General features: G+C 64.5%; 57 protein-coding genes and 2 tRNA genes (2 of these 59 running past the window's edge). 21 read left to right on the top strand and 38 right to left on the bottom strand.

The window, feature by feature from the left end; all coding sequences use genetic code 11:
- Positions 1-797, bottom strand: partial view of a CoA transferase gene (locus AC1DUN_RS14840; RefSeq protein ID WP_477714609.1) — the 5' portion only. It extends 130 nt beyond the left edge of the window; only the first 797 of its 927 coding nucleotides appear in the window; the start codon lies at positions 795-797; its stop codon lies off the left edge, out of view.
- 164 nt (positions 798-961) lie between these two features.
- On the opposite strand from AC1DUN_RS14840, the gene AC1DUN_RS14835 reads away from it, so the two are divergent.
- From AC1DUN_RS14835 to AC1DUN_RS14820, 4 genes are read left to right on the top strand one after another with little or no spacing between them, the layout of a single operon-like run.
- Positions 962-1531 carry a DUF2975 domain-containing protein gene (locus tag AC1DUN_RS14835; protein ID WP_477714608.1) on the top strand — a complete coding sequence of 190 codons (570 nt, stop codon included), beginning with the start codon at positions 962-964 and terminating at the stop codon, positions 1529-1531.
- 27 nt (positions 1532-1558) lie between these two features.
- Positions 1559-1774 carry a helix-turn-helix domain-containing protein gene (locus AC1DUN_RS14830; RefSeq protein WP_007865201.1) on the top strand — a complete coding sequence of 72 codons (216 nt, stop codon included), beginning with the start codon at positions 1559-1561 and terminating at the stop codon, positions 1772-1774.
- Between the two features lie 21 nt (positions 1775-1795).
- On the top strand, positions 1796-1996 hold the full coding sequence (locus tag AC1DUN_RS14825; RefSeq protein WP_477714607.1) for a hypothetical protein: 201 nt from the start codon (positions 1796-1798) through the stop codon (positions 1994-1996).
- A gap of 49 nt (positions 1997-2045) precedes the next feature.
- Positions 2046-2375: a TfoX/Sxy family protein gene (locus AC1DUN_RS14820; protein WP_477714606.1), complete on the top strand. Its 330-nt coding sequence runs from the start codon at positions 2046-2048 to the stop codon at positions 2373-2375.
- A gap of 26 nt (positions 2376-2401) precedes the next feature.
- Here AC1DUN_RS14820 and pobA read toward each other — a convergent pair whose 3' ends face one another.
- Complete coding sequence (gene pobA, locus AC1DUN_RS14815; RefSeq protein WP_477714605.1) at positions 2402-3571, bottom strand: 4-hydroxybenzoate 3-monooxygenase; 1170 nt, start codon at positions 3569-3571, stop codon at positions 2402-2404.
- Between the two features lie 113 nt (positions 3572-3684).
- On the opposite strand from pobA, the gene AC1DUN_RS14810 reads away from it, so the two are divergent.
- A complete protein-coding gene (locus tag AC1DUN_RS14810; protein WP_477714604.1) occupies positions 3685-4527 on the top strand; it encodes an IclR family transcriptional regulator domain-containing protein in 843 nt (280 codons plus the stop codon).
- Positions 4528-4542: 15 nt separating this feature from the next.
- Here the strand turns inward: AC1DUN_RS14810 and AC1DUN_RS14805 are convergent, their stop codons facing one another.
- The 10 genes from AC1DUN_RS14805 to AC1DUN_RS14760 form a co-directional block, all read right to left on the bottom strand.
- A complete protein-coding gene (locus AC1DUN_RS14805; protein ID WP_477714684.1) occupies positions 4543-5343 on the bottom strand; it encodes a DMT family transporter in 801 nt (266 codons plus the stop codon).
- A gap of 74 nt (positions 5344-5417) precedes the next feature.
- Positions 5418-5546: a hypothetical protein gene (locus AC1DUN_RS14800; RefSeq protein WP_477714603.1), complete on the bottom strand. Its 129-nt coding sequence runs from the start codon at positions 5544-5546 to the stop codon at positions 5418-5420.
- A 19-nt stretch (positions 5547-5565) separates the two neighbouring features.
- Complete coding sequence (locus AC1DUN_RS14795) at positions 5566-6297, bottom strand: ABC transporter ATP-binding protein (protein WP_477714602.1); 732 nt, start codon at positions 6295-6297, stop codon at positions 5566-5568.
- Positions 6298-6399: 102 nt separating this feature from the next.
- Positions 6400-7119, bottom strand: coding sequence for an ABC transporter ATP-binding protein (locus tag AC1DUN_RS14790; RefSeq protein WP_477714601.1), 720 nt, complete (start codon positions 7117-7119; stop codon positions 6400-6402).
- Positions 7120-7222: 103 nt separating this feature from the next.
- Complete coding sequence (locus tag AC1DUN_RS14785) at positions 7223-8245, bottom strand: branched-chain amino acid ABC transporter permease (RefSeq protein ID WP_477714600.1); 1023 nt, start codon at positions 8243-8245, stop codon at positions 7223-7225.
- A complete protein-coding gene (locus tag AC1DUN_RS14780) occupies positions 8242-9105 on the bottom strand; it encodes a branched-chain amino acid ABC transporter permease (protein ID WP_477714599.1) in 864 nt (287 codons plus the stop codon). Before AC1DUN_RS14780 ends, AC1DUN_RS14785 begins: the two co-directional genes overlap by 4 nt.
- 9 nt (positions 9106-9114) lie before the next feature.
- Positions 9115-9744 (bottom strand): LysE family translocator, encoded by a 630-nt coding sequence (locus AC1DUN_RS14775; protein ID WP_477714598.1) that lies wholly within the window; start codon positions 9742-9744, stop codon positions 9115-9117.
- A 190-nt stretch (positions 9745-9934) separates the two neighbouring features.
- Complete coding sequence (locus AC1DUN_RS14770) at positions 9935-11122, bottom strand: ABC transporter substrate-binding protein (protein ID WP_477714597.1); 1188 nt, start codon at positions 11120-11122, stop codon at positions 9935-9937.
- 197 nt (positions 11123-11319) lie between these two features.
- The gene (locus AC1DUN_RS14765; protein WP_477714596.1) at positions 11320-12897 is read right to left on the bottom strand and encodes a benzoate-CoA ligase family protein; all 1578 of its coding nucleotides are present in this window, start codon (positions 12895-12897) and stop codon (positions 11320-11322) included.
- A gap of 77 nt (positions 12898-12974) precedes the next feature.
- Entirely contained in the window at positions 12975-13466 is a 492-nt protein-coding gene (locus AC1DUN_RS14760) for a flavodoxin domain-containing protein (protein WP_477714595.1), read from the bottom strand.
- 143 nt (positions 13467-13609) lie between these two features.
- Between AC1DUN_RS14760 and AC1DUN_RS14755 the strand changes: the two genes are divergently transcribed.
- The 3 genes from AC1DUN_RS14755 to boxB are packed head-to-tail and all read left to right on the top strand — an operon-like array spanning position 13610 to position 17663.
- On the top strand, positions 13610-14497 hold the full coding sequence (locus AC1DUN_RS14755) for a helix-turn-helix transcriptional regulator (protein ID WP_477714594.1): 888 nt from the start codon (positions 13610-13612) through the stop codon (positions 14495-14497).
- A gap of 40 nt (positions 14498-14537) precedes the next feature.
- Positions 14538-16229: a 2,3-epoxybenzoyl-CoA dihydrolase gene (gene boxC, locus AC1DUN_RS14750; protein ID WP_477714683.1), complete on the top strand. Its 1692-nt coding sequence runs from the start codon at positions 14538-14540 to the stop codon at positions 16227-16229.
- A 9-nt stretch (positions 16230-16238) separates the two neighbouring features.
- Positions 16239-17663, top strand: a complete 1425-nt coding sequence (boxB, locus tag AC1DUN_RS14745; RefSeq protein WP_477714593.1) for a benzoyl-CoA 2,3-epoxidase subunit BoxB — start codon at positions 16239-16241, stop codon at positions 17661-17663.
- Between the two features lie 19 nt (positions 17664-17682).
- Here the strand turns inward: boxB and AC1DUN_RS14740 are convergent, their stop codons facing one another.
- From AC1DUN_RS14740 to AC1DUN_RS14720, 5 genes are all read right to left on the bottom strand, one after another.
- Positions 17683-18162 carry a DUF4188 domain-containing protein gene (locus tag AC1DUN_RS14740; protein ID WP_477714592.1) on the bottom strand — a complete coding sequence of 160 codons (480 nt, stop codon included), beginning with the start codon at positions 18160-18162 and terminating at the stop codon, positions 17683-17685.
- A 46-nt stretch (positions 18163-18208) separates the two neighbouring features.
- Complete coding sequence (locus tag AC1DUN_RS14735; RefSeq protein ID WP_477714591.1) at positions 18209-18595, bottom strand: DUF488 domain-containing protein; 387 nt, start codon at positions 18593-18595, stop codon at positions 18209-18211.
- Between the two features lie 49 nt (positions 18596-18644).
- Positions 18645-19655, bottom strand: coding sequence for a tetratricopeptide repeat protein (locus AC1DUN_RS14730; RefSeq protein ID WP_477714590.1), 1011 nt, complete (start codon positions 19653-19655; stop codon positions 18645-18647).
- 103 nt (positions 19656-19758) lie between these two features.
- Positions 19759-21219 carry a TRAP transporter large permease subunit gene (locus AC1DUN_RS14725; protein WP_477714589.1) on the bottom strand — a complete coding sequence of 487 codons (1461 nt, stop codon included), beginning with the start codon at positions 21217-21219 and terminating at the stop codon, positions 19759-19761.
- A complete protein-coding gene (locus tag AC1DUN_RS14720; RefSeq protein ID WP_477714588.1) occupies positions 21216-21719 on the bottom strand; it encodes a C4-dicarboxylate ABC transporter substrate-binding protein in 504 nt (167 codons plus the stop codon). Before AC1DUN_RS14720 ends, AC1DUN_RS14725 begins: the two co-directional genes overlap by 4 nt.
- 155 nt (positions 21720-21874) lie before the next feature.
- On the opposite strand from AC1DUN_RS14720, the gene AC1DUN_RS14715 reads away from it, so the two are divergent.
- Positions 21875-21951: transfer RNA gene (locus AC1DUN_RS14715), tRNA-Pro, on the top strand.
- Positions 21952-22046: 95 nt separating this feature from the next.
- On the opposite strand, the gene AC1DUN_RS14710 is transcribed toward AC1DUN_RS14715, so the two are convergent.
- From AC1DUN_RS14710 to AC1DUN_RS14700, 3 genes are all read right to left on the bottom strand, one after another.
- On the bottom strand, positions 22047-22487 hold the full coding sequence (locus AC1DUN_RS14710; RefSeq protein WP_477714587.1) for a response regulator: 441 nt from the start codon (positions 22485-22487) through the stop codon (positions 22047-22049).
- Between the two features lie 134 nt (positions 22488-22621).
- Positions 22622-22698: transfer RNA gene (locus tag AC1DUN_RS14705), tRNA-Arg, on the bottom strand.
- A 109-nt stretch (positions 22699-22807) separates the two neighbouring features.
- Complete coding sequence (locus AC1DUN_RS14700) at positions 22808-23512, bottom strand: glutathione binding-like protein (RefSeq protein WP_477714586.1); 705 nt, start codon at positions 23510-23512, stop codon at positions 22808-22810.
- Between the two features lie 56 nt (positions 23513-23568).
- Between AC1DUN_RS14700 and AC1DUN_RS14695 the strand changes: the two genes are divergently transcribed.
- Positions 23569-24255 carry a hypothetical protein gene (locus tag AC1DUN_RS14695; RefSeq protein WP_477714585.1) on the top strand — a complete coding sequence of 229 codons (687 nt, stop codon included), beginning with the start codon at positions 23569-23571 and terminating at the stop codon, positions 24253-24255.
- Between the two features lie 12 nt (positions 24256-24267).
- Here the strand turns inward: AC1DUN_RS14695 and AC1DUN_RS14690 are convergent, their stop codons facing one another.
- From AC1DUN_RS14690 to AC1DUN_RS14670, 5 genes are all read right to left on the bottom strand, one after another.
- Positions 24268-25527, bottom strand: a complete 1260-nt coding sequence (locus tag AC1DUN_RS14690; protein WP_477714584.1) for an acyl-CoA dehydrogenase family protein — start codon at positions 25525-25527, stop codon at positions 24268-24270.
- 60 nt (positions 25528-25587) lie between these two features.
- The gene (locus tag AC1DUN_RS14685) at positions 25588-26685 is read right to left on the bottom strand and encodes a phosphotransferase (protein ID WP_477714583.1); all 1098 of its coding nucleotides are present in this window, start codon (positions 26683-26685) and stop codon (positions 25588-25590) included.
- A 19-nt stretch (positions 26686-26704) separates the two neighbouring features.
- Positions 26705-27430 carry a Crp/Fnr family transcriptional regulator gene (locus AC1DUN_RS14680; protein ID WP_007872449.1) on the bottom strand — a complete coding sequence of 242 codons (726 nt, stop codon included), beginning with the start codon at positions 27428-27430 and terminating at the stop codon, positions 26705-26707.
- Between the two features lie 150 nt (positions 27431-27580).
- Positions 27581-28360, bottom strand: coding sequence for an oxepin-CoA hydrolase, alternative type (locus tag AC1DUN_RS14675; RefSeq protein WP_477714582.1), 780 nt, complete (start codon positions 28358-28360; stop codon positions 27581-27583).
- Positions 28361-28537: 177 nt separating this feature from the next.
- Positions 28538-30058, bottom strand: a complete 1521-nt coding sequence (locus AC1DUN_RS14670) for a 3-hydroxyacyl-CoA dehydrogenase (RefSeq protein WP_477714581.1) — start codon at positions 30056-30058, stop codon at positions 28538-28540.
- Positions 30059-30115: 57 nt separating this feature from the next.
- Between AC1DUN_RS14670 and AC1DUN_RS14665 the strand changes: the two genes are divergently transcribed.
- Positions 30116-32173 (top strand): hypothetical protein, encoded by a 2058-nt coding sequence (locus AC1DUN_RS14665; RefSeq protein WP_477714580.1) that lies wholly within the window; start codon positions 30116-30118, stop codon positions 32171-32173.
- A gap of 31 nt (positions 32174-32204) precedes the next feature.
- Here AC1DUN_RS14665 and AC1DUN_RS14660 read toward each other — a convergent pair whose 3' ends face one another.
- The 3 genes from AC1DUN_RS14660 to lexA all read right to left on the bottom strand — a co-directional run bounded on the left by AC1DUN_RS14660 (position 32205) and on the right by lexA (position 34580).
- The gene (locus AC1DUN_RS14660) at positions 32205-33212 is read right to left on the bottom strand and encodes a D-2-hydroxyacid dehydrogenase family protein (RefSeq protein ID WP_477714579.1); all 1008 of its coding nucleotides are present in this window, start codon (positions 33210-33212) and stop codon (positions 32205-32207) included.
- 167 nt (positions 33213-33379) lie between these two features.
- Entirely contained in the window at positions 33380-33742 is a 363-nt protein-coding gene (locus AC1DUN_RS14655) for a hypothetical protein (RefSeq protein ID WP_477714578.1), read from the bottom strand.
- A 133-nt stretch (positions 33743-33875) separates the two neighbouring features.
- Positions 33876-34580: a transcriptional repressor LexA gene (gene lexA, locus AC1DUN_RS14650; RefSeq protein ID WP_007872461.1), complete on the bottom strand. Its 705-nt coding sequence runs from the start codon at positions 34578-34580 to the stop codon at positions 33876-33878.
- A 130-nt stretch (positions 34581-34710) separates the two neighbouring features.
- On the opposite strand from lexA, the gene AC1DUN_RS14645 reads away from it, so the two are divergent.
- Positions 34711-35655: an asparaginase gene (locus AC1DUN_RS14645; protein ID WP_477714577.1), complete on the top strand. Its 945-nt coding sequence runs from the start codon at positions 34711-34713 to the stop codon at positions 35653-35655.
- Between the two features lie 74 nt (positions 35656-35729).
- On the top strand, positions 35730-37406 hold the full coding sequence (locus tag AC1DUN_RS14640) for a M14 family zinc carboxypeptidase (protein WP_477714576.1): 1677 nt from the start codon (positions 35730-35732) through the stop codon (positions 37404-37406).
- Between the two features lie 55 nt (positions 37407-37461).
- On the opposite strand, the gene adk is transcribed toward AC1DUN_RS14640, so the two are convergent.
- The 6 genes from adk to AC1DUN_RS14610 all read right to left on the bottom strand — a co-directional run bounded on the left by adk (position 37462) and on the right by AC1DUN_RS14610 (position 41368).
- Positions 37462-38118 (bottom strand): adenylate kinase, encoded by a 657-nt coding sequence (adk, locus tag AC1DUN_RS14635; RefSeq protein ID WP_413330465.1) that lies wholly within the window; start codon positions 38116-38118, stop codon positions 37462-37464.
- 191 nt (positions 38119-38309) lie between these two features.
- On the bottom strand, positions 38310-39068 hold the full coding sequence (gene kdsB / locus AC1DUN_RS14630) for a 3-deoxy-manno-octulosonate cytidylyltransferase (RefSeq protein WP_477714575.1): 759 nt from the start codon (positions 39066-39068) through the stop codon (positions 38310-38312).
- A complete protein-coding gene (locus AC1DUN_RS14625; protein WP_007872480.1) occupies positions 39065-39247 on the bottom strand; it encodes a Trm112 family protein in 183 nt (60 codons plus the stop codon). Before AC1DUN_RS14625 ends, kdsB begins: the two co-directional genes overlap by 4 nt.
- Positions 39228-40220, bottom strand: coding sequence for a tetraacyldisaccharide 4'-kinase (lpxK, locus tag AC1DUN_RS14620; RefSeq protein WP_477714682.1), 993 nt, complete (start codon positions 40218-40220; stop codon positions 39228-39230). Before lpxK ends, AC1DUN_RS14625 begins: the two co-directional genes overlap by 20 nt.
- A gap of 87 nt (positions 40221-40307) precedes the next feature.
- Positions 40308-40736, bottom strand: a complete 429-nt coding sequence (locus tag AC1DUN_RS14615; protein WP_477714574.1) for an ExbD/TolR family protein — start codon at positions 40734-40736, stop codon at positions 40308-40310.
- Entirely contained in the window at positions 40733-41368 is a 636-nt protein-coding gene (locus tag AC1DUN_RS14610) for a MotA/TolQ/ExbB proton channel family protein (RefSeq protein ID WP_477714573.1), read from the bottom strand. The genes AC1DUN_RS14615 and AC1DUN_RS14610 overlap by 4 nt, the downstream gene beginning before the upstream one ends.
- Before the next feature lie 344 nt (positions 41369-41712).
- Here AC1DUN_RS14610 and xseA point away from each other — a divergent pair, with 344 nt between their 5' ends.
- Both xseA and AC1DUN_RS14600 read left to right on the top strand, forming a co-directional pair.
- Positions 41713-43032, top strand: a complete 1320-nt coding sequence (gene xseA, locus AC1DUN_RS14605; RefSeq protein ID WP_477714572.1) for an exodeoxyribonuclease VII large subunit — start codon at positions 41713-41715, stop codon at positions 43030-43032.
- An 81-nt stretch (positions 43033-43113) separates the two neighbouring features.
- Positions 43114-43695 (top strand): Fe-Mn family superoxide dismutase, encoded by a 582-nt coding sequence (locus AC1DUN_RS14600; protein ID WP_007872493.1) that lies wholly within the window; start codon positions 43114-43116, stop codon positions 43693-43695.
- A gap of 78 nt (positions 43696-43773) precedes the next feature.
- Here AC1DUN_RS14600 and AC1DUN_RS14595 read toward each other — a convergent pair whose 3' ends face one another.
- Both AC1DUN_RS14595 and AC1DUN_RS14590 read right to left on the bottom strand, forming a co-directional pair.
- Entirely contained in the window at positions 43774-44268 is a 495-nt protein-coding gene (locus tag AC1DUN_RS14595; RefSeq protein WP_477714571.1) for a DUF192 domain-containing protein, read from the bottom strand.
- Positions 44269-44363: 95 nt separating this feature from the next.
- Positions 44364-44699, bottom strand: coding sequence for a cell envelope biogenesis protein TolA (locus AC1DUN_RS14590; protein WP_477714570.1), 336 nt, complete (start codon positions 44697-44699; stop codon positions 44364-44366).
- Positions 44700-44904: 205 nt separating this feature from the next.
- Here AC1DUN_RS14590 and icd point away from each other — a divergent pair, with 205 nt between their 5' ends.
- The 5 genes from icd to sbcB all read left to right on the top strand — a co-directional run bounded on the left by icd (position 44905) and on the right by sbcB (position 52157).
- The gene (icd, locus tag AC1DUN_RS14585) at positions 44905-46158 is read left to right on the top strand and encodes an NADP-dependent isocitrate dehydrogenase (protein ID WP_413330455.1); all 1254 of its coding nucleotides are present in this window, start codon (positions 44905-44907) and stop codon (positions 46156-46158) included.
- 160 nt (positions 46159-46318) lie between these two features.
- Complete coding sequence (clpS, locus tag AC1DUN_RS14580) at positions 46319-46696, top strand: ATP-dependent Clp protease adapter ClpS (protein ID WP_477714569.1); 378 nt, start codon at positions 46319-46321, stop codon at positions 46694-46696.
- Between the two features lie 69 nt (positions 46697-46765).
- Positions 46766-49102, top strand: a complete 2337-nt coding sequence (gene clpA, locus AC1DUN_RS14575; protein ID WP_007872500.1) for an ATP-dependent Clp protease ATP-binding subunit ClpA — start codon at positions 46766-46768, stop codon at positions 49100-49102.
- A gap of 108 nt (positions 49103-49210) precedes the next feature.
- Positions 49211-50668 (top strand): cardiolipin synthase, encoded by a 1458-nt coding sequence (gene cls, locus AC1DUN_RS14570; protein WP_477714568.1) that lies wholly within the window; start codon positions 49211-49213, stop codon positions 50666-50668.
- Between the two features lie 19 nt (positions 50669-50687).
- Positions 50688-52157, top strand: coding sequence for an exodeoxyribonuclease I (gene sbcB, locus AC1DUN_RS14565; RefSeq protein WP_477714567.1), 1470 nt, complete (start codon positions 50688-50690; stop codon positions 52155-52157).
- A gap of 9 nt (positions 52158-52166) precedes the next feature.
- Here sbcB and AC1DUN_RS14560 read toward each other — a convergent pair whose 3' ends face one another.
- The gene (locus tag AC1DUN_RS14560; RefSeq protein ID WP_477714566.1) at positions 52167-53270 is read right to left on the bottom strand and encodes a saccharopine dehydrogenase family protein; all 1104 of its coding nucleotides are present in this window, start codon (positions 53268-53270) and stop codon (positions 52167-52169) included.
- 154 nt (positions 53271-53424) lie between these two features.
- Here AC1DUN_RS14560 and AC1DUN_RS14555 point away from each other — a divergent pair, with 154 nt between their 5' ends.
- Positions 53425-53856: an Lrp/AsnC family transcriptional regulator gene (locus tag AC1DUN_RS14555; RefSeq protein ID WP_477664842.1), complete on the top strand. Its 432-nt coding sequence runs from the start codon at positions 53425-53427 to the stop codon at positions 53854-53856.
- A gap of 35 nt (positions 53857-53891) precedes the next feature.
- Here the strand turns inward: AC1DUN_RS14555 and AC1DUN_RS14550 are convergent, their stop codons facing one another.
- Positions 53892-54063 carry the 3' end of an alpha/beta fold hydrolase gene (locus AC1DUN_RS14550; protein ID WP_477714565.1) on the bottom strand. 650 nt of this gene lie beyond the right edge of the window, so only the last 172 of its 822 coding nucleotides appear in the window; the start codon falls outside the window, past its right edge — the gene reads right to left on this strand; the stop codon is at positions 53892-53894.

The raw sequence follows: 54063 nt of genomic DNA, 5'->3' as shown, positions 1-54063 counted from the left end.
GAGGCCTGCACGCCCGCGGCGGTGCACAGGCTGGCCGCGAAATGCGGCTCCAGCGCCGCGAGCGCCACGCGGCCGTCCTTGCAGGCATAGAGGCGGTAGCCCGCATGGCCGCCGCCCACGGCCGCGCCGGGCTGCGTGAGGCCCCAGCTGCGCGGCAGGGCCAGGTAGCCGGCGGCGGCGGAGAGGGCGACCTCGAGGTAAGCGCCCTTGCCCTTGGTGCGCTGGTGCAACACGGCCTGCAGCACGGCTTCACTGGCCATCAGCGAGCCGCCCATGTCGGCGTACAGCGTGGCGGGCAGGTCCAGGCCGGTGATCAAATCGTTTTCGGCCAGGTAGGTGAGGTCGTGGCCGGGCTCTTCGGCGCGCTCGCCAGCGCTGCCGACGATGGCGACCTGGCTCAGCTGCGGGTGCTGCTTGTGCAAGGCCTTCCAGCCCAGGCCCAGCTTGGCCAGCGCCGAGGGCCTGAAGGAGGTGAGCAGCACATCGGTTTTTGCGAGTTCGCGGTGCAGCAAGGCCTGGCCGCGCTCGGTTTTGAGGTCGGCCGTGGCGGTGTGCACGCCGGCGTGCAGCGCGGCATAGGCGGCCGGGTTGTAGAGCTTCATCGGGTCGCCCGAGGGCGGGGGCGGCTCCAGCTTGGCGCAGCGCGCGCCCATCTGCCTGCAGCGCATCAGCGCCGCCGGGCCGGGCAGGTTGAGCGCCAGGCTCAGCACGCGCACGCCTTTGAGCGGCTGTAGCGGGACAGGCGAGGAAGGCGGGGAGGGGGTTTTGCGGGCGGCGGGCGGTTTGGAGCTGGGCATGGTGTGGGGGCAATTTACCCCAAAGCCTTGCGGCCGGTGACCCGGGTTGTCGCCTAAGTGTTGAAATGAGTCTAAATTATTTCTGTTTTAAAGATATTAATTATTGTTTTACAGAAATTATTCTGCGACACTGAGGCCCTCTTCACAAGACAAGAGGTGCTCCCTTGAAACACACAGCAACTCCTTTGGCCCCTTCCGGGCCTGATGTGCAGGGCATCAGCAGCGTGCTGGCCTGGGCTTGTGCCTTGCTCGCGGTGGCATTGCCGCTGGCGGTGGCCTACCACCTGCTCAGCACGCCGGTGGAAAGCCTGCTGATGCGCGCGGGCCTGCCGCTGCAGGCCGCGCAGGCCGCGGCCATGGATGTCACCCTGGGGCAAAAATGCCTGGCCGTGCTGCTGGGCGTGCTGCCGGTGTGCTGCGCCTCTTATGGCCTGGTGTGCGCCATGCGCTGCTTCTCGGGTTTTTCGCAGGCGGAATATTTCAGCCTGCGCACCGTCAAATACCTGCGCGGTTTTGCCGCCGGCATTTTTGCGTCGGTGGTCACCGGTGTACTGTCGTCCACGCTTGTCACCCTGGTGCTGACCTCGGCGGTGCCGGCCGGCCCGCGTGCGCTGTCGCTGAGCCTGGGCAGCAACGAGTTGCTGACCCTGCTGTTCGCCGGCATGGTGTGGCAGATCGCCGCCGTGATGGCCAGGGCGGTGGCGTTGGCTGAAGAGAACGCGCAGTTCGTTTAACTCTTCTTCGTTTTTCTTCTTCCGCGCGTGCCCATCGTCGTCAAACTCGATGTGATGCTGTCCGAGCGCAAAGCCAAGTCCAAGGACCTGGCCGCCTACGTCGGCATCACCGAAGCCAACCTGTCCCTGCTCAAACAGGGCAAGGTCAAGGGTGTGCGTTTTGACACGCTGATGCGCATTTGCGAGTTTCTCGATTGCCAACCGGGAGACCTGCTGGTTTCCCGGCCGGACGATGCCGCTTGATTTGCTTGTTCAGGAACATCCATGAAACGCCTTGCCATCGCCGCGGCCCTGGCCGCTTTGCTCAGTGCCTGCGCCGATATCAATTGGGAGCAGACCGCGAAGGAGTCCCTCAAGTCCGCTTGCCGGGGCGCGAGCAACTGCAGCATTCCCTGCGACCGCAACAACCCAGCCACCTTCAACGACCCGCAGTGCATCGCGGGCGGCAGGCGTTCGTCGCCATAATGGCCGTCATGAAATCCAGGCAAAAACCCTTCGCAGCGGAGCGGACCGCATGAGCGCCAGCGCCGACTTCGTCAGCCATGTGCGCGAACTGCTGGCGCCGTTGGGAGACATCCGCGATGGAAAGTTTTTTGGCGGCCACGCGATGAAGCATGGTGGAAAGCAGTTCGCCATGGTCATGGGCAACACCCTGTACTTCCGGGTGGATGACAGTTCGAGGCCGGCGTATGAGAAGAAGGGCTCCAAGCCCTTTAGCTACTCCACCAAAAACGGTGTGGTGCAGGTGCGCAAGTACTACGCCGCGCCCGCCGAGCTGCTCGATGACCCGGCGCAGTTGCTGGCATGGGCCCGGCAGGCGATCAGCGCGGCGCGTGCGGCCTGACAAAGTCCACGCCGGGCTGGCTGAACTTAAAGCGGCAGCCCCACGTAGTTCTCTGCCAGCGAGGTGGCGGCCGCCGGCGAATGGATCAGGTAGTCGAGCTCGGCCTCCTGCAGCTTGTGGCCGAACTCGCCGCCGTCGGGGAACTGGTGCATCAGCGAGGTGAACCACCAGGAAAAGCGCACGGCCTTCCAGACGCGATGCAAGCAAGTTTCTGAATAGTTGTTGATACCCGCTTCGTCGCCGGCATAAAAATCGGCGAATGCGCGGGCCAGGTAGCGCACGTCGCTGGCCGCCAGGTTCAGGCCCTTAGCGCCCGTGGGCGGCACGATGTGGGCCGCGTCGCCGGCCAGGAAAAGCCGGCCGAAGCGCATGGGCTCGGCCACAAAGCTGCGCAGCGGCGCGATGCTTTTTTCAATCGAGGGGCCGGTCACCAGGCTTTCGGCGAGTTCGGGCGCCAGGCGGCGGCGCAGCTCGTCCCAGAAGGCGTCGTCGCTCCAGCGCTCGGCCTTGTCGTCCAGGGCGCACTGCACGTAGTAGCGGCTGCGCGTGTGGCTGCGCATGCTGCACAGCGCGAAGCCGCGCGCGTGGTTGCTGTAGACCAGCTCCTCGGCCACGGGCGGGGTCTCCGACAGCACGCCCAGCCAGCCGAAGGGGTAGACGCGTTCGAAGGTCTTGAGTGCACTGGCCGGCACGCTGGCGCGGCTCACGCCGTGAAAGCCGTCGCAGCCTGCGATGAAGTCGCATTCGACCTCGTGTGCCACACCGTGCTGCACATAACGCACCTTGGGCCGCGTCCCGTCGAAGTCATGCAGGCTGACGTTTTCGGCCTCGTAGGCGGTGGCCAGGCCGGCGGCGGCGCGGGCATTCATGAGGTCGCGCGTCACCTCGGTCTGGCCGTAGACCATGACACTTTTGCCGCCCGTGAGCTTTTGCAGGTCTATGCGGTGGTGCGAGCCGCCAAAGCTCAGCGAGATGCCGCCATGCACCAGGCCCTCGGCATGCATGCGGCTGCCCACGCCGGCTTCGTCCAGCAGGTCGGTCGTGCCTTGTTCGAGCACGCCCGCGCGTATGCGGCCCAGCACATAGTCCTGGCTGCGCTGCTCGATCACGATGGCGCTGATGCCGGCTTTATAAAGCAGTTGGCCGAGCAAATGCCCGGCGGGGCCACCGCCCACGATGGCTACCTGTACACGCATGTCCTGTCTCCGATGAATCCGTCAGCCTTGAGGGTAGGCCGGCGCGTGCGGAACCGCCAGCGGCGCAAAACGCCTTTGCACGATGTGCGGCCTGTTTGTGCGATGATCGCGCAATGGTCACTTCCCGAGCCGCTGCAAAACCCGGCGCTTTTCCGATCGCCAAGCCCGACCTGATCGAGGGCATGGCCAAAGGCATGGCCGTGCTCGAGAGCTTCGACACCCAGCGCCAGCGCCTCAATGCCACGCTGGCGGCCGAGCGCGCCGGCATCACGCGCGCCGCGGCGCGCCGCCACCTGCTCACGCTCACGCACCTGGGCTACCTGGAAACCGATGGAAGCTACTTCTGGCTGGCCCCCAAGGTGCTGCGCTTTTCGGGCAGCTACCTTGCGACGGCGCGCCTGCCGCGCGCCATCCAGCCCACGCTGAACCGGCTGGCCGCGCAGGCCCAGGAGTCGTTTTCGGTCGCGGTGCTGGACGGTGACGAGATCGTCATCATCGGGCGCAGCGGTTTTGAATGGAAAGCCTCCGGTGACCCCAAGGCGGCGCCGGCGCGGGTGCTGGCCTACGGCCTGCACCTGGGCGCGCGCCTGCCCGCGCATGCCACGTCCACCGGCCGGGTCCTGCTGGCCGCCAAATCCAAAAGCGAGTTCAGCGCCTGGCTCAAGGCAAAAACCGAGCACGGCAGCCTGGCGCGGCTGACCTTGCACACGACCACAGACCCGCGCAAGCTCAAGGCCCTGGTCGAGCAGGTGCGGCTGGACGACTACTGCCTGGCCAGCGAGGAGCATGAGCTGGGCGTGCACGCGCTGGCCGTGCCGCTGCGCGACATGCAGGGACGCACCGTGGCCGCGCTCAATGTGGTGTCCTCGCCGCAACGTCTGCGGCCTGAGGTGATGCGGCGCGAACTGCTGCCCTTGCTGCTGGATGCGGCGAGGGAATTGCGCTTGCTGCTTTAGATCGTCAACAGGTTCTTAGCTTTTTGGCCGCGAAGGGCGCGCGGCCAACGCAACGCCGCCCAGAATGGCCGCGCAGCAGGCCGCGAGCGCCCAGCCCAGCGGCTCTCCAAGAAAGACGACGCCGCCCAGCGCGGTGATGGCCGGCACTGAAAGTTGTACCGAGGCCGCCGTAGTGGCGGGAAGCCGCTTCACCGCCGCATACCAGATGATGTAGCCCATACCGGAGGTGATCGCACCAGAGGTCACCGCATACGCCGCCCCGCGCATGTCCCAGATCAGTTGCGGGAACATCAACCCGGCTAACAACAGTGCCAGTGGTGTGGCGCGCAGGAAGTTTCCCGCGGTGGCCCGCGTCGCATCACCGGCGCGTTTTCCGCGCAGCGAATACACCGCCCATGCAATGCCTGCCAGCAGCATCAGCAAGGCCGATAGCAAGCTTGGTGCGGCGGCGCCGGGCAGCAACAGCGCGATAAGGCCCGCCACGGCAATTGCCAGGCCAACGCTTTGCCTGGCGCCCAGCCGTTCGCCGCGCGCCAGCCCGGTGCCCAGCATCGTGAGTTGCACCGAGCCGAACAGCAGCAGCGCGCCCGTGGCTGCCGGCAGGCTGACGTAGGCCAGAGAAAATGCGGCAGCGTACACGAACAGCGCACCGGCCGATGGCCAGTTGCCGGTCGCCGTAACGCCGCGCCACGAAATGAAAAGCCAGAGTACCAGCGCACCCGAGGCGATGCGAAGCGCCGTAAAGCTGGCCGCGTCGATCGGCGTGCTGCGCAGTGCAAGGCGGCACAGGAGTGAGTTGCCCGCAAAGGCGAGCATGGCCAGCACGGTGAGGCCCAGCGCTGAGGTGGTCGGTGATACCTTCATGCCGCGCTCCCTGACGAACTGTAGGTTCAGGCCGGCGCCGCGTTGCGCTCGCGCAGCTGTGCCTTGAGCTTGCCGACTTTGCCGACCAGCAGCGGCCACCGGGGCCAGATGGAAGAGCGCCTGGGAATTCGGTTGTTGGCCAAAGTTTCAGTCATACCGTAGATGACTTCCGATTCATACGCCCAGGTATTGCGCCAGCAGCTCAGGCTTGGCATGCAGCTCGGCCGAGCTACCCTCAAACACGACCTGGCCCTTGACCAGGATCACGTTGCGGTCGGTGATCTGGGTGACGTGCTTCCAGTTCTTGTCGACGATCACGCTGCTGATGCCGGTCTCGCGGATCAGGCCGCAGATGCGCCAGATGTCGCGCGCGATCAGCGGCGCCAGGCCTTCGGTGGCTTCGTCCAGGATCAGCACGTCCGGGTTGGTCATAAGCGCACGGCCTATGGTCAGCATCTGCTGCTCGCCGCCCGAGAGCTGCTGGCCGCCATGGCCCAGGCGTTCCTTCAGGCGCGGAAAGGTCTCGAGCACGCGTTCGTAAGTCCAGTCGCGCTGGCCTTGGGTGCCGGGGCGTGCCGCCATCTTGAGGTTCTCGACCACGCTGAGGTTGCCGAAAATGCCGCGGCCCTCGGGCACATAGGCGATGCCCAGGCGGGCGATTTCATAGGGCGGGGCGCCCGTCATGGGCCGGCCGTTGATCGCGACCGTGCCTGAGCGCGGCTTGACCAGGCCCATGATGCTTTTGAGCAAGGTGCTCTTGCCCATGCCGTTGCGGCCCATGAGGCCAATCGTCTCGCCGCGCGCGACGTGGAAGTCAATGCCGCGCAGCACATGGCTGGCGCCGTAGTAGGTGTTGATGTCCTGGGCGCCGATCAGGATGTCTATCTGTTTTTCAACCATGCTCATAAATTCTCCAGGCGAGGCCGCAGCGCCGGGCCGCCCCAAGCAAGGCCAGCCCCCTCGGGGGGCAGCGCACTACACGAAGTGAGAAGCGTGAGGGCCATATTCTCAGTGTTCCTCGCCAAGGTAGGCCGCCTGCACGCCGGCATCGGCGCGGATTTGCGCCGGTGTGCCGCTGGCGATCACCTGGCCGTTGACCATCACGGTGAGCTTGTCGGCCAGGGTGAAGACCGCGTCCATGTCGTGCTCGACCAGCAGGATGCCGTGGTTTTTCTTGATGGCCAGCAGCAGGGCGACCATGCGTTCGGCCTCGGCCACGCCCATGCCGGCCAGCGGTTCGTCCAGCAACAGCACCTGCGGCTCTGTGGCCAGGGTCATGGCGATCTCAAGCTGGCGCTGCTCACCGTGGCTGATGGTGCCGGCGATGCTGTGCTTGCGGTTTTGCAGGCCGGCCAGTTCCAGCGCTTGTTCCGCGCGGGCATTGACCGCCGCGAAGCCGGTGGCGCGCTGCAGCCAGCGCGCGGCATTCGGCGCACGCGACTGCGAGGCCAGCCTGACGTTTTCCCATACGCTGAAGGGCAAAAAGATATTCGTCTTCTGGTAGCTGCGGCCCAGGCCCTTGCCCGAGATTTTTTCGGGCGTCCAGCCGGTCACGTCCTGGCTGCCCAGGGTGACGCTGCCCGAGGTGGGCGGCAGGTCGCCCGAGAGCAGGTTCGTCAAGGTGGACTTGCCCGCGCCGTTGGGGCCTATGACCGCGTGGATGTGGTTGCGCCAGAGGCTGATGGAAACGTCATTGACCGCAGCCAGCCCACCGAAGCGTTTTGTCAAATTCTTTGCAGAGAGTAGGGCCCCCACGCTTTTCACTTCGTGTAATGCGCTGCCCCCCGAGGGGGCGTGCGCGCCTTGGGGCGGCCCGGCGTCGCGCAAGACTTCACTCATGGCCGGCCTCCGCTTTGTTTTTGCGCTGGGTGAATTTTTCGACCAGGCCCAGGATGCCGCGCGGCGCGAAGACCACCAGCAGCACGATGAACAGGCCCATCCAGAGTTGCCAGTGCTTGCCGAGGTTCACGCTTCCGATGGTCGGGAGATCCTTGAACACATGCAGCAGGTATTCAAACGCGAAGGCGCCGACGATGGCACCGGCGAAATTGCCCATGCCGCCCAGGATGACCATCATGATGGCGTGCGCGCTCATGTGAAAACCCATGAGCTCGGGGTTGATGTAGCCGGTCTGCGTGCCCCACAGGTAGCCGGCCAGGCCCGCGAGCGCGCCGGCCAGCGTGAAGGCCGAGAGCTTGTAGCCGAAGGTGCCGAAGCCCATGGCGCGCATGCGGTGCTCGTTGACGCGTATGCCGGCCAGCGTGCGGCCGAAGGGGCTCCAGAGCAGGCGGCGTAAAAAGGCGTACACCAGCAGCATGGCGCCCAGCGTGAAGTAGTAGAGCGTGAGTTTGCTGTCCAGGTCGAAGGGCGTCCAGCCGAAGACGGCCGCGCTGGGCTTGAAGTTGATGTAGAGCCCGTCGGAGCCGCCCAGGGCCTTGTTGTCGAAGAAGAGGTAGAACACCATCTGCGCAAAAGCCATGGTGACCATGATGAAATAGATGCCGTGCGTGCGCACCACAAAAAAGCCGATGATGAGCGCGGCCAGGCCCGAGGCCAGCACGGCCACCGGCAGCGTCCACCACAGGCTCACGGGTGCGCCCGCGGGCGTCAGAAAGGCCAGCGCGTAGCCGGCCAGGCCGAAGTAGGCCGCATGGCCCAGCGACACCAGGCCGCTCACGCCCTGCAGCAAATCAAGGCTCATCGCGAAGATGGCCATGATCATCATGCGCGTGACCATCTGGGTGTAGAAGTCGGTGCCGACAAAAGGGAAGGCGGCCAGCGCGACCAGCCCCAGGCCCAGCGCTACCTGCACGCCGCGTGGCAGGATTTCGAGGTTTGCTTTTGCTGAGCTCATTGTTTAAACAGTCCTTCTGGCTTCCACAAAAGGACAGCAGCCATCAACATATAAACCAGCATGCCCGCCATCGAAGGCAGCAGCACCTTGCCAAAGGTATCGACCAGGCCCACCAGCAACGCGGAAATCAGCGCACCGCGCACCGAGCCTATGCCGCCTATTACCACCACCACAAAGCACATGATGAGCACCTGGGAGCCCATATTGGGATAGACGCTGGCGACCGGCGCGGCGATCATGCCCGCCACCGCGGCCAAACCCACGCCCAGCGCGAAGACCACGGCATGGATTAGCTTGATGTTGATGCCCAGCGATTCGGCCATGTCGCGGTTGAAGGCGCCGGCGCGTATCTTCATGCCCAGCCGGGTCTTGGAGATCATGAAATAAAGGCCCAGGGCCAGCGCGATGCAGACACCCGACATGAACAGCCGGTAGACGGGATAGGAGAGGTTCTCGGTGAGCGGGATCGAGGCGCTCAGCACATCGGGAATCGTGACGCCGTGCACGTCGTCGCCCCAGAGGATGGAGCGCACTTCCTCAAAGATGTAGATCAGGCCGAAAGTCAGCAGCACCTGGTCCAGGTGGTCGCGCTTGTAGAAGTGGCGAAACAGCAGCCATTCCAGCGCCAGGCCGAAGGCGACCGAGAGCACCGCGCCCATCACGATGGCCAGCGTGAGGCTGCCCGTCAGCGTGCTGAGTGACCAGGCCAGGTAGGCGCCCAGCATGTAAAAACTGCCGTGGGCCAGGTTGACCACGCCCATGATGCCGAAGATCAGCGTGAGGCCGGCGGCCAGCATGAACAGCAGCAGGCCGTACTGGACGCTGTTGAGCAGCTGGATAAGGAAGTTGGCTAAATCCATAAATCAGGTTTATGTGTGGCGACGTGTGAACAACAAGAGGCTGCCCATCAGGGTGAAGAGGCCGCCCGACACCCGGTTGAACCAGCGCACGGCACGGCTGGAGCGCAGCAGCGGCGCGATGCGCGAGACGCCCAGCGCGCAGCAAGTCAGCACCGTGAACTCAAAGGCCATAAAGGTCAGCGCCAGGATGGCGAACTGCGGCACAAAGGGCGCGGCCGGGTTCAGGAACTGCGGGAAGAAGGCCGCGAAGAACAGCACGGCCTTGGGGTTGCTGGCGCCGACCAGGAAGCCGCGCAGGAAAAACGAGCGGCGCTGCGAGGGGCTGTTGTCTTTGGCCGTGCCGTCAAACACGGCCGCCTCACTACGGAAGGTCTTGATGCCCAGCCAGATCAGGTAGGCCGCGCCAATGAGCTTGGCTACCGTGAAGGCGGTTTCGGACGCCGCCAGCAGCGCGCCCAGGCCCATGGCCGACAGCAGCATGACGCACAGCACCGCGGCCACGCTTCCGGCCACGGACGTCATGGCTTTGCGCGGGCCATGGTTGAGTGCATTGGTCATGCACATCAGCATGGTCGGGCCGGGCGTGAGGATCAGCAGCGCGACGGCTGCTACGTAGAGGAGGTAGGTGGTGAGCGTCATGGTGGAGAAGATAGCATCGTGGCAAGCCTGTAAGCACGCGCGATACCAGTTTTACCCAAGAATGAGGTGTTACGGCCCACGTGACTTCATACCAGCATGAGCCGCGGGACTGGCTTTGCCAGACCGCAGGCGGGCGGCCCCCTCGGGGGGCAGGGAGCTACACGCAGTGAGCGACCGTGGGGGCCATGTTTTAACCCATCTTGCAGCCGGCGCCGGAGTCTGCGAGCGCCTTGGCGGCAACACCAATCACCTTGTTTTCCTTGTTCTCGACCACGCGCAGGTACATGTCCTGCACCGGGTTGTGCGAGGGGCTCATGGTCCACTTGCCGCGCGGGCTGTCGATGACGGCGCCTTCCAGGGCCTTGTAGAGGGCCGGCTTGGCGCTCAGGTCGCCCTTGACGGCATTGGCGCCCTGGATCAGCAGCAGGCCGGTGTCGTAGCCCTGGACGGCGTAGACGTCGGGCTGCATCTTGAATGTCTTGGCGTAGCTCAGGCGGAACTGGCCGTTGCGCTGGGTCGGCAGCGAGTCGCTGTAGTGCATGGTCGTGATGATGCCGTTGGCCGCGGGGCCGGCGGCGTCGAGCACGCCTTCGGTCAGGAAGCCGGAGCCGTACAGCGGGATTTTTTCCTTCAGGCCCGCGGCGGCGTAGTCCTTGATGAATTTGGCGGCGCCGCCGCCGGCGAAGAAGCAGGCCACGGCATCGGGCTTGAGCGCGGCGATCTCGGTCAGCAAGGCCTGGAACTCAACCTGCGGGAAGGGCAGGCCCAGTTCCTTGACGATGGTGCCGCCCGCGGCGGTGTAGCTTTCCTTGAAGCCTTCAAAAGCCTCGTCGCCGGCCGCGTATTTCCAGGTGATCCAGACGGCCTTCTTGTGGCCGCGGTCCACCATGGCCTTGCCCAGGGCGCGCGTGGGCTGGGAATTGGTGAAGGAGGTGCGGAACACATTGGGCGCGCACAGGCTGCGTGTGGCGGCGTGCACGCCGGCATTGGGGATCAGGCTCAGCACGCCACTGTCGCGCGCGACCTTCTGGATGCCCATCTGCACACCCGAGTGCACCGTGCCGACCAGCACGTCGACCTTGTCGCGCTGCACCAGCTTGTTGGCGTTTTCAATGCCCTTGGAGGGCTCGGACTCGTCGTCCACCTTGAAGTATTCGATCTCGCGGCCGCCCAGCTTGCCGCCTTGTTCGTTGATGGCCATGCGAAAACCGTTTTCAATGGCCACGCCGAGCTGCGCGAAGGTACCGGTATAGGGCAGCATGAAGCCGACACGCACCTTGCCGGACTGCGCGCGCACGATTTCGGGGAGCAAAAGGCCGGTGGAGGCCGCCCCTATCATGGCGGCGCTGCGGGTCAATACAAGTCGGCGTGAAGTCATGGAATAGCTCCTGGTTGAGGCTGAAAACTGTTAGACGAATGGTAAGCGTGCGTTGTGTGGCCGGCCCTAGTGTAAAACCCGAGATTGAGGATTAAATTGTTTACATCTAAAGCAATGACTGTGCCTGATTTGGGCCGGTTTGCACTTTTTTGCGCTGCCCTGTTGCCGCACGCCGGGCTCTTTTTGCGCGCGGCGGCTCAGCGCGGCTGGCGCAGCTTGAAGCGCTGGATCTTGCCGGTGGCCGTCTTGGGCAGTTCGCTGACGAACTCTATCCAGCGCGGGTATTTGTAGGGCGCGAGCTGCTGCTTCACATGGGCCTTGAGCTCGTCCATGGTGGCGCTCTGGCCGGCCTTGAACACCACATAAGCCTTGGGTTTGACGAGCTCGTCGGCATCAGCCACGCCGATGACCGCCACTTCCAGCACGGCGGGGTGCGTCATCAGGCAAGCCTCGACCTCGAAGGGCGAGACATAGATGCCGCCGACCTTGAGCATGTCGTCGCTGCGCCCGCCATAGGTGTAAAAACCGTCGGCGTCGCGGGTGTACTTGTCGCCGCTCTTGGTCCATTCGCCGGCGAAGGTGGCCTTGGTCTTGGCGCGGTTGTTCCAGTACATGATGGCGGCGCTGGGGCCGCTGATCTGCAGCTCGCCGATCTCGCCGTCGGCGCATTCGCGGCCGTCGTCACCCATGATGCGCAGGGCGTAGCCCGGGACCGCCTGGCCGGTGGTGCCGTAGCGCACCTCGCCGGGCCGGTTGGACAAAAAGATGTGCAGCATCTCGGTGGAGCCTATGCCGTCCAGGATTTCGCAGCCGTACTGCGCCGTCCATTTTTTACCGATCTCGGCGGGCAGGGCCTCGCCCGCGCTGGTGCACACGCGCAGGCTTAGTTCGGACTTCGCCGGCTTGGCCGGGTCGGCCAGCAGGGCGGCATACAGTGTGGGCACGCCGTAGAAAATCGTCGGCCGGTATTTTTTGAGCAGGGCAAAAACATCGGCCGGCGCCGGGCGCGCCGGCAGCAGCACAGTGGTGGCGCCCACGCTCATGGGGAAGGTCAGCGCATTGCCCAGGCCGTAGGCAAAAAACAGCTTGGCGGCGGAATACACCACGTCGGACTCGCGTATGCCCAGCACACCGCGGCCGTAGAGCTCGGCCGTCTGGATCAAATGGCTGTGCAGGTGCACCGTGCCCTTGGGGGTGCCGGTGGAGCCGCTGGAATACAGCCAGAAACAGGCGTCGTCGGCGCAGGTGGTGGTGACGGTGGGCGTGGCCGGCGCCGCGCGCAGCAGGCCGGCCAGGCTGGCGTGCGGCGCGCAGTCGTCAACGCCGGCAACGACCACTGTTTTCAGCGTGTCGATTTTTCCGAGCAGCGGCTCGAAGGCCGGCAGCAGGGCGTGCGAGACGATCAGGCCCCGGGCGCGCGAGTCGCGCAGCATGAACTCGAAGTCCTGCGTGGTCAGCAAGGTGTTGGCCGCGATGGGCAGCACGCCCGCGAGTATGCAGCCGAGGAAGGCGACCGGCCACTGCGGCGTGTCCAGCATGGCCAGCAGCACGCGGCTTTCGGGCGCGAAGCCCTGGGCGCGCAGGGCATTGGCGAAACGGTGGGATTGCTCGGCAAGCTCGCCGTAGCTCAGCTGCTCGCCGCTCAGCGCGTCCACAAAAGCCACTTTGCCCGGGCGCGTGGCGTTGCGCGCCAGCAGGTCGTGCGCCGCGTTGTAGTCGCGCGGGATGCTCACCCGGGGCGGGCTTGCCGAATGGTCTGCGCTGCTTGTTTGCATGCTTGTCTCCAGATTGCTGTTATTTTGGTAGCTGCTTGCGCACGCTGATCAAGCGCTACGGGATCTTCTTTTGTATGTCAGGCGGTGGCGGGGCTGGCCCCCAATGTCTGCAGGGCGCCGGTGAGCCACTGGCGGCACCACTCGGTGCCCTCGGTTTCCGGCATGGTGCCGCTGCTTGCGTCATGGCACCAGATCTCGCCTATGCGCTGCGCGCCCAGGTCCTGCAGGCGCTCGTCGAACTTTTTGCCGCCGAAGCAAAAGGTCTGCATATAAGTACGGTCGCCCAGCGCAATCACGCCGTAGCGCACATGGCCGAGGAATTGCGGGTTGCTGCCCAGTGATTCATAGAGGGCGCGCGCATTGTCGGGCACGTCGCCCGAGCCATAGGTGGAGCTGCAGATGAGATAAAGTGCATCTTCGGCCTTGGCCGCATCGAAGACGCTGATGTCAAGCTTGTCCATCAGCTCGACCTCGATTTCGCTGACCAGGTCGGCGCAGTCCATCTGGATCGCTTGCGCCACATAGTCGGCGGTGCTGGTCATGGTGCCTACAAGGATTTTGAGTTTCATCAAGGATCTCCGGATAAAGATGCAATAAACTGCTTGACATCAATTTAACCTGAAGTATACTGCAATTCATTCAAATCGCAACCACCCAAGCCCCTTCCTAGGGTTTTCACAGGTGTTTTTGAGACAGGTGCTTCTTGGAAATCATGTCTGAACAGGAATCGAAAGCCACGCTCAGCGAACTGGGTGCCCGCGTTCGCGCCTGGCGTGCCCGCCGCGGCATGACGCGCAAGCAGCTGGCTTCGGATTCGGGCCTGAGCGAGCGCTTTCTGGCCGACGTGGAAAGCGGCAAGGGCAATGTCTCCATCAATTCGCTCGAAGCGGCGGCCCGCGCGCTCAACATCTCCATTCTGGAGCTACTGCAGGACGCCCCGCGCCCGGCGCTGGCCCGTGTGCAGGGCCTGTTGACGCGGCTCGATGATGCCCAGCTGGACCAGGCCTACAGCCTGCTGGGCGGCACCTTTGGCCTCAGCGATTCGCTGGGCCGCGAACAGCGCGTGGCGCTGATAGGCTTGCGCGGCGCCGGAAAATCCACGCTGGGCAGCCAGCTGGCGGCCGAGCGCGGCGTGCCTTTCATAGAGCTGGACCGCGAAATCGAACGCGAGGCCGGCACCAGCATGAACGAAATCCTGCTGCTGCACGGGCAGGCCGGCTATCGGCGTTATGAGCGGCGCGCACTGTTCCGCATCGCCGAGAACCACCCGGAAGGCGTGGTCATGACCACGGGCGGCAGCATCGTCAGTGAGCGCGAAACCTTCGACCTGCTGCAAAGCCGGTTTTATTGTGTCTGGCTCAAGGCCAGCCCCGAGGAACATATGGCCCGCGTGGTGGCCCAGGGCGACATGCGGCCTTTTGACACGACCCGCGGCGCGACCGACGAGGCGATGGAAGACATACGCCGCATCCTCTCGAGCCGCGAAGCCCTCTATGCCCGCGCCGACGCCGTGGTTGATACCGCCGCGCGCACACTGAAACAAAGCCTCAAAGACCTGGAACGCGCCGTTCCCAAAACACCCGTGCGCGACCAGCAGTAAAGCAGAAACAGACCTAACCGGAGACAAACCCATGAACGCCATGACAGAGCCGCTTTTATTCAAACAGGTCATTGCCGGCCAGGAGCGCGAGCTCGTGAGCTTTTCCACCCACCCGGGCAAATACCAGCATTGGACGCTGAGCGTGGAGGGCGACGTTGCACGCCTGAAGCTCGACATCAATGAAGACGGCGGCATCAAGCCCGGCTACAAGCTCAAGCTCAACAGCTACGACCTGGGCGTGGACATCGAGCTGCACGACGCCATCAACCGCGTGCGCTTCGAGCACCCGGCCGTCAAGGTGCTGGTGTTCGAGTCGGGCAAGGAAAAGATCTGGTGCTCGGGCGCCAATATTTACATGCTGGGCCTCTCGACGCACGGCTGGAAGGTCAACTTCTGCAAGTTCACCAACGAAACCCGCAACGGCCTGGAAGACTCTTCGCGCCATGACGGCTTGAAGGCGGTTGCCGCGGTGACCGGCGCCTGCGCCGGCGGCGGCTACGAGCTGGCCCTGGCCTGCGACCGCATCATCATGGTGGACGACCGCTCCTCCACCGTGAGCCTGCCCGAAGTGCCTTTGCTGGGCGTGCTGCCCGGCACCGGCGGCCTGACCCGCGTGACCGACAAGCGCAAGGTGCGCCGCGACCTGGCCGACATTTTCTGCACGACCTCCGAGGGCGTGCGCGCCGACCGCGCCAAGGACTGGAAGCTGATAGACGCCCATGCCAAGCCGCAGCAGTTCGGAGAGCTGCTGGCCGCTGAAATCCAGGCGCTGCGCGCGCAGTCCACACGGGCCGGCGCCAAGGGCATAGAACTGACGCCGCTCAAGGCCTTGATCGACGACAGCGGCTACCACTACAGCGTGGTCGACGCGCAGGTGGACCGCGAAAAGCGCATCGCCACGCTGACTGTGAAAGCGCCCGCAAGCCCCATTGAATCCACACCTGAAGCGATTGAAGCGGCCGGCGCCAGCTGGTACCCGCTCAAGCTGCAGCGCGAACTTGACGACGCCATCCTGAACCTGCGCACCAATGAACTCGAAGTCGGCACCTGGGTCATCAAGACCACGGGCGATGCCGGCCAGGTCATCCGCATGGATGAAGTGCTGGCCAAACTCAAAGACCACTGGCTGGTGAAAGAAACCACGGGCGCGCTGCGCCGCACGCTGGCCCGGCTGGACGTCACCAGCCGTTCGCTGATCGCGCTGGCCGATGCGGGGTCGTGTTTTGCCGGCACCTTTTATGAGTTGGCCCTGGCCTGCGACCGCATCTACATGCTGGATTTGCCCGACGCACCCGACAGCGCACCGGCGCTGCAACTGAGCCCGGCCAACTTTGGCTGGTTCCCGGCCGTCAACGGCCTGACGCGCTTGCAGACGCGCTTTTGTGAAGATGAGGCCACGATTTCCCAGTTGCAAAAACTCGGCGACAGCCCGCTGCGCGCCGACCAGGCGCTGGCGCTGGGCCTGGTGACCCTGACGCCCGACGACATCGACTGGGAAGACGAGATCCGCATCATGCTGGAAGAGCGTGCTTCGCTCTCGCCCGACGCCATGACCGGCATGGAAGCCTCGCTGCGCTTCCCGGGCAAGGAGACCATGGAGACGCGCGTCTTCGGCCGCCTCTCAGCCTGGCAGAACTGGATCTTCATTCGGCCGAATGCGGTGGGTGAGGACGGCGCTCTAAAACTTTTCGGAACCGGCAAAAAAGCCAAGTTCGACTGGAAACGGATTTAAGGAAACACCATGAGCACCATAGACCTCCAAGCCCTGATCCCCAACAACGTCCACCTGGGCGAAAACCGCCAGCTCCAGCGTGCGCTGGAGCACTGGCAGCCGGCTTTCCTGAACTGGTGGGATGAGATGGGCCCCAGCGACTTCAAGGCCAAGGAAGTTTATTTGCGCACCGCCGTGGGCGTGGACGCTTCGGGCTGGGCCAGCTACGGCTACACGCCTATGCCTGACTACCGCTGGGGCATTTTCCTGGCCGACAAGGAGGAGGGCCGCAAGATCGGCTTTGGCGACCACATGGGCGAGGAGGTCTGGCAGGACGTGCCCGGTGAATACCGCTCCACCTTCCGCCGCCTCATCGTGACCCAGGGCGACACCGAGCCGGCCTCGGTCGAGCAGCAGCGCCTGCTGGGCCATACCGCGCCTTCGCTCTACGACCTGCGCAACCTGTTCCAGGTCAATGTGGAAGAGGGTCGGCACCTCTGGGCCATGGTGTACCTGCTGCATGCGCATTTCGGCCGCGACGGCCGCGAAGAGGCCGAGGAGCTGTTGATGCGCCACAGCGGTGACGCTGACAAGCCGCGCATCCTGGGCACCTTTAACGAGCCCATGGACAACTGGCTGAGCTTTTTCATGTTCACCTACTTCACCGATCGCGACGGCAAGTTCCAGCTCAAGTCATTCGCGGAATCCGCCTTCGACCCGCTGGCCCGCACCACGCGCTTCATGCTGACCGAGGAAGCCCACCACATGTTTGTCGGCGAGACCGGCGTGGGCCGCGTCATCAAGCGCACGCTGGAGGTGATGAAGGAGCTGGACACCGATGACGTGGCCACGCTGCGCAAGGCCGGCGTGATCGACCTGCCCACCATCCAGAAGTTCATGAATTTCTGGTTCACTTCGTCGCTGGACCTGTTCGGCTCGGAAGCCTCGTCGAACGCCGCCAACTACTTCAGCAACGGCATCAAGGGCCGTCCCGACGAAGCCAAGTTCGCCGACCACCTGGAGCTGGAAACCGAGATGAGCATCGTGGTGCCTGACGGGCAGGGCGGCCTCAAGAACGAGACCATCTCGACCCGCAACGGCATGAATGAAATCACGCGCCTTGAATACGTCAAGGATTGCAATGTCGGCGTGACGCGCTGGAACATGGGCATCAAGCGTGCCGGCGTGGACTTTGAGCTGACCTTGCCTTCGACGCGCTTTCGCCGCGAGGTCGGTGCCTGGGCCGGCAATTTCACCGACCCGCAGGGCAAGCCGATCAGCGCCGCCGACTTTGAGGCCGGGAAGGACCAGTGGCTGCCCACGGCGGCCGACACGGCGTTTGTCAAAAGCCTGATGAACCGTGTCACGGAGCCCGGCAAGATGGCCGCGTGGATTGCACCGCCGGATCGCGGCATCAATGCCAACCCGCTGGAGTACGAGTACGTGAAGTTGTGAGCGGCTGGCTCAGGCCGGTTCAGGGTGGAGCTTCATGGGCGCGAAGCCTGCCCGCCGCCGATTGCCTGCCGCCTGCTGCCGCTTGCAGGATGCCGGCTCTTCCGAGCCCGAATGCCGGCATGTTGACGTAGACGTTTTCGTAGCTGCCCGCCGAGGCCGCATAGGTTTCGTGCCAGATGCCCACCGAGCCATCTGTACCCACCGCTTTGTTGAACGCTTGCCAGGCCGGCAGGTGCTGGGCCTGGCGGTCCTTTGCGTAGGCCAGGAGCTGCTCCATCGAGCGCCAGTACTGCACCAGGATGATGGTCCTGGAAAACCACATCTCCGCATGCAGCAAACCCAGTTCAGGCTGTTGGCGCAACTCCTTGATCATGCGCGGCATGGCCCCTGCGACAGGGAGCCACTTGTGCAGCTTCAGCGGCTGGTTGATGCGCATGCCGATGAGGAACACCACAAAGTCGCCTTCGACGGTGGCGGTGAGTCGTTCACGACGGATCATGGTTTCCTTGGTTGAATATCAAAGGCCTCAAAGGCCGTTTTCCCCTTCAGGCAATGCTTGCGCCTCTTTCCTGGAGCAATCCACGCAGCAGCGAGCGGTGGCAGCGCGCCTCGTTCTCGCAATAGCAGCCCATCGAAAAATTCGCCTGGTGTGACAGTGCCGCCAGCAAGTCCAGGTTGCGGCTGGCGTCGGGCTCGTTCATCTCGGCGCGGTATTTTTTACTGAAGGCCGCCCAGTCCTTGTCGGATTCGACCGACTGGCCGAGCTTCATGGTCTCCACGCTCGGGGCGAGGTTGGGGTACCACACGTCATACCAGTTGCCTGAGGCGAACTCGGTTTTGGGCACACCTCTGGGCGGCCGGCGCACGGTGCCTATGCGCAGGCCTTCATCTGAGCTGCGTGGCGAACCGAGCTTCACGATTTTCAGTGTCATGCGATGTAAGACGGATGCGTTGTCAAAAAGCGTTTCATCGTTTTTGGGGTCATCTTCCCGCTGGAAGTTTCGCCAGTGCCTCTACCGCATTGGGGAGTTGCTGGGCTGCCGCTTTTTCAAGCCAATAGCGGGCCAGCTTTAAATCCTGGCGGTAATCCTCATTGCCCACCATATAAGCGTGGCCAAGGGAATACTGGGCTGCGCTAAAGCCAGCTGCAGCTGACGCCTCCAACTCCTTCATCGCCACTGGTCGTTTCAGGTACGAATACTGTACGACACCGTCGCCTTTTGCACGACCCACAAGAGTCAGGATTGCAAGCTCATAACTGGCATAAGCGTTGCCGGCGTTGGACGCCTTTAGAAGCAGCCTGAATCCTTCCATCGAATCTTCTGGCGTACCTATCCCTCGAACTGTGAAGCTACCCAACACGGCAACTGCGCGAACCAGACCTTGCTCTGCCGATTTGGTGAACCATGCAACTGCCTGCGCATCGTCCTTCTGGACGCCAATGCCATTAAGGTATGAATTACCAATCAGGTATTGCGCTACTTTGTCGCCTGCTTGTGCAGCTTTCAAAATTTCCGCCCGTCGCTCAGCCAACCGGGCTTTCTTGGAGAGGTCGGCCCCGGTGAGGATAGAGAGATCGCTGGCCGTCAGACCCCAATCCTGTGGTGTATTGGCTGTTGATGCGGAGGGCGGGGCGGCGGATGCGCTTGAAGCTGCCGGCTTTCCTTCAAGCTGAACCAGCATGGACAAGGCGGTCTTGTAAGAGGGCCCTGTAGTTCCGTATTTATTCAAATACGCTTCCAGAACCTCTTTGGCCTTGTCGGTTTTCCCCTGCCCGGACAGTGCGCTGGCATATGTGACAGCAAAGTCCTCGGGTAATGAAGTCTTCAGTGCTTGCGCCTGGGCCAGCTTGGCGCCCGCATCGTCGTATGCCTTGGCCTCCAATGCCGCTTTGGCGAGAAGGATCAAACGATCGGCTTCAACCTTTGGAGGCAGGGCGAGTGCGGCGTGAGCCCACAGAGAAAACACAACGGATATCAGGAACGATTTCATTAGACTCCCTCGAAAAGTTAATCCCTTTGATTATGGGTGTGTCTAAATGTACAAAGGCCCTTGAGCCCGGTCAACAAGCGCAGAAGGTGCCAAATACCCGGATTCAGGGGGGAGTCGGAGAATCGTCTTTGCCGGCGTTGGACATCTCCCGCATCTGTCGCGCAATGTCCTCATCGGATGGCGGTGCACTGCCGGCGGTTTCGGTCCGGGGGGCGTCCAGCCCGTGCACCAGCCCGGGAAACGCGAACACCGCCGTTGTGAGCGCGACCTGGACCAGCAGCATGGGCCACAGCGCACCCAGCAGGCGCCGGCTTGAAATGGCCGGCAGGCCCGAGCGGGAGCGGGCCATCAGCACCGCATACCCCATGGGCGGAATCAGGAAACTCAGCTGCAGCACCAGGAGCAGCAGCACAGCCGCCTGCTGGGCGTCGCCCAGGCGCGCGATGAGCGCGGGCGCAACGATGGGCACGATGACAAAAATCATCTCGAAGGCATCCAGCACCCAGGCGCACAGGGCCACCAGCAACAGCACCAGCGCCGCCGTCACGCCCGGCGGCAGTGTGGAGCCCAGCAGCAGGCCGTTAAGCCAGCGGTCGGTGCCGAAGATGCGAAACACCAGGCTGAAGGTGGTGGCACCGACCAGCAGCGCGAACAGCGCGCCGCTGAGCTTGAGCGTGTCGGCCAGCACCAGCCGCCAGCCGGAGGCCGGCAGCGAACGGCCCATGAGGGTCGTGGCGACCAGCAGCATCGCGCCGGTGGCCGCCGCCTCCACCGCGTAAAGCTTTCCGGTAAAGACGCCGGCCAGCAGCACAAGGATGGTGCCGCCCGCGGCCAGGGCGATGGCCGTCTGCGACCGGCTGGCGGGGGCTTGCGGCGGTGTTTCCTTGAGCTTGCGTGCCTGGCGCCAGGCCACCAGGGCCCAGAGCGCCAGCACGCACAGGGCGGGCAGCAGCGCGGCATGCATCACGTCCTGGGTGTTGATGATGCGCTGGCCGGCCTGCAGGTAACCGGGCAGCCGGCTGGCTTCCAGGTGCGCCAGCATCATGGCGTCGCCCAGCAGCAGCAACACCAGCGAAGGCGGCACCACCACGCCTATGGTGGCGGCCACGCTGATGATGGAGACGGCCCGGGCGGTGTCCAGGTGCGCCATGCGCGGCGCCACCAGGCGCGAAAGCAGGGCCGAACTGGAGGCGACCGAGCCGTTCATGGGGGCGATGAGGGCGCCCACGCCCAGGGCCGAGAGCGCATGCGCGCCGGCCAGCGGGCGGAACAGCCGTAACAGCGAGGAGAACAGAGCATCGGCCACCGTCAGGCGCTGCAGCAAAATGCCCATAAAGACGTACAGCGGCATGGCCTGCAGCAAATCGTTTTCCAGCAGGCCCAGCGTACGCACCGGCAGGGCCTGCAGGATCTGCAGGTCGAAGGTGCCCGTAGCCAGGCCCATCGCGGCGAACAGGCTGGACACGCCTATCAGCAAGGCCCAGACCGGCAGGCCGGTGGCGAGAATCAGCGTGCCCAGCGCCAGCAGCATCCACACGCCCGCCAGGGGACCGGTGAGGCTCATGGCGAGCCCGGCGCGCGGCCGTGCGGCAGCAGTTCCAGCAGGCCTTCGGCCAGCACCAGCAGAAGCATCAGCGCCATGGCGAGCTTGATCACAAAATAACCCGGCGTGAGCGTTTCGCCAAAGCGCTCCAAAGAAGCCACCGAAGCCGCCACCAGCGGCCAGCCGGCCCAGAGCATGAACAGCGCCCAGGGCGTGACGCAGGCCAGCAATGCCCAGGCATGCCCGCGCGGGCGGGGTGCGCCGCTCGGATGCGGCTGCAGGGAGGCCAGATGGGAATGGCTTCTGGAGGCCGCGGTCACGGCCACCGCCACATACAGCGCGAACAGCACCTGCGCCGCGTCATTGGCCTGGCGCGAGTAGGCTTGCACGAGTTCACGCAGCGGCCATTGGGCCAGCAGCAGCGCCGCCAGCGGCAGCACCAGCAGACCGAACACCGCGGTCATGCGGGTCAGGCCTTTGTCCACCCCGGACACGGCCCTGGCGATGGCCTCCATCCTCATGCGGCTTCAGGCTTGCCGCGGCAAGCCTTTGCGTCGGGCCGGTGCGGACCAGGCTGGGCAGCGCGGCGAAGTTTCATGGTGCGATCCAGTGAATGGAAAAAATGAGGACGGCCGCGGGAAAGTGTAGCGGGTTCGGGCTATAATATTTGACTAGTCGGAGTGTGGCGCAGTCTGGTAGCGCACCTGGTTTGGGACCAGGGGGTCCAAGGTTCGAATCCTTGTACTCCGACCATCATTTCCCCGTAAAAAGCCCACGCCAGTGGGCTTTTTCATGTCCGCCTGGTTCGCCTCAACGGCCCAAGTTCTGGGCCCTGAGGGGTGCCGTCCTCAGGATTTGAGCGGCCCGAAGTTGGACGTGCGCCAATATTCGCGCACCTGTTCCAGCTTTTCCTGGAAATCCCGGAAATGCAGCGGCTTGCGCACATAGCTGTTAAGGCCGCCCTGGATTTCTTTCACGATCGGGGAGTATTTGGGCTCGGAGGTCAAAATGACGACGGGCACAAAGAAGGTGCGGGGGTCGCCGCGCATGCGCTGCATGACTTGCGCGCCGCTGAGCCCGGGCAAATTCAGGTCCAGCATGACCAGCTCGGGCGGCTGGTCGGACGGCCGGCCGCTGTAAGCACCTTCGCAGAAAAGGTAGTCCAGGGCTTCCTTGCCGTCGCGGGCGACGATGACTTCATGGTCGGCGCCGTTTTCCTGCAGCGTCACCAACGTCAACTCGACGTGAGCGGGGTTATCCTCCACCAGCAGCATGGTTGGTCTGGGCATGTTTGCTCGCCTCCTTGGTTTTGACGGCCTTCGGGCTCGCGGCCGTAACCCCGAATATATACCTCCGGCCTTGGCCGGCGGTATCAGCGAAGTTCCCAGGTGCCGGGTGAGGGGCGCGCGGCTGGCGCCATGTCTGGCCTGCCCGGAGGGGATCGAACCCCCGACCCTCAGCTTAGAAGGCTGATGCTCTATCCAACTGAGCTACGGGCAGTCTGTGTGTGCAAGCCGGGGCAAGGCCGCGCAGGGGCGGCCGCCGTTTCCAGCTCGTCGCGAATCATACCTTCAATCGCCGGCCGCCGGCCCGGCCGGCGGGCCCCGATTCAGCGCTTTTCGTACTGGGTTTTGCCGAACAGCACTTCCCGCGCCTTGTCGTCGGTGATGGGCTTGCGCAGCTCGGCCAGCACCTTGACGCCGCGCTGCACGGCGGGGCGTTCGCTGACCAGGTCGAACCATTTTTTGAGGTACGGGTAGTCGGCCCAGTCTATGCCGTGGTTCTCCCAGTTGCGCAGCCAGGGAAAGATGGCGACGTCGGCAATGCTGTATTCGTCGCAGGCGATGAAGGTGTGGGTGGACAGCTGCTTGTCCATCACACCGTAAAGGCGCCTGGTTTCATTGGTATAGCGCTTGATCGCGTAGTCAATTTTTTCGGGCGCATACTGGCGGAAATGGTGGGTCTGGCCGATCATGGGTCCGACACCGCCCATCTGGAACATGAGCCACTGCAGCACCTGGAACTTCAGGCGGTCGGTTTTCGGCAGCAGCTTGCCGGTCTTGGCGGCCAGGTAGAGCAGGATGGCGCCGGATTCGAAGACGGAGATGGGTTTGCCGTCGGGACCGACCGGGTCGACCAGGGCCGGGATCTTGTTGTTCGGGCTGATGGCCAGGAATTCGGGCTTGAACTGGTCGCCGGTGCCGATGTTGACCGGAATGGCTTGCCAGTCGCGGCCCAGGCGCAGGCCGCATTCTTCCAGCATGATGTGGACTTTATGGCCGTTGGGTGTGGGCCATGAGTAAACATTGATCATCGGGGTGTCCTTGACTACTATGATGGTCGCTGCACTTTAAGAGAAAAGCGAAAACCATGTTCGAGCGGCTGAAGAAAGTCTTTGTTGCGGGTAAGGCGGATGCCGGCGATGCGGCCACGTCGGATGAAGCCGTGTCCGAATGGGCCGGGACCCGCGGTTTTTCTTTCACCGGCATGGGGCAGGGCAAGGGTTTTTCGCTCAAGGGCAATGTGGGCGGCAAGCCCTGGAAGATGGAGCGCGGTCGCCCATCGCGCGATTACATCCGCGGCGAAGAACTGCGCGCCCGCGGCGAGATCAAGGTCAATGACGACGTCACCGTCCTGGTCATGAACCGGGTCCTGAAGGACGCGCTGGAAAAAAAGGCCTACCAGGCCTATACCGACACCCTGCAGACCACCGCCGATCCCAGCATGCCGGAAGAGGTGCGCTGGCTGGCCATGTACCCTGAAGTGGGCTGGGAAAGCCTGCCCAAGCCCTTCTGGGAACGCTATGCGGTGATGGCCGACCACCGCTCCAATGCGATGGCCTGGCTGGACCCGCAGCTGGTCGAGTTGATGATGTCCTGGCCTGAGCCGGCACCCGACCCGCAGGTGCCTTTTATCCTGATGGTGCTGCGCGGCAAGGCTTATCTGCGCATGCAGTACACCCCAGCCGATATGCCCACGCTGGAGCATGCGGCCCTGGTTTTCACCACGGCCTGCGAGTCGGCGATCGCCGGCCTCACCAACGACCTTACCTTGTGAGGGGTATCCGCCTCAGCTGCCGCGCGTGATCGGCATTTCGACTTCGCCGGGCATCAAAAGATGCTTGGCCAGTTCCAGCTTGGCCAGCGAGGCGCGGTGCACCTCGTCCGGGCCGTCGGCCAGGCGCAGGGTGCGCTGGCTGGCGTAGGCGTAAGCCAGCGGGAAGTCGTCCGACACGCCGCCGCCGCCGTGGGCCTGTATGGCCCAGTCGATGATCTGGCAGGCCATATTGGGCGCCACCACCTTGATCATCGCGATCTCGGCCTTGGCGACCTTGTTGCCCACGGTGTCCATCATGTAGGCGGCCTTGAGCGTCAGCAGGCGGGCCTGCTCAATCATGCAGCGCGCCTCGGCGATGCGTTCGTGCCAGACGGACTGGCTGGCGATCGGCTTGCCGAAGGCGACGCGGCTGTTCAAGCGCTTGCACATCAGCTCCAGCGCGCGCTCGGCGATGCCTATGCTGCGCATGCAGTGGTGTATGCGCCCGGGGCCGAGGCGGCCCTGGGCGATTTCAAAACCGCGGCCTTCGCCCAGCAGCAGGTTGGCGGCGGGCACGCGCACATTCGTCAGGCGCACCTCCATATGGCCGTGCGGTGCGTCGTCGTAGCCGAAGACCGAGAGCGGGCGGATCACCGTGATGCCGGGCGCGTTGGCCGGCACCAGGATCATCGATTGCTGCTCGTGGCGGCCAGCGTCGGGGTTGGTCTTGCCCATGACGATGTAGACGGCGCAGCGCGGGTCGCCCGCGCCGGAGGACCACCACTTGAGGCCGTTGAGCACATAGTGGTCGCCGTCGCGCTCAATGCGGCACTGGATGTTGGTCGCGTCGGAGGAGGCGACCTCGGGCTCGGTCATCAGGAAAGCCGAGCGGATCTCGCCCTTGAGCAGCGGGTCCAGCCACTGGTCCTTGTTGGCCTCGGAGCCGTAGCGGGCGATGGTTTCCATGTTGCCGGTGTCGGGCGCCGAGCAGTTGAAGACCTCGGCCGCGAAAGGCACGCGGCCCATGATTTCGCACAGCGGCGCGTACTCGAGGTTGGACAAGCCTTCAGGCGCGCGCGGCGAGTGCGGCAAAAACAGGTTCCACAGGCCGGCCGCGCGGGCCTTGGGCTTGAGTTCTTCGACCAGCTTTGTCGGCACCCAGGCATTGCCCTTGGCGCGGTTCTCGGCGATCTCGCGGAAGAAGCGCGCCTCGTTCGGGTAGATGTGCTCGTCCATGAACTTGAGCAGGCGCGCCCGCAGTTCCTGTACCTTGGGGGTGTAGTTGAAGTCCATGAAATCTCCAGAAAGGGGTGTGGGGCGGTGTTGTTGTAAAGGGGAGGGCTGAGGCTGTTGTCAGCCCTGGCTCTTGAGAGCAAAGCCCCAGGCCATCTTGGCCAGCAGCGGCGCGCCGGCGGCCGAACTGACGGCCTGGGCGCTGGAGGCGGTCCCGGTTTCGACCCGCTTGGCGATGCCTTGCAGGATGGCCGCGATGCGAAACAGGTTGTAGGCCATGTAGAAGTTCCAGTCGGCCTTGAGTGCTTCGGGCGTGGCCAGGCCGGTGCGCTCGCAGTAGCGGCGTATGTACTCGGATTCGGTGGGGATGCCCAGGCTTTCGACGTCCAGCCCGCCTATGCCGCGGAAGGCCCCGGGCGGGATGTGCCAGGCCATGCAGTGGTAGCTGAAGTCGGCCAGCGGATGGCCCAGGGTGGACAGCTCCCAGTCGAGCACGGCCAGCACGCGCGGCTCGGTGGCGTGGAACAGCAGGTTGTCGAGCCGGAAGTCGCCGTGCACGATGGACACCAGGCTTTCATCGCGCGCACTGGCCGGGATGTTGGCCGGCAGCCATTGCATCAGGCTGTCCATCTCGGCGATGGGCTGGGTGATGGAGGCTGCGTACTGCTTGCTCCAGCGGCCTATCTGGCGCTCGAAGTAGTTGCCGGGCTTGCCGTAGTCGGCCAGGCCCCGCTCGGCGAACTTCACCTTGTGCAGCGCGGCGACCACACGGTTCATCTCGTCGTAGATCTCGCCGCGCTGGGTTTTGTCCATGCCGGGCAGGGACTGGTCCCAGAGCACACGGCCTTCGACGAACTCCATCACGTAGAAGGCGCGGCCAATCACGGACTCGTCTTCGCAGAGGCAATACATCTTCGGCACCGGCACATCGGTGCCCTGCAGGCCTTGCATGACCTTGAATTCGCGCTCCACCGCATGGGCCGAAGGCAGCAACTTGGCCACCGGCCCGGGTTTGGCGCGCATCACGTAAGACGCGCCGGGCGTGAGCAGCTTGTAAGTCGGGTTGGACTGGCCGCCCTTGAAGATTTCCGCCGTCAGCGGGCCCTTGAAGCCGGGCAGGTGGCTGCTGAGGTAAGCGGTGAGCGCGTCGAGGTCAAACGCATGGGCGCCGGACACGGCCCGGGTGCCGACAAAGTGGTCGAAGTTGCTCGTGCTCAAAGGGCTTGCCCCTGTGTGTTTATTTTTCGATTTCGGCTTCGGAAATGCGCATCAAGGCTTGCCGGTTGCGTACCACCAGGCCGCCCGGCTCTATGCGTATGGCTTCCTCGCGCTCCATGGCCTTGAGTTCCTGGTTCACGCGCTGGCGCGAGGCGCCCAGCAACTGGGCCAGTTCCTCCTGCGCCAGCTGCAGGCCTATGCGCACTTCGCCGCCATCCGCCAGGCTGGGCACGCCGTAGCTGCGCACCAGGTGCAGCAGCTGCTTGGCCAGGCGCGCGCGCAGGGGCAGGGTGTTGAGGTCTTCCACCAGGCCGAAGAGCTGGCGTATGCGGCGCGCATGCAGGCGCAACAGGGCTTCGTAGAGCTCGACGTGCTGGCTCAAGATCTTGCGCAGGTCGGCGCGCGAGACGCACAGCAGCGTGGTCTCGCCATGGGCATAGGAGTCGTGGGTGCGCCGCTCGCCGTCGAAGATCGCCACGTCGCCGACCCAGAGGCCGGGCTCCACATAGGTCAGGGTCACCTGCTTGCCCGAAATCGAGGTCGAGCTCACGCGGATGGCACCGCGCGCGCAGGAGATCCATTCTTCCGGCACATCGCCGCGGGCGCTGATGAGTTCGCCGTCTTTGTAGCGTTTGACGTAGGCGCATCGGAATATGTCGTGCCTCAGGGATGGGGACAGGGATGAAAACCAGCGGCCGTTGTTGATGGCCTCTCGTTCCTCTATCGTAAGAATGGGATCGTCCATGGTCTGTCTTTTGAGTGACTAACAAGACGTCCATTGTCGCTTGAGGGACCCGTCCGGCGCCAGCGGGCTGTCGCATGGGTGTCGCCCGGCGGGGCGCAGGGCAATGGTGGGCTGGGCGGCCTGTGACTGGCCTGCCCGCAAAGGGCCTGCCTAGCGGTAGTGCGGCGTGCGCTTGTTCAGGAAGGCGTCTATGCCTTCGCCGGCATTGGCATCGTGCAGGTTGCGCACGAAGTGGTCCTGCTCGCGGGCTAGCTGCTGGTTCAGCGTGTTGCCGGCCGCTTCGTTGATGAGTTCCTTGATGCTGGCCAGCGCGTTGGGCGCGCGCGCATTGAGGCTTTCGGCCAGTTCCCGGGCCTGGGCCAGGGCTTCGCCGGGGGCCGTGACCCGGTTCACCAGGCCGAAGTCATGCAACCGGCGCGCCCCTATGCGTTCGCCATTCATGAGCAGTTCGCTGGCCAGCGCGCGCGGCAGGGCGCGCGCCAGCGCCCAGCTGCCGCCGCCGTCGGGCGACAGCGCCACGGTGCTGTAGGACATCACAAACACGGCGTTGTCGGCCGCCACCACAAAATCGCAGGCCAGCACCAGCGAAAAACCGGCGCCGGCGGCCGCGCCCTCCACGGCGGCGATCACCGGCTTGGGGTAGGTGCGAATCGAGTCAATCCAGTTGTGCAGGCCTTCTATGCTCTGCGCCTGCACCTCGGGCGCCTCGCGGCGGTTGGCTTCCAGCCGCTGCAGGTTGCCGCCCGCGCAAAACATGGGGCCTTCGCCCGTGATCACCACGCTGCGGATGTCGGGGTTGTTCTCGGCGGCGTTCAGGGCTTCAATGCCGGCGGCATAAATGTCGGGCCCCAGGGCGTTCCTGAACTCCGGGTTGCTGATCGTCAGGATAAGGGTCTGGCCCTCGCTGGTACTCTTGATTGCGCCTGCCATGTCAGTTCTTTCGAGGTATTGGGCTGGCCACGAAGGCCGTAATTTGCAGGGCTGCCACCAGTGGGGGCCGCGGAACTGGCTTCGCCAGGCCGCAGGCGCCGCCCCCTGGAGGGGGGAAGGTGCTACACGAAGTGAGCATCCGAAGGGGGTGATTGATTCCCATCCGACGGGGGTGTTTCATTCTTCCTGATGCATGAGGCTAAGCCCAATAGCGCCGCGGCGGCGCAGCCAGGGGGAGGGGCGGTAGCGCTGGTCGCCGTAAACGGTTTGCATATTGAACAGCACTTCCAGCACATTGGTGGGGCCGTAGCGGTCGCCCATGGCCAGCGGGCCCATGGGGTAACCGAGCCCGAGCGTCACGGCGGTTTCCAGGTCTTTCGGGCTGCAGATGCCCTGCTGGCAGATATCGCTGGCGATGTTGACGATGGTGGCCACCACGCGCTGGGTGACGAAGCCGCCGCTGTCGCGGATCACGCTGACCGCCTTGCCGTCGCGGGCGAAGAGGGCGTGGGCGGCGTCGCGCATGTCGCTGCGTGTGGCCGGGTTGGTGGCCAGCACGCGGCGCTTGGTGGCGGCGTCGTCGATCAGCATGTCGATGCCGACGGTGCGGGCAGGGTCCAGGCGTTCGACCACGGCGACCGTGGTGATGTCAAAACCCAGTGGGGCGACCAGCGTCAGGGCCTGCGGCGAGGCGGAGGCGCCGGTTTCGATTTTGGCGCCCAGGTTCTTGAGCAGCTGCAGCAGTTCCGCGCGGCGCGAGGCGCGGGGCGAGACCCAGACCGGCGGGAATTCGGTGACCTGGGGAGGCGCGGGTTCGGCGGGCACCTGCATGGCGCCGTCCGAGTAGCGGTAAAAGCCTTCACCGGTTTTGCGGCCCAGCATGCCGCCGGCCAGGCGCTGCGCGGTGATCACGCTGGGGCGGTAGCGCGCCTCTTCGTAGTACTGGTGGTAAATCGACTCCATCACCGGATGGGAGACGTCGAGCGCGGTCAGGTCCATGAGCTCAAAGGGGCCCAGCTTGAAGCCGGCCTGGTCGCGCAGGATGCGGTCTATGGTGGCGAAATCGGCGACGCCTTCGCTGACGATGCGCAGCGCCTCGGTGCCGTAGCCCCGGCCCGCGTGGTTGACGATGAAGCCGGGCGTGTCCTGCGCCTGCACGGGCGTATGGCCCATTTGCCGGGCATATTGGCTCAGGCCCTCGCACACGCCGGGGCTGGTCTTCAGGCCCGCGATCACCTCGACTACTTTCATCAGCGGAACGGGGTTGAAGAAGTGAAAACCGGCCAGGCGTTCGGGGTGCTTGAGCGCCGCCGCGATGGCGGTCACGGACAGCGAAGAGGTGTTGCTGGCCAGTACCGTTTGCGCGGGCACCAGGGCCTCCAGTTCGGCGAACAGCGCGCGCTTGACATCCAGGCGCTCGACGATGGCCTCGACGACAAGGTCGCAGCCCGCGAGATCGGCCAGGGTGCCGGCGAGCACCAGGCGGTCCTTGTGCGCGGCGGCCGTTGCGGCTTCGAGGCGGCCTTTTTCAACCAGCTTGTCCCATTGGGCGCAGATGGCTTCGCGCGCTTTTTCGGCGGCGCCCGCTTGCGCGTCCATCAGCCTGACGGTGCTGCCGGCCTGCGCGGCGATCTGGGCAATGCCGCGTCCCATCGCGCCAGTGCCAACTATTCCCACATTTGCAAAATTTACTTTCATGGCCGAATTATGGCTGAGCGTCTTTGGCGAAGGCGCGTGGCAAAATTTGCCCACCCCATGAAATCCGCCGAGAAGTCTCTGAAATGCCTGCTTGGCGCTTTGTTGATGGTGCTTGCCGCCAGCACGCTGGCCGCATCCCTGGGTCGCGTGCGCGGTGCGGCCATTGTGGGCGGCCCGCTCGACGTCACGCTGAGCGCGCAACTGGACGGCACCGAAAACCCATCCTCCGTCTGCCTCTCCGCCGAGGTGTTTTTCGGCGACAGCCAGATTTCCCCCGACAAGGTACGCGCCTCGATCTCGCCGGGCGCCGGTGTCGGCGAAGTCCTGGTCCGCATACGCACGACTGTCGTTCTCGATGAGCCGGTCGTGACGCTGTATGCGCGCGAAGGCTGCCTGCAGAAAAATTCGCGCAAATACGTGTTGCTGGCCGAGATGCTGGGCGACAACAGCGTGCCGGTACCCTCGACCCTTGCGCAAGCGCCGGCTGTTGCGGCGGCGGGTACGGCGGCACCATCCCAAGCCGGGACATCGAAGGCCAAGCCGCAAACCCGCACCAGCACCGCGATGGCCTCTTCTTTGGCCATGCCACCGGCCCGCACGGCTGGCAGACAGACACCAAAACAGGCGCCACCCCCAGCGCCGGTGCGCAAACCGGGGCCACGCCTGCAACTAGCCCCCATCGACCTGGCCGCTGAACGCGACCCCGTGCTTCGCGCATCGCCCGAGTTGCTGACCCTGCCTTCCGCCGATGCCCAGCAACGGGCCTCCGCGGCCGCGCTGTGGCAGGCGCTTAACGCCCAGCCGCAAGACATGGCGCGTGACAGCCAGCGGCTCAAGTCCCTGGAATCCGACGTGGCCGCGATGCTGGCGCAAAGCCGCAAAACGGAATTGGCCGTGACGGACCTGCGCGGCCAGCTGGAGCAGGCGCGCCAGGAGCGCTACAGCAACTGGCTGGTGTATGCCCTGGGCGCCGTTCTGCTGCTCGCGTTGCTGGCGGCCGGCTTTTTCTGGAGGCGCGATCGCCAGCACGCGTTGCGCATGAGTCATTGGTGGGACAAGGAAGCCGGCCAGGGCAAGCCCAGCGGTTTTGCGGATGAGACGGGGCCGGCTTCCCGGTCTGCCGGCCTTGCGCCTGCGCCTATGCCGGCGGTGGACCTGGATCTGGACGCGCTTCAATTTGAAAGCACGCGCAAGCTGCCCGCAGCCAGGCCGGCTGCGCCGGTGGACCGTCCCGAATTCCTGCCCAGCCTGGGCGGCCTGAGCGGCATGCCCCGCATCGTCAATGCCGAAGAGCTGTTTGATGTCCAGCAGCAGGCCGATTTTTTCGTCTCGCTGGGCCATCCCGACAAGGCGGTGGATGTGCTGCGCCTGCACATCATGGACAACGTGGAAACCAGCGCGCTGGTCTATCTGGACCTGTTCGACCTCTACCACAGCCTGGGCCGCAAGGACGACTACGACGCGCTGCGCAAGGACTTCCACCGCATGTTCAATGCCCAGGTGCCCGCCTTCGACGACTATGCGATGGACACGCACGGCCTGGAGTATTACGTGGCGGCCCTCTCGCGCATCGAGTCGCTGTGGCCCACACCCAAGGTGCTGGATGTGCTGGAAGAGTCGATCTTTCGCAAACCGGATTCGCGCAGCGAGGTGTTCAGCCTTGCAGCCTACCGTGAGCTGCTGCTGCTTCACTCCATCGCCAAGAAGATTGTTACCCGGCCCGCCGAGTCCGGGGAGGGCGGCGCCGGTGCACCGGTACCCGGGATGCCCAGCCTGACTGCCGCCCTGCCGCAGGCGAGCAGCTTTGGCCCGACCAACATCCTGCCGCTGTCCGCCCGCTTGCAGGAGGCGCCGCCGCCGCTTCCGGTTGCGCTTCCGGTCGCCGGGGCTGGCGCTTTTTCCACGGAAATTGCGCCAAGCCTGGACCTGACGCGGCCGCCCGTTTCATCGAGGCTGGGGCTGGACATCGACCTGAGTCAGGAGGAGGCCGGCGACGTCCTTGCGCCGTTGCCTGCCATCGCCATGGTGGATATGGCGCCCGAAGCCGGCGATTTCAGCAACCTCATCGAGTTCGACCTCGACGCGCCGCCCTCCAGGCCGGGCCCCAAAGCCTAGTTCGGCCCCGCCTCAGTGGAAATACACCGCCTCAGCGCCGCACTTGCAGGGCGCCGGGATTGACGATGTTGGTGGGCGTGCCCTTGATGAAATTGACGACGTTGTCGAAAGCCGCGCCGAAGTACATCTCATAGCTGTCTTGCTCCACATAGCCGATGTGCGGCGTGCAGATGCAGTTTTCGAGGCGAAGCAGGGCGTGGCCCTGCAGGATGGGCTCGGATTCAAACACGTCGATGGCCGCCAGGCCGGGGCGGCCGCGGTTGAGCGAGGCAATCAGCGCCTCGGGCTCTATCAGCTCGGCGCGCGAGGTGTTGACCAGCACGGAGGTGGTCTTCATGCGCGACAGGTCTTCCAGCGTGACGATGCCGCGGGTTTCATCGTGCAGGCGCAGGTGCAGGCTCAGCACATCGCTTTGCTCAAAAAACTCGGCTTTGCTGCCGGCGACTTCGTAGCCGTCGGCCTGGGCCCGTTCGCGCGAGGCCTCGCGGCCCCAGATGATGACCCGCATGCCGAAAGCCCGGCCGTAGCCGGCGACGATTTGCCCGATCTTTCCGTAGCTCCACACGCCCAGGGTCTTGCCCTTGAGGACGGAGCCTATGCCGAAATTCGGCGGCATGGAGGCCGACTTGAGGCCGGCCTGTTGCCAGGCGCCATGCTTGAGGTGGGCCACGTAGTGCGGGATGCGGCGCATGGCCGCCATGACCAGAGCCCAGGTCAGCTCGGCCGGTGCCGTGGGTGAACCGGTGCCTTCGGCCACCGCGATGCCGCGCTCGGTGCAGGCCGCGACGTCGATATGGCCTCCGACGCGGCCGGTCTGCACGATCAGCTTGAGTTTGGGCAGTTTTTCAATGACCTGCCGGCTGAGCTGGGTCCGTTCCCGGATGAGGACGATGACGTCGGCATCCTTGAGCCGGACAGACAGCTGGCCTATGCCTTTGACAGTGTTGGTATAGACCTTGGCGGGGTAGGCCTCCAATTTGGCAGCGCAGTTCAGTTTTCGCACTGCGTCCTGGTAGTCGTCGAGGATCACAATATTCATGCCGATATTGTGCCTGCAAGATTTTTCTTGCTTGCGGGAAGGGCTACCCGAACGTACTCATTTTGTATCGCCAGGAAACCTGTTGCGGTATTTCAGTCTGGCGGCCGCGCGCCGCGCAGGCTCATGGGCCTTTGCCGCAGGGGGCGAGTGTGGGCCGGGCTTGCTGTTTACTGCAGCGCGGCTTCGCGCTGGGCCATGCGCTCAAGCTCCGCGCAGACGTCGGCCATGCGGCCCGAGATGACCATGCGGCCGGCGCAGGCCGGGCCGACATTGGCGTCGAATTCGCGCACGACGCGCAGGCGGCTGGGCGCAGGGCGTTTAGGCATGGCCTTGCCGGGGGTGGTTTCGCGCAGGGCCGTGGCGGCACCCGAAGAAAACGGCAATGCCAGCTGGCCGTTTGCGCGCTGGGCACGTGCAGAGGCGCCATACCGGCCGGACCTGGTTGCGGGCACAAACCAGGCTGCCAGCGCCTGCGCGGGGGCCAGCAGGATGGACAGAAGGGGTGAATGTGAAAAACTGACGATTCCCATGATGAACTCCTGTATGAGAGAGGTTTACACAGGCAGGATTTCGGACCGGCGACAGGCCGGCAGGGCCGCCGCACCAGGGTGTTGGCCAGAAAGCCAAACGCCCGCCACCTGGTGCATGGCCGGACTGGATGGCTTACATCAGCATGGTGTTGCGTATCAAACCGACGGCCAGGCCTTCGAGTTCAAACGGTTCACCGGGCTCGACCACGATGGTCTTGAAGTCGGGGTTTTCGGGCAAGAGCTCGATCAGGTTCTTGTTGCGGCGAAAGCGCTTGACGGTGACTTCATCACCGAGGCGGGCCACGACGATCTGGCCGTTCTTGGCTTCCTTGGCTTGTTTGACGGCCAGCAGGTCGCCGTCCATGATGCCGACGTCGCGCATGCTCATGCCGCGAACCTTGAGCAGGTAATCGGGCTGGCGCTGGAACAGGCCGCTTTCAAAATAATAGGTTTGCTCGATATGTTCCTGCGCGAGAATCGGGCTGCCAGCAGCAACCCGCCCTACCAGAGGTAGGGCGAGTTGGGCCAGGCTTTGCAACGGCAGGGAAAACTGTTTGGTGCGCGATTCGTTGATGGAGCGCAGGGTGTCGCCGCGCAGGCGTATGCCGCGGGAGGTGCCGCTGACGAGTTCAATGACGCCTTTGCGGGCCAATGCCTGCAGGTGTTCTTCGGCGGCATTGGCGGACTTGAAACCCAGTTCGTTGGCGATTTCGGCGCGGGTGGGCGGTGCGCCGGTGCGTGCGATGGCGCTCTGGATCAGTTCCAGGATTTGTTGCTGGCGCGCCGTGAGCTTGGGACCTTCGGAGGGAAAATGCGGGAAATCGGCGAGGATGCTCATGGCGGGACTCCTTGGTTCTTCGGTCAGGTCAAGATGCAGGGGCTGTAACCCGTTTAGCTGTATCGACCTGTTTTAATATCCAGTACCTGTATTTTCATCCAGTTTTTAAAAGATTGCAAGATCACTTTCCATGCATCCTCAAAATATTGTGATTCTGGGCACCGGTGGCACGATTGCCGGCCGGGCCGCCAGCGTGTCGGACAACATCGGCTACACCGCCGCCCAGGTGGGCGTTGAAGAACTGCTGGCCGCGATCCCGGCCCTGGCGCAGGCCGGTTCAGTGCTCACCGAGCAGGTGGCGCAGGTTGACAGCAAGGACATGACCTTCGCTGTGTGGGCCAAGCTGGCCGCGCGCGTCAGCCATTACCTGGTGCAGCCCGATGTCCAGGGCATCGTCATCACGCACGGCACCGATACGCTCGAAGAGACCGCTTTTTTCCTGCAGGCGCTGCTGGCGCCGGCCAAGCCCGTGGTGTTGACCTGCGCGATGCGCCCGGCCACGGCGCTGGTGCCCGATGGGCCGCAAAACCTGCTCGACGCCGTGGTCGTGGCGCGCCATGCGGGCGCGCAGGGTGTGGTTGCGGTGTGCGCCGGGGTGATCCACGGCGCGGCGGATGTGCAGAAGGTGCATACCTATAGGCTTGATCCCTTCAGTTCGGGCGATGCCGGCCCGATAGGCTATGTGGAAGAGGGCCAATTGAGGCTGCTGCGCAACTGGCCGCAAGCCCAGGCAGCGCGCGCGCAAGCCGCCGCCAAAAGCATTGCCGGCCTGGGCGGCGCCGTGCCCCGTGTTGAAATCATCATGAACCATGCCGGCGCCGGTGGCGCCATCGTGCAGGCTTTGCAGGCGCAGGGCGTGCAAGGCCTGGTGGTGGCGGGAACCGGCAACGGCAGCCTGCACCATGAGCTGCAGGCCGCCTTGCTCAAGGCCCAGGCCGACGGCGTCAAGGTGATTCGCGCCAGCCGCTGCGCCGCAGGGCGGGTGCTGCCGACCCCGGCCGACGCGATTCCGGATTCGGACGGCCTGAGCCCGGTCAAGGCCCGCGTAAGCCTGATCCTGCAGTTGCTGGCCTGAATCTCTCCGGGACCGGCAGCGCAGGCGCGCCGGCCCCGAACTTCCATTCCTTTTTTTGACCTCGCGGACACCCCATGCAAACCCCGTACGAACTCGGCAACCAGAACCAGACCACCACCTGGGAGGCCTGCATCCGGTTTTATGAGGCGCTGGCCCGGCGCTGCCCGACCGTGTTGCAGTTCTCGCAGATTGGCACTTCCGATGCCGGCGTGCCCATCCACGCCGGCATCGTCAGCGCCGACGGCGTGTTTGACCGCGAGAAGATCCGGCAGGCGGGGCGTGCCGTCTTCTTCAACAACAATGGCATACACCCCGGCGAGCCCGAAGGCATAGACGCCTGCATGGCGCTGGTGCGCGACCTGTGCCTGGAGCCCGAACGCCTGGCCGCGCTGGGCAGCGCGGTCTACCTCTTCATCCCGGTCTACAACGTCGACGGCAGCTGCAACCGCGGCGATGCCAGCCGGGTCAACCAGGACGGGCCCGAGTCCTTCGGCTTTCGCGGCAACAGCCTGCACCTGGACCTGAACCGTGACTTCATCAAGTGCGACAGCCTCAACGCGCAGCTGTTCAACCGCTTCTTCACGGCCTGGGACCCGGACGTGATGGTCGACACGCACACCTCCAACGGCGCGGACTACAGCTACACCATGACGCTGATCCATACCCAGGCCGACAAGCTGGGCGGCGGCCTGGGCGCTTTCCTGCGGGACCGCATGCTGCCGGTGATTTACCGCGGCATGGAAGAGCGCGGCTGGCCGACCTGCCCCTATGTGAACCCGGTGCAGGTGAGCCCGGACCAGGGGATTGCCGATTTTCTCGAGGTGCCGCGCTTTTCGACCGGCTACGCGGCGCTGAACCACACCATCGGTTTTATGCCGGAGACCCATATGCTCAAGCCGTTCAGGGACCGCTATGAGTCCATGCGGGCGCTGCTGGACGTGACCTTGGCGTTCACGGTGGCCAACGCGCCGCAAATCCAGGCGCTGCGGCGGCAAGCCCGGCAGGCGTCCGGCAGCAAGACCCACTGGCCTGTGCGCTGGAAGCTCGATGAAACCCGCCGCTCTCGCCTGCGCTTCAAAGGCTATGCCGCGGTGCACTCGCCCAGCCTGCTGGGCAACTACCAGCGCCTGGCCTACGACAAGGACCAGCCCTGGGAGCGCGAGATCGATTACTTCACCCACTTTGCCGAGGAGGCCGTGGTGCGCGCGCCGCGGGCCTACGTGATTCCGCAGGCCTGGCGCGCGGTGGTCGAGCGCCTGGGCTGGAACGGCGTGCGCATGGAGCGTATCGCCGCCGCCCGCACGGTGCAGGCCCAGGTCAGCCGCATTCAGGCCGTGCAAAGCCGGCCGGGCGCCTATGAGGGCCATATGTTCCATGATGAGATCACGCTGGAAACCAGCCAGCAGGCCGTGGAATTGCAGGCCGGCGACTGGTGGCTGCCGCTGGACCAGGACAAGGCGCGTTATGCCGTCGAAACCCTGGAGCCGCAGGCGCATGACAGCTTTTTCCGCTGGGGATTTTTCAACAGCATCCTCGAAAAGAAGGAGCACTTCTCGGACTATGTTTTCGAAGACATGGCGCTGCAGCTGCTCAAGGATGAGCCCGAACTGCGCGCGCGCTTCGAGCAGTGGAAGGCCGCCAACCCGCAGCTGCTGTCCGACCCCAAGCAGGTGCTGGGCTTTATTTTCGAGAACTGCGCGCGTTATGCCGAGCCGCAATGGCGGCGCTACCCGGTGCTGTCGATTTTTTAAAGCGCCATGAAAAAAGCCGTCGCAAGGACGGCTTTTTTGTGGGTCCGCAAGCTGCTTAAGCGGACAGGGCCTCGAAAGCCCGCGCCGTGATCTGGTCGACCGTGCCCATGCCGCTGATGGCGCGGTATTTGGGCGCCGCATCGGGCGCGACCTTGGCCCAGCTCGAGTAGTAGTCCACCAGCGGGCGGGTCTGGGCGCTGTAGACCTCCAGCCGCTTGCGCACGGTTTCTTCCTTGTCGTCTTCGCGCTGGATCAGCGGTTCGCCGGTCACGTCGTCCTTGCCCTCGACCTTGGGCGGGTTGAACTTGACGTGGTAGGTGCGGCCCGAGGCGGGATGCGAGCGGCGTCCGCTCATGCGCTCGATGATGGCCTCGAAGGGCACGTCGATCTCCAGCACGTAGTCGAGCCTCACGCCGGCCGACTTCATCGCGTCGGCCTGCGGGATGGTGCGCGGAAAACCATCGAACAAAAAGCCCTTGGCGCAATCGGCCTGGGCGATGCGTTCCTTGACCAGGTTGATGATCAGGTCGTCGCTGACCAGCGCACCGGCATCCATGATTTTTTTGGCTTCGATGCCCAGGGGCGTGCCGGCCTTGACGGCCGCGCGCAGCATGTCGCCGGTGGAAATCTGGGGGATGCCGTACTTCTGGCAAATGAAGGTCGCTTGCGTCCCCTTGCCCGCGCCAGGCGCGCCCAACAATATCAGTCTCATGGATGTCCTCGGATTTTATGAATTCGTGAAGTCAGCCCCAGGCCGGCGCGCCGGTCACCCGCTGGGGTGGCTTGGCAGGTGTGAAGGGCTGCCAGCACGTCCTGCAGGCCTTCCACTTGCGTTTTTCCCAAGGATAGCACGCACCCCTGACAGCAACTTACAGGGCGGGGCTTTGCCGGCAGGGCGCGGGCTCAGGAAAACAGCTTGCGGGCGCGGTCCAGGTCTTCGGCCGTGTCCACGCCCGGGCCCGGCGCGTCGTCGGTGATGTGCACCGCGATACGGTGGCCGTGCCACAGGGCGCGCAGCTGCTCCAGCTGCTCCAGCTGCTCCAGCGGCGCCTGGGGAAGGCGGGGAAACTCGCGCAGAAAGCCCACGCGGTAACCGTAAATGCCGACGTGGCGCAGCGGCTTGGGCAGCTTGCTGCCGGCTTCCCACCAGGCTTTGCCGGCGAAGTCGCGGCCAGCGGGGATGGGTGAGCGGCTGAAGTAAAGCGCGGTGTGGCGGGCGTCCAGCACCACCTTGACCACGTTGGGGTTCTGCAGGTCCGTCAGTTGGTCAATGGAGTGCGCGGCGGTGCTCATGGCACAGTCGGGCCGCTCGCCCAGCAGGCGCGCCACGGCGTTGATCAGCGCCGGGTCTATCAGCGGCTCGTCCCCCTGAACGTTGACCACGATGTCCCCGTCCGCCAGGCCCAGCACGCCGCAGGCTTCGGCCAGCCGGTCGCTGCCGCTGGGGTGGTCGGCGCGTGTCAGCACGGCCGTGACACCGAAGGCCGCGCATTTTTCAACGATCTCGTCGCTGTCGGTCGCCACCACGGTGCGCAAGGCCGCGCTTTGCATGGCACGCTGGGCCACGCGCACAACCATGGGGGCTCCGCCTATGTCGGCCAGAGGCTTGTTGGGCAGGCGGGTGGAGGCCAGCCGGGCCGGAATCAGGACGGTGAAGCTCACAGGCCCAGCTCTTCGTCTGTCAGGGTGCGCGCTTCATTCTCGAGCAGCACCGGCAGGCCGTCGCGCACGGGATAAGCCAGCCGGGCACTGCGGGAGACAAGCTCCTGTTTTTCCCGGTCATAGTCGAGCGGGCCTTTGGTCACGGGGCAGACCAGCAGTTCAAGCAATTTGGTGTCCATGCTTCGATGGTAATGGAGAAAGCCGGGGTGCCAGCAGCGCGTCAAAGGCGGCGAAGAAGGCTGGTTCAGGCGAAAACACCAGCGGCACGGCCAGCAGGTCAAGCCCGGCGGCAGCGGGCAGGGCAAACAGCTTGATGGCGTCTTTTTCGGTGCACAGCACCGTGCGCCCCTGCAGGCCGGCCAGGTCGGCTTCGCTGAAGACATGGTGGTCGGGCAGCGTGATGCTTGCCTCCAGCGTCAAGCCGGCGTCTGCCAGCATCCCGAAAAATGCCTGCGGGTTGGCGATGCCCGCCAACGCGGTGACCGGCCGGCCGCGCAAGCCGTCCAGCGCCACCTGCCCCCCGCCAGCCGACCAGGCGTCGCTGGCCAGCCGCCGGCTGGATTGGAAGCCGTCGAAGGCGGGGCGCTGTCCGGTGTGCAGCACCAGGTCCAGGCCTTGCCGCTTGCGCTCGGGCCAGGGTTCGCGCAGCGGACCGGCCGGCAGCAGCCAGCCATTGCCCGTGCCGCGGTCGTCAAAAGCGGCGATCTCGATGTCGCGCTGCAGGGCGTAATGCTGCAGGCCGTCATCGCAGATCACCACGGCGGTTTCGGGGTGGGCGGCAAGCAAGGCCCGCAGGGCTTGCGTGCGTTGCCTGGCGACAAAAACCGGCGCGCCGGTGAGCCGATGGATCAGGGCCGGCTCGTCGCCGGTTTGCGCGGGCGACGCGGCGGGCGTGACTTCCATGCAATCGGAAGCTGTGCGCCCATAGCCGCGCGAAATCACACCCACCGCCACCCGCTGCGCCTGCAAGTGCCTGACCAGGGCAATCACCAGCGGGGTTTTGCCCGCGCCGCCGGCAATCACATTGCCGACCACCACGACGGGAACCCTGAAGCGCTCGGAGCGCAGGATGCCGCGGCGGTACAGCGCACGGCGCAGGCGCACCAGCAGGCCGTAGCACTGCGCCAGCGGCCAGAGCAGGCATGCCAGCATTCCACGGCTGAGCCAGGCGTTTTGCAGAAGTTGTTTCACGGCCGTTTCGCGGGGAAGGGCGGCTGTCGGGGCCGGAAAAGCCGGGGCTTATTTCGCCCCGGCCATCGCGGCGCTCTGGGTGGCAAAGGTGATTTGCGTCAGGCCCTGGCGGCGCGCCGCCTCCATGACGGTGATGACCGCCTGGTGCGTGGCGCTGGCATCGGCGCTGATGATGATGACGCTTTCCTTGCCGGCCTTGGCCGCCTCGGTCAGCGCGGCGCCCAGCGCCTCTAGGCCCCGGCCTTCGACCAGGGTCTTGTTGACCATGTAGCGGCCGTCGCTGCTCACGGCGACGATGACTTCCTTGGGATAGTCGCGCTGCTGCTCGGCGTCGGCCACCGGCAGCTTGACCTGCAGCTCGGTGAACTTGCTGTAGGTGGTGGACAGCATCAGGAAGATCAGCACCACGAGCAGCACGTCGATGAAGGGGATCAGGTTGATCTCCGGCTCGTCATGGGGATGCGGGCGGAAGTTCATTTGCGCAGGGTGTTGAGGTGGCGCACGAAGCGTTCGGCGGCCAGTTCCATGGTCAGCAGGTAGCCATCCACGCGGGCCCGGAAGTAGCGCCAGAAGATCAGCGCCGGAATCGCCACCATCAGGCCGAAAGCCGTGTTGTAGAGGGCGATCGAAATACCCTGCGCGAGCTGCGCCGGGTTGCCGCCGCCGGCACCACTGACACCGCCGCCGCCCTGGGAGCCGAAGATTTCAATCATGCCGATGACCGTGCCCAGCAGGCCCAGCAGCGGGGCGGCGGAGGCGATGGTGGCCAGTGCCGCCAGGTAGCGCTCCAGCTTGTGCGCCGCCTGGCGCCCGGCGCCTTCCAGGATGGAGCGCAGGTCGTCCTCGCTGACGCGCGGGTTGGTGTTCAGCGCGCGAAAGCCGCTGGCCAGCACTTCGCCGAGCACCGAGTTCTGTTCGAGCTGCGCCACGACGTCGGGCGAAGGGATGGAAGCGCGGGAAACGGTGATGGCTTCGTCAAGCAGTTTGGGAGGGGCGACCTTACGGATTTTGAGGCTGGTGAAACGCTCGATAACCAGGGCAAGAGCCAAGACGGAACAGGCAACCAAGGGCCAGATCGGCCAGCCTGCGGCTTGTATGATCGAAAACAATGCACATCTCCAAGCAGATAATTTGTGGTGGATTATGGCTTACAGATACTGCAGTGCCGCATGACCCACGGCACATCGCCCATGAATGTTTTCAAGATGCTGTTTTTGTCGGACATAGCCCACAGAACTTGTGGATAACTTTGTGAGCAAGTAAGGGCGATGCGCCCGCCAAGCCGCGCCAAATCGCGGATATGACAGAACGATGAAAATTTGAGCAGAATTAAGTTATTCAAAATCAATGAGTTACACGAATTTATCGCGTCGTCCGCAGGAAACGGGGTCTTGCACCCACGCAGGACGGCGCTCTGTGGAGTACTACCCCCGGCAAATCAAGGGGTTTAGCCATGTTTGAGCCGGCCGCGCGTTCCGAGAGGCCTTTTCCGGCGGGACGCGAGGCCGGTGTGCGTATCTGGCCCGTGGGCTCCTTGCTGCGTGCGATCGCCGACAGCCTGGAAGCGCGCTTCAACCCGGTCGCCGTGCAGGGCGAAATCAGCGGCTTTTCGCGCGCCGCCAGCGGGCACTGCTACTTTTCCCTCAAGGATGAACAAGGCCAGATCCGCTGCGCCATGTTTCGCCGCGCGGCCGGCTTGCTCGATTTCGCCCCGCGCGACGGCCAGCTGGTGGAGCTGCGAGGCCGCCTGGGCGTGTACGAGCCGCGCGGTGAACTGCAGCTGGTGGTGGAATCCATGCGGCAGGCCGGGCAGGGCAACCTGTTCGAGCAATTCCTGCAGCTCAAGGCCAAACTGGAGGCCGAGGGCCTTTTTGACCCGGGCCGCAAACGCCCCTTGCCCCTGCTGCCGCGCGCGATAGGCCTGGTCACCTCGCTGGGCGCCGCGGCCCTGCACGACGTGGCGACCGCGCTGCAGCGGCGCGTGCCGCACATTCCCGTGGTGATCTACCCGGCCAGCGTGCAGGGCGGGCAGGCTGCAGGCGAATTGCGCGAGGCCTTGCACAAGGCCTACCAGCGGCGCGGCCAGGACCGGGTGGACGTGCTGCTGCTGGTGCGCGGCGGCGGCGCGATGGAAGACCTGTGGGCCTTCAACGACGAACAACTCGCGCGGGCCATCGTGGCTTCGCCGGTGCCGGTCATCAGCGGCGTGGGCCATGAAACTGATTTCACGATTGCCGATTTTTGCGCCGATGTGCGGGCACCGACGCCCACTGCCGCGGCCGAGCTGTGCGCGCAGCCGCAAAGCACCTGGCTCAGCGCGCTGACCCTGGCCGGCTCGCGCCTGCAAAATGGCGTGGACCGGCAGCTGCAGTCGCACAACCAGCGGCTGGACTGGGCCGCGTCCCGGGTCAGCCGGCCTTCCCACCTGGTGACGCGCCAGCATGCGCGGCTGGCCGGCCTGGGGCAGGGCCTGAACCATGCCATGCGCTCGGTCCTGCAGCATGAGCGGCTCAGGCTGCAGTCCCTGGCGAGCGACTTTCCGCGCGAGGTGCAGGGGAGCCTGCTGCGCGGCCGCCAGCGCCTGGAGCGCGCGCAGCTGCGGCTCGAGTTGCTGGACCCCAAGCTGGTCCTCAAGCGAGGCTACGCCTGGCTGGCCGACCTGCAGGGGCAACCGATCACCAGCCCGGAGAATACGCATGCAGGCCAGCCCGTGCGCGCTACCCTTGCCGGCGGCGAGGTCGATTTGACCGTCACGGCACGCCGGCTGATTTAGTTTTTACAATGGCCCGGACAGTGTTCGCAACAGCGTTCACAATCGTTCAACAACAGTTTATTCATCACCACGAGGAAAATCATGGAACACAAGCTCCCACCACTCCCTTACCCGATCGACGCATTGGCGCCGCATTACAGCCAGGAAGCCTTTGAGTACCACCATGGCAAACACCACAACGCCTATGTGGTGAACCTCAACAACCTGCAAAAAGGCACCGAATTCGAGTCCATGACGCTCGAAGAGATCGTCAAGAAATCCAGCGGCGGCGTCTACAACAACGCGGCCCAGATCTGGAACCACACCTTTTTCTGGAGCTGCATGAAGCCCGCCGGCGGCGGTGAACCCGGCGGCGCGCTGGCCGCGGCCATCAACGCCAAGTTCGGCTCTTACGCCGCTTTCAAGGAAGCCTTCGTGAAATCCGCCGTGGGCAATTTCGGTTCCGGCTGGACCTGGCTGGTCAAGAAAGCCGACGGCACCGTGGATATCGTCAACACCGGCCCGGCCGGCACCCCGCTGACCACCGCGGACAAGGCCCTGCTGACGGTGGACGTCTGGGAACACGCCTACTACATCGACTACCGCAACCTGCGCCCCAAATTCGTGGAAACCTTCCTGTCCAACCTGGTCAACTGGAGCTTCGCGGAAGCCAACTTCGCCTGATTGGGGGGCGGCGCATCCAGCGCCCGCAAAAAAAAGCCGGCTGGAAGCCGGCTTTTTTGTTTTGGGCGAACGGAAAAATCAGCGCCTGGCCTCAAAAAAGGGACCGCCCAGCTTGCTGCCGGCCTTGATGCCTTTTTTGGCGAACCAGCCCTTGTTCATTTCCAGCACATAGCGCACCGGCTGGGCCGAGCAGTGGGCATCCGTGGTCTGCGGCTTCATGTCGGCCAGGTTCACGATGGTGCCGTCATCGGCCACAAAGGCCGCCGTCAGGGGCAGCACGGTGTTTTTCATCCAGAAGCACTGCTGGCTGGGTTGCTCGAACACGAAGATCATGCCTTCCTGCTGCGGCATCTCCTTGCGGAACATCAGGCCAATTTGCCGCTGTTCGGGCGTGAGGGCCACCTGTGCATCAATCAGGTGCATGCCGGCCGACAGCTTGACGCGCTGCAGGTTCATCTGCGGGCCGTCCTGGGACCAGGCGCACAGAGGGGAGAGCAGGGCGGCCAGGGCAAAAGCGCCGGCCAGGGCCCGAAATGCCTTGCCCAAAGAGAAGGCGCCAGGGGTTGAAAACATAGAATCACCACGCATGAAGTTGACCTGCCAGCATAAACGACGCGCATAAAAAATGCCCGCACGCGGCGGGCATTTTGACCGAAGTCACCAGGAATTTACTTCTTGGCTTCAGCTTTCTTGGCGGCAGCGGCTTCAGCCTTTGCCTTCTTGGCGGCAGCTGCTTCGGCTTTCTTGGCGGCAGCGGCTTCAGCCTTTGCCTTCTTTTCAGCAGCGGCTTTTTCTTTCTTGGCGGCCTTGGCGGCAGCTTTTTCTTCCTTGGTCATCTTGGCTGGCTTGGCAGCGGCTGCGGGAGCAGCGGCGGCGGCAGGTGCTGCTGCGGGAGCGGCTGCAGCGGCAGGTGCGGGAGCAGCTGCAGGCTTGGCAGCGGGAGCTTGTGCATAGGCACCAACGGCGAAGAGGCCAGCGATCAGAGCAGCGAGGATTTTGTTCATTTGGAATTTCCTTGAAAACGTTATTGGAAAAAATACCCCGAACTTCTCGGAGGCCCTTCCGTAACGGAGCCCCTTCACCGGCCGTTGACACAAGCCCCCAAATTCTTTTCCCCCCTGGATTTACGGCTAGAATTTAGGGGTTTTTACCTAACCTGCTACACGGCGTACCTATCCTCGCCACAGCGCCTACCGGAGACTTTCCTACATGTACCAGCACATCAAAGTGCCTTCCCAAGGCAAAAAAATCACTGTCAACGCCGACAACTCCCTGAATGTGCCTGACGAACCCGTCATTCCGTTCATCGAGGGCGACGGCACCGGCGCCGACATCACGCCGGTCATGTTGAAAGTGGTCGATGCTGCTGTTGCCAAGGCTTACGGCGGCAAGAAGAAGATCCACTGGATGGAGGTCTATGCCGGCGAAAAGTCCACCAAGGTCTACGGCCCCGACGTGTGGCTGCCTGAGGAAACCCTGCATGCCGTGCGCGACTACGTTGTCTCGATCAAGGGCCCGCTGACGACGCCCGTGGGCGGCGGCATCCGCAGCCTGAACGTCGCGCTGCGCCAGGAACTCGACCTCTACGTCTGCCTGCGCCCCATCCAGTACTTCGCGGGCGTTCCTTCCCCGGTCAAAGAGCCGCAGAAGACCAACATGGTCATCTTTCGTGAGAACTCGGAAGACATCTACGCCGGCATCGAGTTCGAATCCGGCAGCGACAAGGCCAAAAAACTCATCAAGTTCCTGCAGGACGAGATGGGCGTCAAGAAGATCCGCTTCCCGAACACCTCCGGCATCGGTATCAAGCCGGTTTCCAGCGAAGGCACCGAGCGCCTGGTGCGCAAGGCCATCCAGTACGCCATCGACAACGACAAGCCCAGCGTGACCATCGTGCACAAGGGCAACATCATGAAATTCACCGAAGGCGGCTTCCGTGACTGGGCTTACGCCCTGGCCAAGAAGGAATTCGGCGCGGTGGAAATCGACGGCGGCCCATGGATGAAGTTCAAGAACCCGAAAACCGGCAAGGAAATCACAGTCAAGGACAGCATCGCCGACGCCTTCCTCCAGCAGATCCTGCTGCGCCCCGCTGAATACAGCGTGATCGCCACCCTGAACCTGAACGGCGACTACGTCTCCGACGCGCTGGCGGCCCAGGTCGGCGGCATCGGCATCGCCCCCGGCGCCAACCTGAGCGACACCGTCGCGATGTTTGAAGCCACCCACGGCACGGCGCCCAAGTACGCCGGCAAGGACTACGTCAACCCAGGCTCCGAAATCCTCTCGGCCGAGATGATGCTGCGCCACATGGGCTGGACCCAGGCCGCCGACCTGATCATCAGCTCGATGGAAAAATCCATCGAGTCCAAGAAGGTCACCTATGACTTCGCGCGCCTCATGGAAGGCGCGACCCAGGTCAGCTGCTCCGGTTTTGGCCAGGTCATGATCGACCACATGTAAAGCGGGCCCAGCCCTCTATTTTGAAGCCGCCCGGGAGCAATCCCGAGGCGGTTTTTTCATGTCCGCGAAATAAGCAAAAAATCACGCTTGAATGTCGCGTTCCCGCCACCAATTTCCCTATCAGGCGCACTGGGCTATATCGGTGGCTAGAATGAATTCCATGGCAACCAAGTCTCCCAAATCCCCCAGTACCCCGGCGCAACCCCAGGTACCCGCCGTCAGGCCGGACAACGGCGCCGGAGGGGATTCGGTCGTGCTGGAGCGCCGGCCGCAAAAAACCAAGCCGCCGCAGATGTACCAGGTGGTGCTGCTCAACGACGACTACACCCCCATGGAGTTCGTGGTGGTGGTGATCCAGGAGTTTTTCAACAAGGACCGGGAAACCGCCACGCAGATCATGCTGAAGATCCACCTGGACGGCAAAGGCGTCTGCGGGGTCTTCTCCAAGGATGTGGCCGCCACCAAGGTCGACCAGGTCACCGAGGCCGCCCGCAAGAACGGCCATCCGCTGCAGTGCGTCAGCGAGCCCATTGAATAATCGCGAATCCGGCCAATATTTGAACTATCAGTCAGTTAAGTTAACCCAAGCAAGCCGAAAGGAAGATCAATGATTGCCCAGGAATTAGAAGTCAGCTTGCATATGGCGTTTGTCGAGGCGCGCCAGCAGCGCCACGAGTTCATCACCGTCGAGCACCTCCTGCTTGCCTTGCTGGACAACCCCAGTGCCGCGGAAGTGCTGCGCGCATGCTCCGCCAATGTGGATGATCTGCGCAAGTCGCTTGCCAACTTCATCAAGGACAACACCCCGCAGGTCGCCGGGACCGACGACGTCGACACGCAGCCCACGCTGGGCTTCCAGCGCGTGATCCAGCGCGCCATCATGCACGTGCAGTCCACCGGCAATGGCAAGAAGGAAGTCACCGGCGCCAACGTGCTGGTCGCCATCTTCGGCGAAAAAGACTCGCACGCCGTTTATTACCTCCACCAGCAGGGCGTCACCCGCCTGGACGTGGTCAATTTCATCGCCCACGGCATCAAGAAGAGCGACCCACCCGAGCCCGCCAAGGCCGGCGAGAGCGCAGCCGAGAACGAAGAGGGCGGTGAGAAGAATGAAAAAGCCTCTCCGCTCGAGCAGTTCACCGTCAACCTGAACCAGCTCGCCAAGGACGGCAAGATCGACCCGCTGATCGGCCGCCAGTACGAGGTCGAGCGCGTCATCCAGATCCTCTGCCGCCGCCGCAAGAACAACCCGCTGCTGGTCGGTGAGGCCGGCGTGGGCAAGACCGCCATCGCCGAGGGCCTGGCCTGGCGCATCACGCAGAAAGACGTGCCCGAGATCCTGGCCGAAGCCAATGTCTACTCGCTGGACATGGGCGCCTTGCTCGCGGGCACCAAATACCGCGGCGACTTCGAGCAGCGCCTGAAGGGCGTGCTCAAGGCGCTGAAGGACAAGCCCAACGGCATCCTTTTCATCGACGAAATCCACACCCTGATCGGTGCCGGCGCGGCCTCGGGCGGAACGCTGGACGCGTCCAACCTGCTCAAGCCCGCGCTCAGCTCGGGCCAGCTCAAGTGCATAGGTGCGACCACCTTCACCGAATACCGCGGCATCTTCGAAAAAGACGCGGCCCTGTCGCGCCGCTTCCAGAAGGTCGACGTGGTCGAGCCCACCGTGCAGGAAACCGTCGACATCCTCAAGGGCCTGAAGTCGCGCTTTGAAGAGCATCACAGCGTCAAGTACGCCGTGGCCGCCCTGCAGGCCGCGGCCGAGCTCAGCGCCAAGTACATCAACGACCGCCACCTGCCCGACAAGGCGATTGACGTCATCGATGAAGCCGGCGCCGCCCAGCGCATCCTGCCCGCGTCCAAGCGCAAGAAGATCATCAGCAAGGCCGAGGTCGAGGAGATCGTGGCCAAGATCGCGCGCATCCCGCCCGCCAACGTGTCCAACGACGACCGCGGCAAGCTCAAGACGCTGGAGCGCGACCTCAAAAGCGTGGTCTTTGGCCAGGACAAGGCACTCGACGTGCTCGCGTCCGCCGTCAAGATGGCGCGCTCGGGCCTGGGTAAGGACGACAAGCCGATTGGTTCCTTCCTGTTCTCCGGCCCCACGGGCGTCGGCAAGACGGAAGCCGCCAAGCAGCTGGCCTACATCATGGGCATTGAACTGATCCGCTTCGACATGTCCGAGTACATGGAGCGCCATGCCGTGAGCCGCCTGATAGGCGCGCCCCCGGGTTATGTCGGTTTCGACCAGGGCGGCCTGCTGACCGAGGCCATCACCAAGAAGCCGCATGCCGTGCTGCTGCTCGACGAAATCGAGAAGGCGCACCCGGACATCTTCAACGTGCTGCTGCAGGTCATGGACCACGGTACGCTGACGGACAACAACGGGCGCAAGGCCGATTTCCGCAATGTCATCATCGTCATGACCACCAATGCCGGTGCCGAGACGATGAACAAGGCGACCATTGGCTTTACCAACCCGCGCGAGTCCGGCGACGAGATGGCCGACATCAAGCGCCTGTTCACGCCCGAGTTCCGCAATCGCCTGGACGCCACGGTCAGCTTCAAGGCGCTCGATGAAGCCGTCATCCTGCGCGTGGTCGACAAGTTCCTGCTGCAGCTCGAGACCCAGCTGGCCGAGAAGAAGGTCGAAGTCACCTTCACCGACACGCTGCGCAAGTACCTCGGCAAGAAGGGCTTTGATCCGCTGATGGGTGCACGCCCCATGCAGCGCCTGATCCAGGACACGATTCGCCGCGCCCTGGCCGACGAGCTGCTGTTCGGTCGCCTGATAGACGGCGGGCGCCTGACCGTCGACATGAAGGTGACGGCCGACGAAAAAGGCGTGGAAACTGGCGAAGTCGAGCTCGACATCCAGCCCCTGCCCAAGAAAGAGGGCAAGGCCAAGCCTGAAGCTGAGGCGGCGGAAACCAACTGAAGCAAACCCGGGCGCTGAATTCCCGGCACCCATCCAAAAGGCCGGTAGCATCACGCTATCGGCCTTTTTCATGTCCGCCAGCGCCGCCAACCCTTTCAGCCCCCCGCCTTGACGCTCCCCGAACTCAGCTCCGAATGGAAAACCGGCCTCTCCCTGGCCTGGAGCCTCTACATCGCGGTGCTGTCCATCTGGATCGTGATGCAAAAGCGCGCCCCGGTGTCCACCATGAGCTGGATACTGTCGCTGGCCCTGCTGCCTTTCGTGGGCTTTGTCATTTATTACTTCCTCGGGCCCCAGCGCCTGAAAAAACAGCGCCTCAAGCGCCTGCGCAGCCGCGCCGGCGAGCGCGCGGGCGCGGACCTGGCCCTGCTGCGCGAGGCGGCTGAAAAGGCGCCCGCGTCCCTGCGGCAGATGGCGGCGCTGGGCACCGCCGCCTGCGGCCTGCCGGTGTCCAGCGCGACCTCGGTCCAGCTGCTCTCGGGCGGCGTGCGCACCTTTGACAGCATCTTCAAGGCCGTGCGCGGCGCGCGCGACCACATCCACCTCGAGTACTACATCTTCGAGCCCGACCAGATCGGCACCCTGCTGCGCGACCTGCTGGTGGAAAAAGCCGGCGAGGGCGTCACCGTGCGCCTGCTGGTCGACGCGCTGGGCTCCAAGCGCCTGGGCAGCAAGTTCCTGGCGCCGCTGCTGGCCGCCGGCGGCCAGGTCGCGTTTTTCCACGACACCCGCATAGGACGGCGGCTGCGCCCGGTGACCAACTACCGCACCCACCGCAAGATCGTGGTCTGCGACGGCAGCATAGGCTTTACCGGCGGCGTCAACATCACCGACGAAGAAGACCGGCGCGCCCGCCGCGACGCCTACCACGACGTGCACCTGCGCATAGAAGGCAGCGCCGTGCGCTGGCTGCAGACCACCTTCCTCGAAGACTGGGCCTACACCACCGGCGAGCCGCTCAAAGGCGGGCAGCGCGACCTGCCGCAACTGTTGCCGCAGCTGCAGCCAGATGCCGAAGCCGGCGACATCCCGGTGCAGATCGTCACCAGCGGGCCCGACACCACGCTGGAGCCCATACACCGCATGCAGGTCGCGGCCATCAACGCCTCCACCCAGCGCGCCTGGCTGACCACGCCGTACTTCGTGCCCGGCGAGCCGGCCCTGATGGCGCTCACCAGCGCCGCGCTGCGCGGTGTCGACGTGCGCCTGCTGCTGCCGCGCCGCAGCGACAGCTTTATCGTCAGCGCCGCCGCGCGCTCCTATTACGACGAATTGATCGCCGCCGGCGTCCAGGTCTGGGAATACAAGGCCCGCATGCTGCACTCCAAGACCCTGGTGGTCGACGACAACTGCGCCATGGCCGGCACCGCCAACTTCGACAACCGGAGCTTTCGCCTGAACTTCGAGGTCATGGCGGTGGTCTACGGCCCGGCGCTGGCCGGCCCCTTGGCCGAGCAGTTTGAGACCGACCTGCGCAGCGCCGTCGCCGTGCGCGCCCACAGGCCGCAGCGCTTCCTGATGCGGCTGGCCGACGCCACGGCGCGGCTGTTCTCCCCCTTGCTTTAAACCCTTTCCGAGACGCTCCATGGCCTCCCACACCTTTCTCTGGCACGACTACGAGACCTTCGGCATCAACCCCCGGCGCGACCGGCCCGCGCAGTTCGCCGGTATACGCACCGACGCCGAGCTCAATGAAATCGGCGAGCCGCTGATGCTGTACTGCAAGCCCGCCAGCGACTACCTGCCGGACCCGGAGTCCTGCCTGCTCACCGGCATCACGCCCCAGCTGTGCCTGGAGCGCGGCGTGGCAGAGCATGAATTCGCCGCCCGCATCGAGGCCATGCTGGCCCAGCCCGGCACCATAGGCGTGGGTTACAACACCATACGTTTTGACGATGAAGTCACGCGCCACCTGTTCTGGCGCAACCTGATAGACCCTTATGCGCGCGAGTGGCAGAACGACTGCGGCCGCTGGGACCTGCTGGACGTGGTGCGCATGGCCTACGCCCTGCGGCCCGAAGGCATCACCTGGCCGCGCAAGCCCGATGAGCGTTTTCCGGACGACCCCAAGGTGACCCGCCCCAGCTTCAAGCTCGAAGACCTGGCGCGCGCCAACGGCCTGATGCACGATGCCGCGCATGACGCGCTGTCCGATGTGCGCGCCACCATTGCGCTGGCGCGGCTGATACGCCAGGCCCAGCCCAAGCTTTTTGACTTTGCCCTGAGCCTGCACAAAAAGGACAGGGTCGCCGCCGAACTCGGCCTGCCCACCAGCCCGCAGACGGCCCAGCCCTTTTTGCACATCTCCGGCATGTTCCCGCCCGAGCGCGGCTGCCTGGCCGTGATGTGGCCGCTGGCCACCCATCCCACCAACAAGAACGAGCTGCTGGCCTGGGACTTGTCGCAAGACCCCGGCGAACTGCCGCTGCTGGACGTCGCCACGCTGCGCCAGCGCCTGTTCAGCCGCTCCGCCGACCTGCCCGAAGGCGTGCAACGCCTGCCCATCAAGTCGGTCCACCTCAACAAGTCGCCCATGGTGGTGCGCAAGCTCGCCACCCTGACGCCCGAAATGGCGGCCCAGTGGGGCGTGGACATCCCCGCAGCCCTGCGCAACGCCGAAAAAGCCGCGGCCTTGCCCGACATGAGCGCCATCTGGCCCGAAGTCTTCCAGCGCCCCAAGGAGGCCGCGCCAGACGTGGATGAAGACCTCTACGGGGGTTTTGTCGGCAATGCCGACCGTCGCCGCCTGAACCAGCTGCGCGCGCTGTCGCCCGCCGAGCTGGCCCACAGCCGTACCGGCTTTGACGACGACCGGCTCGAGGAAATGCTGTTCCGCTACCGCGCCCGCAATTTTCCCGAAACCCTGTCGCCCGAGGATGCCGAACGCTGGGAAGCGCACCGGGTTGCCTGGTTGCTTGAAGGCGAGGGCGGGGCGCGCAATGTGGATGCGTTGTTTGCGCGCATCGACGTGCTCTCGGAGACCGCCGATGAACGCGGCGAGGCCATCCTTGGTTCCTTGTACGACTACGCCGAGGCGATAGCGCCGGAGCTCTGAGCGCAGCTTTCAGGCTGCGGCGCGCTCGGCTGGGTGCTCGGCATAAGCTTTGCCGAAGCGGTTGGCCAGAAAATCCTCCAACGCGATCTCCTCCTGCCGCACAAAACCTTGCGCCGGCAGCTTCCCGGTTGCCAGCAAATCCAGCACCGCGCAGATACCAGACGCCGTGGTCACCTGGATCGCGCTGCGCAGCACGCCGTCTACCACCTGGCTATAGACCTTGTGCGCATAGGTTTCCTGCATCAGCCGGCCTTCGCGCTGGCCGCTCACCGTGACAAACACGATGACCACGTCCTGCAGCGTCACGGGCAGGGCGTTTTCCAGCAGGTCCTTGAGCACGTGGCGGCGCTCGCGCAGGCGCAGGTCGTTGAGCAGCACCTTCATGATGGCCGCGTGGCCCGGGTAGCGTATGGTCTTGTAGTTGAGGTGGGTGACCTTGCCCTGCAGCGTTTCGCACAGCGTGCCCAGGCCGCCCGAGGTGTTGAAGGCCTCGTAGGTCACGCCGTCCAGCGAGAACTCCTCATGCTCGGCCAGCGGCGGCACCTGGCGCAGCACGCCTTCAACAATCGCCTCGCAGGGCTCGCAATACTCGTTGATGACGCCGTCGGTGCTCCAGGTCAGGTTGTAATTGAGCGCGTTCGACGGGAACTGCGGCAGCGCACCGACCCGCATGCGCACGCTGTGCAGGCTGTCAAAACGCCGGCACAGGTCGGCTGCGACGATGGAGACAAAACCCGGCGCCAGGCCGCACTGCGGGATCAATGCTGTGCGCGCGCCGGCGGCGGCCAGCTCCTTCACGCGCCGGGTGCTGGCCACGTCTTCTGTCAGGTCCAGGTAGTGCACGCCTTGGGCCACGGCGGCCTCGGCGATTTGTGTGGTCAGGTGGAAGGGCGCCGCGCTGAGCACCGCATAGTGCCCGGCCAGCGCGGTGCGCAGGGCTGCCGGGTTGCTGATGTCCAGCGCCAGCCGCTGCACGCGCGGGCCGGTCTTGATGCCCGCCAGCGCCGCCGGCGAGGCATCGGCCACCGTCACCGAATAGTCCCGGGTGGCGCCCAGCAGCGCGGCAATCGCCGAGCCGATTTTTCCGGCGCCTGCGACCATGATCTTCTTCATAAGGCTCTCCTTGGGGAATGTGCCCCGGTGCGAGGCATGGTCCATTGTGGAAGCCCAGGCAGGCAGTTACCAGTATCAATTTAGACAAAATAACGCCATACTTTAGATAAATACGCTACCTAAATACGTGATTTAACTATTCTGGATGGACGCCATGCAACTCGACGCCATAGACCAGACCCTGCTTGCCGAACTGCGCGACAACGCGCGCTGCCCCATGGCCTTGCTTGCGCGCAAGGTCGGCTTGTCGCGCACGGCGGTGCAGGCCCGCATCACGCGGCTTGAGCGCGACAAGGTCATCACCGGCTACGGCGCGCGCACCGGTGAGGCCTATGAGCAGTCGCAGGTGTCGGCCCATGTGATGCTCACCGTAGGCCCCAAGCTCACGGGCACGGTGGAGGCGGCGCTGCGCAAGATTCCCGAGGTGCGCTCCCTGCTGTCCATCAGCGGCACCTACGACATGATCGCCATCGTGCAGGCCGGCTCCATCGAAAGGCTGGACGCATTGATAGACGGCATAGGCCTGCTCGACGGGGTGGAGCGCACGCATACCTCGGTGGTGCTGTCCACGCGTATCCAGCGCTAGCGCCGAGGAGGGCGCGACCGCCTGGTCATGCCGACTTACAGCTGCTGGAGGTATCGCGCCAGCGCCGGGTTGAACTGTTGGGGCGCTTCAAGTGGCGGCAGGTGTGCCGTGCCTGGGATCACCAAGCCCTGGGCCGCGGGTATGCGCCGTGCAAGCAATTCGGACCTCTCCTGCAAGTTCGGCAGGTCAAGATCGYCCCACAGCACC

Source organism: Polaromonas sp. P4_F6 (genome assembly GCF_056401275.1).
Note: the sequence above shows the minus strand (reverse complement) of the source record. Positions and strands in the feature narration are given on the sequence as shown.

What these genes read in the sequence shown, in the direction of transcription:
- AC1DUN_RS14825 (WP_477714607.1), top strand. Translation starts at nt 1,796, where the DNA reads ATGAAACGCCTTGCCATCGCCGCGGCCCTGGCCGCTTTGCTCAGTGCC.
- AC1DUN_RS14820 (WP_477714606.1), top strand. Translation starts at nt 2,046, where the DNA reads ATGAGCGCCAGCGCCGACTTCGTCAGCCATGTGCGCGAACTGCTGGCG.
- pobA (WP_477714605.1), bottom strand. Translation starts at nt 3,571, where the DNA reads ATGCGTGTACAGGTAGCCATCGTGGGCGGTGGCCCCGCCGGGCATTTG.
- AC1DUN_RS14810 (WP_477714604.1), top strand. Translation starts at nt 3,685, where the DNA reads ATGGTCACTTCCCGAGCCGCTGCAAAACCCGGCGCTTTTCCGATCGCC.
- AC1DUN_RS14805 (WP_477714684.1), bottom strand. Translation starts at nt 5,343, where the DNA reads ATGCTCGCCTTTGCGGGCAACTCACTCCTGTGCCGCCTTGCACTGCGC.
- AC1DUN_RS14800 (WP_477714603.1), bottom strand. Translation starts at nt 5,546, where the DNA reads ATGACTGAAACTTTGGCCAACAACCGAATTCCCAGGCGCTCTTCCATC.
- AC1DUN_RS14795 (WP_477714602.1), bottom strand. Translation starts at nt 6,297, where the DNA reads ATGAGCATGGTTGAAAAACAGATAGACATCCTGATCGGCGCCCAGGAC.
- AC1DUN_RS14785 (WP_477714600.1), bottom strand. Translation starts at nt 8,245, where the DNA reads ATGAGCTCAGCAAAAGCAAACCTCGAAATCCTGCCACGCGGCGTGCAG.
- AC1DUN_RS14780 (WP_477714599.1), bottom strand. Translation starts at nt 9,105, where the DNA reads ATGGATTTAGCCAACTTCCTTATCCAGCTGCTCAACAGCGTCCAGTAC.
- AC1DUN_RS14775 (WP_477714598.1), bottom strand. Translation starts at nt 9,744, where the DNA reads ATGACGCTCACCACCTACCTCCTCTACGTAGCAGCCGTCGCGCTGCTG.
- AC1DUN_RS14770 (WP_477714597.1), bottom strand. Translation starts at nt 11,122, where the DNA reads ATGACTTCACGCCGACTTGTATTGACCCGCAGCGCCGCCATGATAGGG.
- AC1DUN_RS14765 (WP_477714596.1), bottom strand. Translation starts at nt 12,897, where the DNA reads ATGCAAACAAGCAGCGCAGACCATTCGGCAAGCCCGCCCCGGGTGAGC.
- AC1DUN_RS14760 (WP_477714595.1), bottom strand. Translation starts at nt 13,466, where the DNA reads ATGAAACTCAAAATCCTTGTAGGCACCATGACCAGCACCGCCGACTAT.
- AC1DUN_RS14755 (WP_477714594.1), top strand. Translation starts at nt 13,610, where the DNA reads ATGTCTGAACAGGAATCGAAAGCCACGCTCAGCGAACTGGGTGCCCGC.
- boxC (WP_477714683.1), top strand. Translation starts at nt 14,538, where the DNA reads ATGACAGAGCCGCTTTTATTCAAACAGGTCATTGCCGGCCAGGAGCGC.
- boxB (WP_477714593.1), top strand. Translation starts at nt 16,239, where the DNA reads ATGAGCACCATAGACCTCCAAGCCCTGATCCCCAACAACGTCCACCTG.
- AC1DUN_RS14740 (WP_477714592.1), bottom strand. Translation starts at nt 18,162, where the DNA reads ATGATCCGTCGTGAACGACTCACCGCCACCGTCGAAGGCGACTTTGTG.
- AC1DUN_RS14735 (WP_477714591.1), bottom strand. Translation starts at nt 18,595, where the DNA reads ATGACACTGAAAATCGTGAAGCTCGGTTCGCCACGCAGCTCAGATGAA.
- AC1DUN_RS14730 (WP_477714590.1), bottom strand. Translation starts at nt 19,655, where the DNA reads ATGAAATCGTTCCTGATATCCGTTGTGTTTTCTCTGTGGGCTCACGCC.
- AC1DUN_RS14725 (WP_477714589.1), bottom strand. Translation starts at nt 21,219, where the DNA reads ATGAGCCTCACCGGTCCCCTGGCGGGCGTGTGGATGCTGCTGGCGCTG.
- AC1DUN_RS14720 (WP_477714588.1), bottom strand. Translation starts at nt 21,719, where the DNA reads ATGAGGATGGAGGCCATCGCCAGGGCCGTGTCCGGGGTGGACAAAGGC.
- AC1DUN_RS14710 (WP_477714587.1), bottom strand. Translation starts at nt 22,487, where the DNA reads ATGCCCAGACCAACCATGCTGCTGGTGGAGGATAACCCCGCTCACGTC.
- AC1DUN_RS14700 (WP_477714586.1), bottom strand. Translation starts at nt 23,512, where the DNA reads ATGATCAATGTTTACTCATGGCCCACACCCAACGGCCATAAAGTCCAC.
- AC1DUN_RS14695 (WP_477714585.1), top strand. Translation starts at nt 23,569, where the DNA reads ATGTTCGAGCGGCTGAAGAAAGTCTTTGTTGCGGGTAAGGCGGATGCC.
- AC1DUN_RS14690 (WP_477714584.1), bottom strand. Translation starts at nt 25,527, where the DNA reads ATGGACTTCAACTACACCCCCAAGGTACAGGAACTGCGGGCGCGCCTG.
- AC1DUN_RS14680 (WP_007872449.1), bottom strand. Translation starts at nt 27,430, where the DNA reads ATGGACGATCCCATTCTTACGATAGAGGAACGAGAGGCCATCAACAAC.
- AC1DUN_RS14675 (WP_477714582.1), bottom strand. Translation starts at nt 28,360, where the DNA reads ATGGCAGGCGCAATCAAGAGTACCAGCGAGGGCCAGACCCTTATCCTG.
- AC1DUN_RS14670 (WP_477714581.1), bottom strand. Translation starts at nt 30,058, where the DNA reads ATGAAAGTAAATTTTGCAAATGTGGGAATAGTTGGCACTGGCGCGATG.
- AC1DUN_RS14665 (WP_477714580.1), top strand. Translation starts at nt 30,116, where the DNA reads ATGAAATCCGCCGAGAAGTCTCTGAAATGCCTGCTTGGCGCTTTGTTG.
- AC1DUN_RS14660 (WP_477714579.1), bottom strand. Translation starts at nt 33,212, where the DNA reads ATGAATATTGTGATCCTCGACGACTACCAGGACGCAGTGCGAAAACTG.
- AC1DUN_RS14655 (WP_477714578.1), bottom strand. Translation starts at nt 33,742, where the DNA reads ATGGGAATCGTCAGTTTTTCACATTCACCCCTTCTGTCCATCCTGCTG.
- lexA (WP_007872461.1), bottom strand. Translation starts at nt 34,580, where the DNA reads ATGAGCATCCTCGCCGATTTCCCGCATTTTCCCTCCGAAGGTCCCAAG.
- AC1DUN_RS14645 (WP_477714577.1), top strand. Translation starts at nt 34,711, where the DNA reads ATGCATCCTCAAAATATTGTGATTCTGGGCACCGGTGGCACGATTGCC.
- AC1DUN_RS14640 (WP_477714576.1), top strand. Translation starts at nt 35,730, where the DNA reads ATGCAAACCCCGTACGAACTCGGCAACCAGAACCAGACCACCACCTGG.
- adk (WP_413330465.1), bottom strand. Translation starts at nt 38,118, where the DNA reads ATGAGACTGATATTGTTGGGCGCGCCTGGCGCGGGCAAGGGGACGCAA.
- AC1DUN_RS14625 (WP_007872480.1), bottom strand. Translation starts at nt 39,247, where the DNA reads ATGGACACCAAATTGCTTGAACTGCTGGTCTGCCCCGTGACCAAAGGC.
- lpxK (WP_477714682.1), bottom strand. Translation starts at nt 40,220, where the DNA reads ATGCTGGCATGCCTGCTCTGGCCGCTGGCGCAGTGCTACGGCCTGCTG.
- AC1DUN_RS14615 (WP_477714574.1), bottom strand. Translation starts at nt 40,736, where the DNA reads ATGAACTTCCGCCCGCATCCCCATGACGAGCCGGAGATCAACCTGATC.
- xseA (WP_477714572.1), top strand. Translation starts at nt 41,713, where the DNA reads ATGTTTGAGCCGGCCGCGCGTTCCGAGAGGCCTTTTCCGGCGGGACGC.
- AC1DUN_RS14600 (WP_007872493.1), top strand. Translation starts at nt 43,114, where the DNA reads ATGGAACACAAGCTCCCACCACTCCCTTACCCGATCGACGCATTGGCG.
- AC1DUN_RS14595 (WP_477714571.1), bottom strand. Translation starts at nt 44,268, where the DNA reads ATGTTTTCAACCCCTGGCGCCTTCTCTTTGGGCAAGGCATTTCGGGCC.
- AC1DUN_RS14590 (WP_477714570.1), bottom strand. Translation starts at nt 44,699, where the DNA reads ATGAACAAAATCCTCGCTGCTCTGATCGCTGGCCTCTTCGCCGTTGGT.
- icd (WP_413330455.1), top strand. Translation starts at nt 44,905, where the DNA reads ATGTACCAGCACATCAAAGTGCCTTCCCAAGGCAAAAAAATCACTGTC.
- clpS (WP_477714569.1), top strand. Translation starts at nt 46,319, where the DNA reads ATGGCAACCAAGTCTCCCAAATCCCCCAGTACCCCGGCGCAACCCCAG.
- clpA (WP_007872500.1), top strand. Translation starts at nt 46,766, where the DNA reads ATGATTGCCCAGGAATTAGAAGTCAGCTTGCATATGGCGTTTGTCGAG.
- sbcB (WP_477714567.1), top strand. Translation starts at nt 50,688, where the DNA reads ATGGCCTCCCACACCTTTCTCTGGCACGACTACGAGACCTTCGGCATC.
- AC1DUN_RS14560 (WP_477714566.1), bottom strand. Translation starts at nt 53,270, where the DNA reads ATGAAGAAGATCATGGTCGCAGGCGCCGGAAAAATCGGCTCGGCGATT.
- AC1DUN_RS14555 (WP_477664842.1), top strand. Translation starts at nt 53,425, where the DNA reads ATGCAACTCGACGCCATAGACCAGACCCTGCTTGCCGAACTGCGCGAC.